The following is a 57,671-nucleotide window of genomic DNA, read 5'->3' on the forward strand; positions in this document are numbered from 1 at the left end:
AAAAAGCAATCCAATTGGATTGCTTTTTTGTTTTTTTAAGGATGTTGCTGCTGTTTCGAAGGATCGTCATAATTAACCATCCATGAAATTCCGAATTTGTCCGTCCACATCCCAAAGTAGGCACCCCAAAAAGTATCTTGTAAAGGCATTGTTACTTCTCCGCCGGCAGAAAGTCCATTAAATAGCTTGTCAGCTTCTTCTCTGGAACCTGCATTTACGGAAAGTTGGATATTATTGCCTTTTGCAAATTTTCCTCCGGCGCAATTTCCTCCAATTACATCCGATCCCATTAAAACAGTTTCCTGTGAAATAGGAAGGGAAATATGCATTATTTTATTTTTATCTGCTTCACTAACGGGATATTCCTCACTTGGCGGCATATCCGAGAACTTCCCTACATAGGGAAACTCACCACCAAAAACAGATTTATAGAACTCAAAGGCCTCCAGACAATTTCCTTCAAAATTAAGATAAACGTTAATTTGTGCCATATCAATTATTTAATTATTCTCAAATTTAGATTTTTATAAAGGCAGAAATAATAATAATTTTCATAAATTTTTGTTAAAAATATCAGGATAAGAAGGTAAGTATCAAAAAGTCCTGAATTTATCATAGAAAGCACTTGCTTTTACCGGAGCGATATTAAATTGTATCCCCACGGTGGCTCCACGGAAGTATTTTTCATTCCTTAAAGGAATAGCATAACCTCCGGTTAACCATATTGCATTGAAGAGACTAAGGCCTATATTGGGTTCTAAGGCATAAGGAGATGCAGATACTCCGTACATGAAAATTGCATTGTTATAATAGGCGTGTATCTCAGGAAGGATTTTGCTGTTTCCATTCACTGTTGTATAAATAGCTCCCGCCCCCAAATTAAAATAAGGCTGATTGGAAGAAGTTGAGGTTCTGTATTCAAAACTTAGTTTCAGACTGTTTCTACCTGTATATTTATATCCCACACCAATAGCTGTCTGGTCAAAAAACTGAGCTTTAGGAAGATAGAGAGCTCCAAAGAGTAAAACAACAGAGAATAATGCAGAATATTTCATGACAGATGTTTACTCAAAATTAAATAAAGTTTTTCTTCCGTAAAAGAAAGCCTATTTTTGCATAAAAATAAAGTATGCAAATCGGAAAGAAACAATATTTATCAGTCTCCGGAAAATCTGAAGCCGGACTTCAATTAAAGGATGAATTAGGGAATGAAATTTTTCTTTCCAAACTTTTTGCAGATCCAGCTTCGGAAATAGGAGATGAGGTATCAGTATTCGTTTATCAGGAAGAAGGAGAGCTAAAGGCTACAACCGAAATTCCTTATTGTGAAGTAGGGGAATATGCTGTACTTCGTGCAGTACAGACATTGCCAAGCGGAGCCTTTATGGACTGGGGAATTATAAAAGACCTGTTCGTTCCATACAAACAGCAGAAAGGTAAGATTGTTGAAGAAAAAAGATATCTTGTCCATGTTTATATAGATGAGACCACTGGTCTTATTACCGGAACTACAAAATTCAAAAGAAATCCCCAGTACGAGAATTTGGATCTTAAGAAAGGAGAAAAAGTTGATTTGATCCTGATTAATGAAACTGAATTGGGATGGAATGTAGTTGTTAACAAAAAATATATAGGACTTGTATACGCTTCCGATGTGTACAAAAAACTTTATCCGTTAAATGAAGAAACAGGCTATATTAAAGCAATAAGAGAGGACGGAAAGATAGATGTTACTTTACAGCCTGAAGGTTTTGAAAACATAGACAGTTTCCGTCAGGAGATTCTGGATGCTCTGGACGATCACGGCGGATTGCTTTACCTTTCTGATAAATCTTCTCCTGAAGAGATTAAGGACAAATTACAGATGAGTAAAAAGAACTTTAAAAAAGCTATTGGCGGTTTATACAAAGAAGGAGTTATCGAAATTCTGGAAGATAAAATCCGTTTGAAATAACAATAAAAGATATTATAAAAAAGCTGTCTCAAGAGTATTGAAGACAGCTTTTTTTGCATTCTAATTATTACCGGAGTTACTCCGGATAAATTCTGAAGGGGTTTTGTTGGTATATTTTTTAAACATTCTGTTGAAATAAGTAACATTGTTAAAGCCGCAACTGTAGCTGCATTCGGATATTGTTTTATCCTGAGTCATCAGAAGGCATGCTTTATTAATACGGTAACGGTTGACAAATTCTGTAAAGGTGATCTGTGTTGCTTTTTTAAAAAAATTACAAAATGCAGGAAGAGTAAGATTAGCCAGCTTTGCAACATCCTCTATATTTATTTCCTTATCGTAATGATGTTCCACATAGGTAAAGATATTTTCCAGTCTTGTTTTATTTTTAGAGATTATGGTATAAGGCATAATTTCTTTGTTCAACAATTCATATTCCTCGCACAAAGAAAGCTCAAAGAGAATTTCCAGAAGCAGTAAGTATCTTTTATAACCCTCGGATTCCAGGAGCTTTTTTAGTTTTGGCATGAGCAGCTTTTTTGTAGCTGTACTATACAGAATACCATATTTAGAACGCTCCAGCAAATCTTTAACAGCTCTGGTTTCAACTTCCTGTTGTGGAAAATGCAAAATCTCTTCCCTGAACTGAAGTACTATTTCTTCATGCGGATCAACAGAATTCAGTCCAAATCCGGAATGGGGAATGTTCGAGCCTATTAGTACAAGATCTCCGTTTGTATAATTGCTTTTATGGTAGCCAACATGCCTTGTGCCACTTCCCGAAATTACACATACCAGTTCTATTTCCGGATGATAATGATACTCCCATTTAAATTCAGAAATAGGAGAGTTATTATGCAGCGTACGGAAAGAGCTTTTTTCACTTGGAACTATTCTTTCAAAACTAACTTTCATTCAATTAATCACATTTATTCACTAAAAATAATAATTATATTAATATAGTTCAAATATATGTTTATTGTGTTAAATTAACGTTAACACAAATGCTTCTATCTTAGTCACCAGGAAATTATTTAATGAATAACAGGTGCAATTTATTTCTGGGAAATATTAATGTACAGGCGTTTCATTTTATGAAATATTAATCTTAGAAAACAGGATATTAAAAAACTGGTAAATGAAAAACTTGAATATAAAAGCCATCTTATTTCTTAACTACTTTGTTTTTGCAATTCTGCTGAACTCAGTAGGGACAGTTATTTTACAGGTGCAGCAAAACTTTGGAATCTCAAAATCTTCAGCAAGTGTTCTGGAAGGTTTCAAAGATCTTCCTATTGCTATATGTTCCTTTATTTTGGCTTCATTTCTTCCTAAAATAGGAATAAAAAACGCCATGCTTACAGCTCTTTTTCTGGTGAGTTGCATGTGTTTTGTTATGCCTTTTACCAATGAATTCTGGTTTTTCAAATTACTTTTTACAATTGTCGGCGTTTCTTTTGCCCTTATTAAGATTTCAGTTTTTACCTCTATAGGACTTGTTACCAGCACGGATAAAGAACATTCCAGCTTTATGGGTTTCTTAGAGGGCTTCTTTATGATAGGAGTATTGGCAGGCAATGTATTATTCAGTTTATTTATAGATGATCATAATCCGAAGTCTACTCACTGGTTGAATGTATATTGGGTACTGGGAGCTCTTTCATCTTTGTCTTTTGTATTCCTTTTCTTTTCAAAACTGAATGAAAAGGATGCAAAGAGCGGTACAACAGATTTAATAGGCGATATAAAGAACAGTATCAGCTTGTTCAGCTATAAAAAGGTTTTATTCTTTCTTCTTTGTGCTTTTCTATTTGTTTTGGTAGAACAAAGTTTTCAGACCTGGACTCCAACTTTCTATAAAGAGATACTAAAGGTTCCTACTTCAATGAGTATACAGGCAGGAGCAGTATTGGCAGGAGCATTTGCTCTCGGAAGATTCCTTTCCGGATTTTTTTCTAAAAAATTCAGCTGGATTTATGTTGTTTCCTTTTGTGTGGTAGGTTTTGCAATCAGTCTGTTATTGGTATTGCCTCTTACGCACAGTGCTGCTATCAATACCAATACAACATGGATGAATGCACCACTTGTAGTCTACTTATTTCCTTTAATGGGCGGTCTTTTAGCTCCTATATATCCAAGTATCAACTCTGTAATCCTGGCATCGATCCCGAAATATCTGCATAGTGCTATGTCCGGACTTATCGTTGTTTTTTCGGCGATAGGAGGTACTATAGGATCAATTATAACGGGCTTTGTTTTTCAGGAATTCAGCGGGCAAAGGGCTTTCTATCTTTCGCTGATACCACTGACATTGTTGATTATCTCAGCAGTTTTTATGAACAGATTAAAAATACAAACAAATAAAAAATAATACAGTTATGAACAGTCAATTATATATCGATGAAATCCAACCTCTGTTTGATGATGTTCAGAGATCCAGAATTTTTAAAGATCAAAAAACAATGACAGATGTTGTTCCTTTATTTTCTGTATCCGAGATTAATAAGAAATATGAAGAAGAAAAACAGGGAGAAGAATTTGATCTAAGATCATTTGTGTTGTCGAATTTTGATTTTATAGGGGAGAAGACTGCACGTAAGGATGATATGCTTCCTATAACTGAACATATAGAAAAATTATGGGATGAACTTACCCATACAGCATCTGAAAATGAGGGAACGCTTTTGAAGCTTCCAAAACCATATATTGTTCCCGGAGGACGCTTTAATGAATTTTTCTATTGGGATAGCTATTTTGTAATGTTGGGATTACAAGTTTCGGGAAGAGTGGAAATGATAAAAAACATTGTTGAAAATTGTTCTTACCTGATTCATGAATTCGGATTTGTGCCGAATGCCAGCAGAACTCATTTTCTTAGCCGCTCCCAACCGCCATATTTTTCTCTGATGCTCGATTTACTGGCTGAAAGCACAAATGATGAAAATGTATACAGTAAGTATCACAGCACATTGGAGAAAGAATACAGTTTCTGGATGGATGGAGAAGAGGGGCTGGAGAATGATTCTGCAGTAAAAAGAGTGATTAAAACAAAGGAGGGAGATTTATTAAACCGTTATTACGATTCCGAAAACACACCTCGTCCCGAAAGCTATCTCATAGATATTGAAGATCAGCATGGCGCATCCGGAGAAGAGTTTTTCAGAAATATCAGAAGTGCCTGTGAGTCTGGCTGGGATTTTTCCAGCAGATGGTTCGCAGATGGTGCTACGATACAGACTATAGAAACACTCAATTTGGCAGAGGTCGATCTCAATTGTCTGATATGGCATTTGGAGAAAACATTAGTGAAGTCTTCAGAGCTTATGGGACTAACAGATAAAGCTGCTTATTATAGCCAAAGAGCTAACAACAGAACGCAAAATATAGATCGATATTTCTGGGATGATGAAGCCGGAATTTACAGAGATTATCATATAAAAAAACATATAAAAACTTCTTCAGAACATATTGCTACTTTATATCCTTTATTCCTGGGGTTAGCAAGTGAAAAGCAGGCAAAAGCTGTATCTGAGAATATAGCAGAAAAATTTCTTTACAAAGGCGGTTTGGTAACAACAACCAAGGAATCCGGACAACAATGGGATTTGCCAAATGCATGGGCTCCTTATCAGTGGCTGGGCTTTTTAGGAATGAAAAATTATGGGTTTACACAATTGGCAAATGATATAAAAAATAACTGGTGTACAAATGTAGAAAGGGTTTATAATAATACAGGCAAGCTAATGGAAAAATATAATGCATTAGATACCAAGACGATTGCGGGAGGTGGTGAATATCCGAATCAGGATGGATTTGGTTGGACGAATGGAGTCTATTTAAAACTGAAACAATATTAAAAAATCATAATGATATGAAGAAAAGATCAATATTTCTGGTGGCCGGTGTCGCTATGCTTTATTTCAATAATGCATATGGGCAGGAAACGGCTAAGGATTCCACAAAAGTATCGTCTATAGATCAGGTGGTTATTACAGGTAACTCGAACCCAAAGAAAAAAATAGAGTCCAGTACGGCAATCTCTACATTTAATGCAAAAGAAATTCAGAAGCAGAATCCTATAAGTGCTGCCGCTTTATTGCAAAGAGTACCTGGATTTGCTGTAGAAACTTCGGGTGGAGAAGTAGGAAATAACCTTTTTGCAAGAGGGATTCCTTCCGCCGGAGCTTATGAATTTGTTCAGGTGCAGGAAGATGGCCTACCTGTTTTCGAGGATGGTGCTTTGCAATTTGCTAATGCAGATAATTTTTTCAGAGTAGACAATACGGTAAGCAGACTGGAAGCACTGAGAGGAGGTTCCGGATCTATTTTTGCCAACAACTCTCCGGGTGGACTTATTAACTTTATCTCTAAAGAGGGAACAAATACATTTAAAGGAACAGCTAAACTGGAAACTGGTTCTTACGGACTGATGAGGACTGATGTTAATGTTGGCGGCGCTTTGATACAGGATAAACTATTCTTTAATGTTGGCGGTTTTTACAGAGTAGACAATGGAATACGTAAAACAGGTTTCAAAGCAAATGATGGTGGACAGATTAAAATGAACCTGAAATATGTTTTTGATAAAGGTTATGTAAAAGCATATTATAAAAAGCTGGATGACAGAAATACATTCTATCTGCCTATTCCTCTAATTCAGAATGGCAACGATCTGAAAGGTTTCCCCGGGTTTGATCCCAATTATGGAACTTATAGCTACAGATCTATCAGCCAGTTGAATATTCCGCAGGCCGGAGGTGGATTTTTCCAACGAAATCTGGAAGATGGGATTCACCCGAAAGTAGATGTAGTAGGAGTAGAGTTTAAGTACGATCTTGGTAATAATTTTACAGTGCTTAATAAAACAAGGTATACTAATATTAATATGAACTATACCGGAATATTTCCTGCAGGAGGACCACAGCTTGCTGCTGATTTTGCCAGAAATAAAGGCATTGGCGCAAACAACTATCAGTATTCTTTGGTGAGCAGCGGCCAGTCCGTTAGTCCGCAATATGTTCAGGAATTAGGTTTCTGGGCTATAGATAAACAGATGAAAAATTTCGTCAACGATTTGCAGTTCAATTATAAGTTTGATAAAGGAAATATTACAGCCGGTTTTTATAAATCCAATTGGAAATCTCATCAATACTGGAACTGGAGTAATATACTGACAACAGCAACAGACAGACCCGAACTTCTGAACCTTGTAGACAAATCACTAAATCCAACCGATAACGGATATTCTAAGACTTATAACGGAGTTTCCAGTATGTCTTTCCTAATCAGAGATTCGCAGATACAGGGAAGTCTGAATAATATCTATCTAAATGTAGATTACAATATTACAGATGATCTGAGTGTAAATGGAGGAATCCGCTACAGCCGCGATTTTTATAAAGGTTATGGTGTCAGTACAACAACTGCAAATCTTAATAATTCGGGATTAACAACGGATGGTACCCATAGCTTTGCAACTACTACTGCGGATGATAATATGGCGGTTTTAGGGAATAAGTATACTTACTGGAATTATGATATCAGCCGAGTTTCTTATACACTGGCTGCAAATTATAAAATCAACAGAGAAAATGCAGTATATGCACGTTTCTCCAATGGTTTCAGATCACCAAATGAGGAGGCCTATTATAATAACATGACAGATTTAAGTAAAATAAAACCTGTACTAACCAATCAGTTGGAAGTAGGTTATAAATATTATTCCCGTACTTTCGATATAGCTGTAATTCCATTTTACTCAACGCTGAAGAATCTTTCATTTACAGATGTCTATTCTAACGGAACTTCTGAAAACAAATTTGCCAATACCTCTAACCTCGGGATAGAATTGGAAGGTTATGCAAGACTATTCAGTAATGTATTAGAAGTTACATTTAACGGAACAATTCAGAATCCAAAATATAAAAACTTTACCGGAAGAAATGCAGACGGAACAACATTCGATTATGACGGAAATGTTGTAAGAAGAATTCCTAAGTTTTATTTCAATATCTCTCCGGCTGTTAATATTACTAAAGAATGGAGAACCTATATCAGCTATAACTATTACGGAAAACGATTCCAGGATGAAAAGAATGTTCAGGTTCTACCTTCTTTCAGTGAATTTGGAGCCGGAATGTCTTATCAGTTAGGCAAGATACGTTTTGCTATAGATGGTACCAATATCTTCAATACTATTGGTATTACTGAAGGAGACCCAAGAGCAGGATCTCCGACAGGGGACGGAATTATAATGGCAAGACCAATTATGGGAGCCGCAGTAAGAGGATCTATTACCTTGGACTTTTAGATCAGTTTTCAAAAACAACTGTCTAAGCTGGGGCTACCTATATTTAGACACAAGTAAATGATTCGGCCTGGTTATTACCAGGTCTTTTTGTATAGTCTTTGTCCTGATTATGAATAGTTTTAGCTGTTTTTTCATAAGGAAATAAGGGAACAAACAATTTATATTAGCTATTTTTCCGCTAGTTAATGCTTTTTCGAAACGGGAAAATATAATTCTATATAAAGATTTGTATGTACAGAAAGGGAAGAATTATTGTGATATTAGGTTTATTATGGCTTTCAGATGGATGTTTAAAAGCACAGATCAGCCCGCCGGGATTAGGAGATGCCAATACTGCTTTTTGGGGGGCTTTTGGAATTCGCCGCAAGCTGGATTCTTTAGGAAAAAAACAAGCATTAAGCTATGTTGCAATTGGGCGAAAGAGTAGTCCTGACAATGAAAATCTGTTTTCAAAGCAAGCAATTTTTGTAGCCAATCACGAAGTTTTCAATTCATTTGCTCCTCATCAGCAATATAGCTATGCAATAAGCTACCGCAGACAAAATGAATACCAGAGCATGGAACCTTATGAAAAAGAGGGGGTAGAGCAAGAATTCAGAATTTACGGAAGATATGCTTATACATTTAATATCGGAAGCCAATGGAAATGGAAGAATACTATCCGTCAGGAGTTCAGAAAATTTTTTGATGCCAATTTTCATAATGCTGAAGAGAACTTTCAGCTAAGAACAAGACTAAAAAGCCAGCTGACTTATAATTTATCCGGGAAAAACAGCCAAAAGCTGGCATTAAGCGTAGAGACTTTATTTTCCACAAGTTATATGAATGAACCAGAAACCCACTGGACTCCTTTTGCCTATAAAGAAATGCGTATTGCTCTTTATTATATGTTCAATATTCCGAATTCCCCTTTTTCAATGGACATAGGTTATATGGATGATTTAATCAGTGGGAGTCATAGTGCTTCCAAAGGCGGCGTACATTACTTAGCAGCAGATCTAATCTGGAATCTTCCCTATAAAAAAAGAGGTATAGAGTAAATTCTAATTTTTAGAATTTTATTTAAACAGATAATGGCCGAAAATGTATATTCTTTGTCATTGCAGCCAGACAGCATTCTCTGTACATTTGCATCACAAACAATGGAAGTATGAAGCAGATAGCCAGCAACAGTGTAATGAAAAATATAGTGCTACTAGTATTACCACAAGTACAATTACTGGATGTAGCTGGCCCTTGTGATGTATTTACTGCAGCAAATATTTTTCTGGCAGATCAGAAGTCTGGTTCTGGTTATCAGATATTCCTTGTATCCGGGACGAAAGACAGGATCATAAATTCGAGTTCCGGATTGCCATTAGCCTGCAGCCATACAATTTATGACATAGATTTTCCTGTAGATACATTATTGGTAGCTGGTACTTCACTTTCAGTTTTAGATGAAATAGATCCGGAGATATACCATTGTCTGCAGAATAATGTAAAGAGTGTAAGAAGAATGGGATCTGTATGCATTGGTGCATTTGTATTGGCAAGAGCAGGTTTACTGAACGGAAAACAGGTTACAACCCACTGGAAATATGCTGATACACTGCAGAAATCTTATCCGGAACTGGATGTTAATGTTAATCCGTTTTTTATCAGGGATCAACAACTATATACATCAGGTGGTGTAACCTCCGGAATGGATCTCGCTTTGGCATTGCTGGAGGAGGATTTTGGTAAACCCCTTGCGGCAGAAGTTGCACGGCATCTTGTATTGCATTTGCGAAGGTCGGGAGTCCAGTCACAATTCGGGAGTGCTCTGTCGGATTATGATATGCTTAGCTCTTTTGTAAAGGAGGTACGGGATATGCTTAAACAAAATCTGAATAAGCCTGTTACAATTGAATATATGGCCGAAAATCTGAATATGAGCGTTCGCAATTTTTCCAGAGTTTTTCTAAAAGAATCGGGAATGACTCCGGGACGGTTTTTAGAAAAAATGAGATTGGATCAGGCGAAAAATATGCTGGAATATACAACAGTGAGTATTGATGCAATTGCTGAAAAATGTGGTTTTAGCAGTGCAGTATCGCTTAGACGGCTTTTTATCAGGCATATTTCTATGTCTCCGGCACAGTATAGAAAAGCTTTTAACGGAGCAGATTAATTACACAACATCTTTTTGATTTCATAACACAACTGATGATTGCAAATCTTCGGAAAGCAAAAACTATGTCCAATTCTGAAAATATTAATATTAAATAATACAATTATGAAACAAGTACAAAATGCTGAAATGCTGAATATTGCATTTCTGGTTTATGATCAGGTAGAAATGTTAGACCTGAACGGTCCGTTGGATGTTTTTGTAAAAGCGAATGTAATCCGTCCCGGAAGTTATAACAATTATACCGTAGGAAAAACAAGAGATGCTGTATGTGCAGAAGCTAATACAATGACTATTATTCCAGTCTACGATATATATACTTGTCCGGAACCTGATATGATTGTTGTTCCGGGAGCGAACCCCGAGCAGATAATGGAGCTTCTTCAGAATGAAGAATTTCAGGGAACCGCATTACAGTGGGTGAAAGATCAGTTTAGAAAAGGTACAGAAATTTTCACAGTATGTACAGGAAGCATGTTATTATCAAATACAGGAATACTGGCTAATTATGATATTACAACACATAGTATGCTGTTAGATGCACTGGAGCAATATAATCCGGAAAGTAATGTAAAGAGAGGAGTGCGTTATGTAGATCAGGGAAAATTAATTACCACAGCAGGTATTACAGCCGGAATAGATGCTGCGCTTTATGTTATAGGTAAACATTACGGACAGGAGATAGTGGAGACTATTGTAGAGCTTTTCGAGTATCAGCAAAAGAGATAACTGAACAATATCCATAAAAAAACCGCTTTATTTAAGCGGTTTTTTATTTTGAAAATCCTTCAGAACTCTTACTTCATCCGGAGTTTTTTGCTTTGTAACATCATTAGCAAGATCATTCGGAACTGTCATGGAAAGTACATATTGTACAATTTGCCATTTCCCATTGTCTTTAACCAGTACACCTGAACCTCTGCAAAGGCTCATGTTTTTAGTATCCAGAATTTCATCTACCCATGCTGTATTGCCATCTTTAGAAAAAGAGATATGGCGGTCAACAGCTGTAAAGTCCCAGGCTTTGCCACGATCAAAATAAGGCTTGGCGAAATTTATAAATTCTGATTTTGTCCAGCGTTCGGTAGCATCTGTACCCATATAAATGGATTTGTCATGCAGTAATCCAAAATAGCCATTAAAGTCAGCCTTAGCAGCTGCCTGATGCCAGCTGGTCATTAATTTGTCAATTTGTTGTTCTGCTTTTTGTGCTTTAGCAATAGAGAAGCAAAGCATAAAAGCCAAAAGGAAAGTTAGTTTTTTCATAGTTAGAAGATTCAATTCAAATATATCAAATTCTATCCTAATTTGTTTAATAGTATTTTAGATTAACTTCTGTAGTTGAGCTTTTACTTGGTATTTTTCGTATCAATTGCGTGATACTCATACTTTTTATATTTTAGAGGCTTGCTTGTTAAAGCTGAAAGCTTAGCTCCTTTACTCTAAATTCAATAAATATTTTACTTTGAGCAACGATAAAACTATAAAATTTAACAGATTAATCCCCGAATTGCTGGTAAGCAGTATTGAAGCTTCTCTCATATTCTATGTAAAGCAATTAGGTTTTACAATAGAATATGAGAGAAGAGAAGATGATTTTGCTTTGATTTCATACGAAGGTTCCCAGTTTATGTTAGAGCAGGATCATGCTATAGCATGGATTACCGGTGAGCTCGGTTCCATAAGAGGCAGGGGAATCAATTTTCAGATTGAGGTAGATTGTCTCGATACTCTTATTGCTAAAATTGAAACCAATGATCTTCCTTATTTCAGGAAACCAGAAGAACAATGGTATAGAATAAATACAATAGAAGAAGGTGTAAAAGAATTGCTTATTCAGGACCCGGACGGATATCTGTTACGGTTTCAGCAATATCTTGGAGAGCGGGAAATACCGGAGTAATGAGAAAGTTATATTGAGATTATACTATAAAAAAACATCACAGATTCTAAAAATCTGTGATGTTTATATTTTCAAAAAGTATATGGTTTAAGTATTTTATATTAAAAAACTACAAAATCATAGAAAGCTGAATGCGTTTTCTTTGAGCATCTATTTCCACAACTTTTACCTGTACATGCTGATGGAGTTTTACCACTTCATTGACATCTGAAACAAAGCCTTCCTTTAGTTGAGAGATATGTACCAAACCGCTTTCTTTAATACCTATGTCTACGAAGCAACCGAAAGCTGTAATATTGTTAACAATACCCGGAAGAATCATTCCGGTTTTTACATCTTCCAGCTTACGAATGTTCTTGTCAAATTCAAATACTTTAGCGGCTTTTCGGGGATCCAATCCTGGTTTTTCCAATTCCTTTAGAATATCCTGAATTCCTAAAATACCGGTATGATCAGCAACATAATTTTCTGGTTTTACCAGAGCAATTTTTTCTTTGTTACCAATAAAATCACTCAGTGAAATGCTGAGGTCTTTGGCCATTTTTTCTACAATAGAGTAAGCTTCCGGGTGGACAGAAGAGTTATCAAGCGGATTTTCTGCTTCTCTGATGCGTAAAAATCCGGCAGCCTGCTGAAAAGCTTTCTCTCCAAGTCGCGGAACTTTCTTTAAAGATTTTCTGTTGGTGAAAGGTCCATTTTCAGTACGGAAGTTGACAATATTTTCTGCCATTTTCTCTCCAATTCCCGAAACATAGCTTAACAGGGATTTGCTGGCTGTATTCAGATTAATCCCCACAGAGTTTACACAACGCATAACAGTAGAATCCAGTTCGTCTTTTAGTAAAGTCTGGTCTACATCGTGCTGATACTGACCAACACCAATAGATTTTGGATCTATCTTTACTAATTCAGCTAATGGGTCGGAGAGTCTGCGTCCAATAGAAACAGCACCTCTTACGGTAACATCATAGCTTGGGAATTCTTCTCTGGCAATTTTAGAAGCTGAATAAACAGATGCTCCGGCTTCGGAGACTACAAAAACCTGTAAAGGTCTGTCAAACGCTATTTTTTTGATGAAAAACTCTGTTTCACGAGAGGCTGTTCCGTTTCCGATAGATATAGCTTCAATGTTGTAAGCATTTACCATCGACCGGATTTTCTTCATCGCAGTTCCGGTTTCGTTTTGTGGTGCATGCGGATATATATTTTCATTATGAAGTAAATCGCCTTTCTCATCAAGGCAGACAACTTTACATCCCGTTCTGTAACCAGGATCTATAGCTAAAATTCTTTTTTCTCCCAAAGGTGAAGCGAGTAGTAGCTGACGCAGATTTTCTGCAAAGACTTCAATGGCCTTAGTATCAGCTTTTAGTTTAGCTTCCTGCAATACTTCATTAGAAATGGCAGGTTCCAGCAATCTTTTATAAGAATCTTTTGCTGCCAGTTTTATCTGATCTGCACATTCATTATTACCTCTAATCATAGCTTTTTCTATAATCTGAAGAGCCTCATCTTTATCAGCGTCTATACTAAACTTTATAAAGCCTTCAGCCTCGGCACGCAGCATTGCCAGAAGTCTGTGCGAAGGTATTCTGGAAATACTTTCTTTCCAGTCAAAATACTGAGAGAATTTTTGTGCAGCTTCTTCGTCTTTTTTAGCTTTAACAACTTTAGAGGAAATCTCTGCTTTATACTGGAATAATTTTCTTAATTGTTTCCGGATGAAAAGATGTTCATTCATCCATTCTGCAATAATATCCCGGGCTCCCTGCAAAGCATCTTCCTCTGACGGAACATTATCCGAAATATAACGCGAAGCTGTTCCGGTAAGATCAGAAGTATTCTGAGCCATAATAATTTTTGCCAAAGGCTCTAGACCCAAAGCTCGTGCAGTGTCGGCTTTTGTTTTCTTTTTCTTTTTGTAGGGAAGATAAAGATCTTCCAGATACTGGAGGTCAAAAGAAGATTCTATTTTGGAGCGAAGTTCTTCAGTTAAAGAACCCTGTTCTTCTATAGATTTTAGAATTGACTCTTTACGTTTAACGATTTCATCGTACTGTTTCGACAGTTTAGCAATTTGCTCAATCTGTACTTCGTCCAGATTTCCGGTTCTGTCTTTTCTGTAACGGGCAATAAAAGGAATGGTACAATCTTCTGAAAGAAGTTGTAGAGTGGTTTCAATTCCCTTTGTGGGAACTGATATATGTTGCTGAATATATTCGGTTTTTGTCATGTTAAATAGAAAGAACCGCTAAGATAAGAGAAGTATAGGGGATTTAAAGAATTTAGAATTAAAAAAACGAGAAGCATTTTGCCTCTCGTTTTTTATGACTGAAATCTCTTAGCTAAATGGAATTGTGCCTAGAAAATATGCTTATAATTAGATTTTATAGTATCGAGTACTTCATTTACACGGCCGCCAAGCATTAGTTTTGTCATGGATTTTGCCATTCCTATAATCTGACCTGCATCTACTTTTGGCGGCATTGCCAGTGCATTTGGATTTGTGAAGACATTTAGCAGATAAGGGCCATTATAATCGAAAGCCCTTTTTACAGCTGCTTCAACATCTTCAACCTTATGAATATTTTCACCTGTAATTCCCATGGCATCTGCGACCTTTGCAAAATCAGGGTTGATCATATCTGTCTGATTGTCCGGAAGGCCGGCAACCTGCATTTCCAGTCGAACCATTCCTAAAGCCCGGTTATTGAATACAATAATTTTAACGGGAAGATTGTATTGGTGAATAGTTGCTAAATCACCTAATAACATAGAAATTCCGCCATCACCACACATTGCTACAACTTGTCTTTCAGGATGGGAGAGTGCAGCTCCTATTGCCATAGGCATTGCATTGGCCATGGAGCCATGATTAAATGAACCCAGCATTTTTCTTTTACCGGTAGATTTTATAAAGCGTGCTCCCCATACACAGGTCATGCCGGTATCTACAGTAAATATGGTATCATCATTTGCATGACTGCAAATAGTAGAAGCCAGATATTCAGGTTGTATATTATCTTCTGATCCGGAATCTTTAACATAGGTTTCCAGATTCTCTTTTACTTTTTCATAGTACTTCCGCTGTTCATCGAGAAATTCCGAATCTTCTTTTACCTTGATAAGCGGCAAAAGGGCTTTGATGGTTTCTTTAGCATCACCACATAGTCCCAGATCCACTTGTGCACGTCTGCCTAGGCGTTCCGGAGCTAAGTCAACCTGAGCGATTTTATTCTTTTCGGGCATGAATGCCTGATAAGGAAAGTCTGTTCCGAATAATAATATCAAATCGGAATCACACATACTGTTGTAAGCAGAGGGTAGGCCCAATAGTCCCGTCATTCCGACTTCATTAGGATTGTCATGCTGCATGGACATTTTTCCACGGAAGGAATAGCCTACAGGAGCTTTTAACTGCTGCGACAGCTGAACAACTTCTGCATGTGCATTTTCAGCACCAATACCACAGAAGATAGTTATTTTTTTGTTTTCATTGATAAGATCAGCAAGCTGCTGCAATTCCTGATCATTGGGTCTGATTAAAGGCTGGGTAAAGAAGAACCGATTGGAAGTTACATTTTCCTTTGCTTTTAGTTCAGAGACATCTCCCGGAAGTCCCACAACGGCAACTCCTTTCTTAGAAATGGCATGCTGAATTGCTGTCTGCAAAATTCTGGGTGCCTGCTCGGGGGTCATTATCATTTGATTGTAAACACTGCAATCGTCGAATAGTTTAATGGTATTGGTCTCCTGAAAGTAATCCATACCCATTTCATTGGTATTGATTGTAGAAGCAATAACCAGCATTGGAGCATGCCCGCGGTGCGCATCGTAAACGCCATTAATCAGATGTACATGCCCCGGACCACAACTGCCTGCACAGCAGGCCAATCCATCCAACTCGGCCTCTGCTGCGGCAGCATAAGCACCAACTTCTTCATGACGGACATGTATCCATTTTATTTTTCCGTTTTTGCGAACGGCATCGTTAAGGTGATTAAGGCTGTCTCCGGTAACGGCATAGATACGTTTTATACCAGCATCAACAAGCATGTCGACCATTTGCTCGGCGATATTTTTTTCCATAATGTTTTGTTTTGGTTGGTTTCTAACAAATCTACAGCCTTTTTATTTAGTATTACTGATTGAAATTTTACATAAATATTTTAATTTTTTATAAATGAAATATCTAGAGGAAGCGAGTTTCAAAATGTTTATTTTTTGTTTCCGGATAATCTTAGATTTATTTTACAGATAGCCTATAAAAAGCACAATCCTCTAAATGTTTACACAAATAGAGGATGGCTCACAGCTAGTTTTACACAAAATTAAAACCAATAATATATTTAATCTTCGAAAATGAATTTTCGTTTTTCCTTTCTTTTTGGAATACCATGGATCTTGTCGTACAGATATGCCAGCATGGTTGGCTTTCTATAAATCCTGCTATGTCTGTATCTGGTATTGAAGTGCCTTAGGTGAATTTTATAGGCATCATACCCGATTACGACTAGAAGACATAAGCTGATCACATAAAATACTCTGAACTCCAGATAGTAATAGGTAAGTCCGGAGAATACAGCTCCTGCTACATAGGCAATCATAATGCTTAACAATACTTTAGCTCTGGCAATAAGCTCCGGATTCTTTCTGTATTTTTTATGAGTAAACATTGAAAACAAAATTCCTAAGTCGGTTGTAGTACCTGTAAGGTGGGTTGTTTTTATAGAGAAATTGGAAATACTCGCGGTAAGACCGTTTTGTAAACCAGTTGCAAATAACATTAATGCAACCAGATATTCCGTTTCTTCCAGTGTTTTCTGATAATAAAGCTGTCCGTAGACACCAACGAACAATAAACATATAATCTCCAGAACAATAGGCATTGCATGTGCAAAGTATTTGCTCTTGCTATTAAAATTTATAACGATAAGGTTGGATAAAAAGCTTCCGAAAAAGAATAAGAAGATCCATCCTCCGACTACTGCAGCTTTTGCCCAGCTTCCTTTACTTATTTCGGCTGCCAGAATTGCATAGTGTCCTGTTACGTTTGATGTAAATGAAAGAAATATTAATAGAGATGCTATATTTATAGTTCCGGCCGTAAAAGCTGTCAGCGTCCCTAACCTGATATTGTCTCCCAATGTTCTGCTGTTACTATAATTTCTTAACATTTGTGTGAATTTTATTTGTTGTTAATTAGCTTCCTGTGCTTGCGAAAATTTCCGCAAGTCTTCCTCTTTCCGGTAAGCTCTGAGGAACATCAACGGAAATTTCAGTGTATTGCAATTCTTTACATTTTCTGATGTAAGGGATAATGCTGAATTTTCCTTTTCCTTTGCTTCTTATATAAGGAGAGTAGTAAGCCTCCTGAATGTTTGCTGCTTTTACATAGTTGTTGAATGTTCTCTGAAAACTTCCTGTAAAAACATCACAAACAATTTTGTCTACCAGATGTGAATACTTGTTACGGATGATTTCATACGCATCACAGAATTCCTGTGGTCTGATTTTATTGAAAATTGTGTTTTTGTTTGTGAATAAAAGGTCTCTTATAGAGTCGCCCATTTCGTATCCGGAAACAAACAGTATGTTATATTGGGTATTATCCTGTAAAGCATTTTTTTCATGTAATACTCTTTTTAATATGTTTAATGATTCTAGTGAGTAATCAGTGGCTATTAAAATGGTCTTGCTCATAACTTTTGGGTTTGGTTCTGTATTATCTTATTTTGATGATACAAAACTATATCCGCCGTATTAGAACTTCTTTGGAAACAAATTAAAATGTGATTAAAGAGATTAAAATGAGATTAGAATTTTAATTTTGACAAACTCTGAAACCTGAACGAAAGAGAATAGCAAATATAAAAACCTTACAATTTTGTAAGGTTTTTATGTATAAATACAGAAGCTCACAGAGCTATATAGACAGGTTTATTTAGGCTTGTTTTTCCTCATTCTGTGTACTGTAAAAATTAGGGAAACGAAGCTGTACTGTTGTTCCCTGATTTTCGTGTGATGTCACTATAAGTTCTCCGTGGTGTATTCTTACAATGTTTCGTGCAAGCGGAAGTCCTATTCCGTAACCTTCATAATTTTTGGTATTAGATGCTCTGAAGAACGGATCATAAATTTTATTCATCTCTTCCTGTGGGATACCAATTCCGGCATCTTTTACAATGATATAAACATCTGTATCTGTCGCTCCCAGAGAAACTCTTACCTGCTGGAAGTTAGAATATTTACATCCGTTACTGATAATATTGGCCAGCGCGAGATGCAATAGCTGCTCATTCCCCTGTACTTTAAGCTTTTTGGGATTATCAGGAAGCATACTGATATCAAGGTATATATTGTTTCGGGGATCGATTCTTTTCAAGGTTTCGATAACATCCCAAAGCAGCTGATCAGTTCTTACCTTATCGAACTTCTGAATTTTACCATCAAATCCGGTCTGGGCAATCATTAATAAAGCTTTAATTTTTTTGTCCAGTTTTTCTGCTTCGTTCAGGATAATTTCCAGCGTATCTTTGTACTCGCCAGCAGTTCTGTTAATGGAAAGTGCTACATCTGCTTCTCCCATAATAGAGGTAAGGGGAGTTCTTAGTTCATGTGAAACATTTCCGATAAGATGATTCTGAGTTTCAAAAGAAGTTTCGATACGATTCAGCATATCGTTGAACGTTTCAACCAACTCGTTAAGTTCTTTATTGTCCGGTTGAGCTTCCAGTCTGAGGTGTAGATTTTCAGAGCTGATTTCTTTTACCTTACCTGTAATTTTTAATATAGGCTTGAATAGAGTTTTGGATAAATAAAAAGAGAAGATCATACTGAAGAATAGGGACAGTACAATACAGGTAATAAGTGTTCTTTTAAGATATTCCAGATAATAAGCTACATAGTGATTTTTTGCAGAAGCAATGGCTATATAGTCTTTATCATCAAACCTAAAAGTCTGCCCGATATAATAAAACTCTTTATCATTATAATTAGCTTCTCCGTTCTTTACAATATTTCTGAAAAAGGAAGAAGGAATATGAACTTCCTGAGATATTTTGCTGAAATTGGAATCTCTTGGAACAGCAAAAACATAATCCTTTTCCATTGGGAGTTCCTCATCGTTCAGGCTGTTGAGGATATAGTTTTCCGGAAGATCCAGATATTCTTTACCCTTTTCTATCTGTATAATAGTTGTCGTACGGATTTTAAGCAGTTCATAAAACCGTTGATGCGAAAAGTTAACAATGGAAAAATAGACCAGGCCGCTAAAGAGAATAATAATACTGGTAAATACCAGCATTAAAAGTATCATGGTTTTGGTCTGATTCGTAATAACTCTGTTAAACATCTGCTATGGTCTTTTTAATACATATCCCATCCCGATAACCGTATGGATTAATTTGCTATTATCCTGATTGTCCAGTTTCTTTCTAAGATAGTTTACATAAACATCTACTACATTGGTTCCCAGTTCATAGTTTACACCCCATACCGCATCCAGAATTTCGACGCGGGAAATAACTTTTTCGGGATTGTTAAGGAAATAAACCAGGAGTTTGTATTCTGTAGATGTAAGATTTACTTCTTCTCCGCCTCTTGTCACTTTCTTGGTATAATCATTAACGATGAGATCCGAGAATTTATAAATATGTTCCTCATCGACTTCAGGCTCCGGAATTTCCGGAACAGGATTGTTACTGCTTCTTCTTAATAACGATTTGATACGGGCTACAAGCTCAATAAATTTGAAAGGCTTTACCAGATAATCATCACCGCCACTTTCCAGTCCTAATACTATGTTTTCTGAAGTCCCGAGCGCTGTAAGGAAAAGAATTGGTACTTGCTTATTGGTTTTTCTGATCTCTTTGCATACATCAAGACCATTCATTTCAGGAAGCATAATATCCAGGATTACAAGGTCAAAATCATTAGCTTCTACCAGCTGTACACCGGTACGGCCGTCAAAGGCTACAGAAATTTCATAACCTTTTTCCTGAAGTCCCTTCTTTATAAATGATACCACACTGGTCTCATCTTCGATCAGAATAATTTTTTCCATAAGCAACGAATGTTACAAAAATATAAAAATTGAAACGCAAACAAAACCCGAATGAAGATGATGTTCAGCTGCAGTATATATGAGTATCGGAAAATAGCTAATTCTTTTTCACCAGTAAAATCCAGTCTTCTTCCAGAATTTTGTAGCCCTGATCATAAATAAACCGGTATTCAGAGCCATTTTTATATGTAATAATCTGAGTAATAAAGCTGAAATCAAAACCTAATGACAGAAGTTTTTGCTGTGAAATTTTAATTTTTCCTTCTTCATTAATATGATTCAGAATGCGGTAATTTTTTCGCAAACGGTTATTAATGTTCCGCATAAGGTTTGTACTGTCTTTATTCTGTCTGTTGTTATATGCATTTCGGCATCCGTCCGAACAGAATTTTTTATCCGATCGGCCTGATATTTTTTCATCACATTCCAGACAGAATTGCATTTTTTTTATTTAACTATCTCAAATATAATTATTTATTATTTATATTTGATTTATTTGGTTTAAATAATTATATTTTTTGATGATAAAAAAGAATATAGAATTAAAATCGTAACTTTTTGATATATAATTTTTTAGTTTCGGTTAAACGATTACAAATGACTATAAATATTTTTTAACCGATTAAAACATTGTGTAACTTTCATATTTGCTACAGAAAATCAATCGAGTTTAATCTTAAAATCATACAGCCATGTCACTAAGAAACAAAGTTATTTTATTCGGACACACGGGTAAAGATGTAGAAGTAACCCAGTTCGAAAAAGGAATTAAAGCTTCCGTTAGTTTAGCAACCAATGATTATTATACCAATACGCAGGGCGAAAAGATTGAAGAAACCCAATGGCATAATCTTATCGTTTACGGAAAACTGGCAGAAGTTTTTGAAAAGTATGTTACCAAAGGCAAAGAGATTGCTATAGAAGGAAAATTAACATACAGAAGTTATGAAGATAAAGACGGGAATATGCGCTATATTACTGAGATCAGAGTAGAGGAACTTCTGATGATGAAATAATTAATAATATTCAGCCTGTTGCAGGTCTATTACATTTATTTGCCACATTATGCTTATTTTTGTGCTTTAAGAGAAAAGATAAAGAATGAAGCCTAGTCTAGCAAAAGGAACACGCGACTTTACAGCACAGGAAGTTTCCCGCAGGAAATATATTATTAATACATTACAAAAGAATTTTGAGCTTTTTGGCTTTCAGCCTCTGGAGACTCCAAGTTTTGAAAATCTGTCAACTCTTACTGGTAAATATGGAGAAGAGGGAGACCGCTTGATTTTCAAAATCTTAAATTCTGGTAATTATACCGATAAAGTGAATGAAAACGACTGGCAGAATAAAGATGCTAAAAAATTGACTTCACAAATTTCTGATAAAGCATTGCGTTATGACCTTACAGTACCGTTTGCAAGATTCGTTGCGATGAACCACGGGCAATTAACTTTTCCTTTTAAACGTTATCAGATTCAACCGGTATGGCGTGCAGACCGTCCGCAAAAAGGACGATTCAGAGAGTTCTACCAGTGCGATGCTGATGTTGTAGGTTCAGAAAGCCTTTGGCAGGAAGTAGAGCTGGTACAGTTGTATTTCAAAGCTTTTAAGGAGCTTGGAGTGCCTGTTGCTATTCAGATGAATAACCGTAAAATTCTTTCTGGGCTTGCAGAATATGCAGGAATTACAGAGCAATTAATAGATTTCACGGTTGCATTGGACAAATTGGACAAAATCGGGAAAGATGGTGTAATCAAAGAAATGCAGGAAAAAGGTATTTCCGATGAAGCTATAGAAAAACTGGATTTCCTTTTTCATCAGAAAAATAATGCTTTGGAAAACCTTCAGGAGCTTAAAGCAAGATTTGAAGGAGTAGAAGTAGGTATTCAGGGGGTTACAGAACTTGAATTTGTTTTATCTAAAGCAATGGAACTTGGTATAGACAATCAGGATTTAGTATTTAATATTACTTTGGCCAGAGGTTTAGACTATTACACAGGTGCTATCTTCGAAGTAAAAGCTAAAGGAGTAGAAATGGGTTCTATTGGTGGTGGTGGCCGCTACAACAACCTGACAGAAGTTTTTGGAGTAAAGAATATTCCGGGAATTGGAATTTCTTTTGGATTAGACAGAACTTATCTGGTAATGGAGGAATTAGGTTTGTTCCCGGAGAATGCGACTGTAAAAGTAGAATATCTTTTTGCCAATTATGGAGAAGAAGAGGCAATAGAAGCAATGAAACTTATTGCGCAGCTTAGAGAAAAAGGAATTTCTGCAGAACTTTACCCGGAAGCAGCAAAGCTGAAAAAGCAATTTACATATGCAGAGAAAAAAGAAATTCCACATCTTGTTTTTCTGGGCAAAGATGAAATTGAAAATGCAAATGTCACAATAAAAAACCTGACAACCGGAGAGCAGGAAACAATAGCACAATCCGAATTTTTAAAATAAATAAAACCACCGTAAGGTGGTTTTTTGTTGCATAATATTAATGAAAAATTCATTTTAAATATCCTTACTGATATCTAAAATAGTTATATTTGGTTTAATTAATAATTCTAAACAATCTAAACTATGTTAACTATTTTGCAATCGTACGATTCTTCGTACTATGACAACTCAGGCTCCGCAGCTGCAGGGGCAATCTTCGGAATTGGAATGTTGTTTTTTTATTTAGTCATTTATCTTTTTATTGGTTTTTGCAGATATAAAGTATTTAAAAAAGCTGGTAGAGAAGATGCATGGGCAGGTTTTGTACCAGTTTATAATGCTATTGTCCTGTCGCAGATTATTAAAAAACCATCATGGTTTTTCATTTTATTTTATGTTCCACTTATTTCTTATTATGCATGGTTCGTAGCTGGTGATAAACTTGGTAAGGGCTTTGGAAAAGGAGAGAATAGTACTGTTTGGGGAATAATAGGTTTACTAACTGGGTTATTTATTAATATGATTGTTCATGCTTTCGGTAGTGATCAGTTTGACTCTTCTGCAGTTCCGGATGAAACCGCTTAACAGTATAAAGTAAAAATAATAGAAACCGCTGATTCAGCGGTTTTTTTATTAACTTTAAACACCAAACTTATTACAATATGAAAAATACAATTTCGTCTTTATTTGTGATGGCTATATTATTTGTGTCTTGCAAAAAGAACGAGAATACACAAGGAACAGAAATGCCAAAAGGAGATACTATAGTCACATTAAAGCAGGATTCTATTGTTTATAGTGATTCCATAAAAGCTACAGATTCTCTTACTATTGCTTACTCAGATAAAATTCTGGTTTTTCCGGACATAAAAGAGAAAGCTATTTTAGATTCATTATACCCGTTTATAAAACCTGCAGGGTATTCCAAGCCAGATTTGGAGGCCGCTGCTAAAAAAGCTGCGGAAAGTCTTTTTACAAAAGTCAAAAAGGATTATCTGGCAGACGGGCAGATTATGGGAAATAAATGGTATGAAGAAAATACAATGCGTGTGAGAAGCTTTACCAATAATTATCTTTCGGTAGAATATACATGGGCAAGTTATATGGGAGGTGCCCATGATAATTATGGTTTTATGGAGAAGGTTTTTGACTTAGGAAGTAAAAAGCAATTGGTACTATCTGATGTTACCTCCATACCGAAAAAGAAACTGGAAATTTTACTGATGAAAAACGTAGACAAAATACCTACGGGATCTCAGAATGGAGAAGGAGCCGTAAAAGTTTCGGATGGACTATTATTTGATAAAGTTACAGTAAACGATAACTTCTATTTTGATGATAAAAATCTGTATTTCCATTACAGTCCATATGAGATCGCTGCTTTTGCAGCCGGAGATATTACAATTCCTATTTCCTGGAAAGAACTGGAAGGAACTATAAATCCTGAATTCCAGAAGAGAATGAAAATTAATACGAAATAGACCCACTATGCAGAATTATCAGAATCATAGACGCTTTTATACACCGCATCATTTTATATTTTATCCTGCAGGACTTATCTTATTTGGGATATCTCTTTACCATATGGGGTATTCATTGGGAAATAATAATGGTGAATTCTGGATATGGTTTGTACTCTCAGGAGTTATCTTTTTAATTATATGGGTTGCCTTTATGATGCGGCAGCATTATGCGCTGACATTACAAAACCGAATTATCGTAGATGAGGTGAAGTTCAGGTACTTTCGATTAACCGGAAAAAGCATAGATGAAATGTCTTATGATTTTAGTGATTCTCAGTTGTTTGCATTAAGATTTGCTAATGATGATGAGTTTCTGAAGCTTGTAGAAGACACTGTTTCGGAGAATCTGAATGCAGACCACATTAAGAAACGTATAAAAAACTGGAAAGCAGATAACAGAAGAGTTTAAAGAAACAAAAAGACTTCACAGAGATGGAGTCTTTTTTTGTACCTTTGGCCTTTCAAAATCATGGACGCAGTATTTATCATCAATCCGTTTTCGGCAAAAAAAAATTATAAAGAATTTTTAGAAAAGCTTCAGCAAAAATATCCTGAAGCTAATTTTATGATTTCTAAGTCGATAGAGGATACTCATCGGTTTATTGATGAAAATTTTGCTTCTACAGAAGTTTTTGTAGCGGTAGGCGGGGATGGTACTATTTCTACTGTTGCCCAGAAGTTGATTAATACAGACAAAATTCTGGCTGTTTTTCCGGCAGGTTCGGGTAATGGTTTTTCTAACGAAACTAATTTCACCAAAAATATCGATGCTCTTCTGCAAAAAATCAAACAGAAGAAGTTTCATAAGATTGATACCTTTACAGTAAATGGTAATTTATCTATCAATGTTTCAGGAACGGGATTCGATGGAGAGGTAATCAAAAAATTCGAAAAAACCAGCCGCGGTTTTACCAACTATATTAAAGTTACTGTAAAAACCTTTTTTATTTTCAAATCTATAAAAGTAGAATTTGAAGAAAAATACAAACAATATAATGGGGATTACCTGATGCTGAATGTAGCCAATACACGTCAGTTTGGTAACAATGCTTATATCGCACCACATGCTGACTACAGCGATGGACTTGTTGATATTGTATTGGTTAAAAAATTCCCGTTATGGCATTCTTTAGCATTTGCTTTCAGAATGTTTACAAAAAATCTAAAAGAAAATGAATACCTGACATATTTCCCGGTATCGGATCTGAAATTCAATGTTAGGAATTCCAAGGCATGGCATCTGGATGGGGAAGGAATAGAAATAGGTTCTCCTATTGAAATCAAAGTATTGCCTCACAGCCTGAATATTCTGGTAGACTAAGTAATCTGTAAGAGAATTACCTTAAATTTTCAAGTTGCTGAAATACAGGCAGCATTAGCTTACCTCTTTCCGATAGTGTATATTCTATATGCAGAGGTTTTAATTTTATAATATTTTTAATCAGAAGCCCTTCAGTTTCTAATTCTTTTAGTGCTGTAGCAATACTCTGTTTATTCGATCCTTCAATTTGCCTCAATAAGCTGCTAAACCGTAACGGACCTTCAATAGCCAGACGAAATATCTGAGGTTTCCATTTTCCGGATAATAGCTTTAACACTTCCTCAGCAGGGCAGCATTCGTAATTTTTATTGTTAATATTAGTGGTCATATTTTTTTGACTTATTGCTATTTAAGATTAACTGTTACAACTTTGTATAACAGAAATCAAAAATAATTAAAATTATGAAAACACATTTGTTATCCGAAATTGAAAAAAATACACAGGTATTTAAAAACAGAATTGTAATGGCTCCTATGACAAGAAGCAGAGCTATTCAGAATTTGCCCAATGATCTAATGCAACAGTACTACGTGCAAAGAAGTACCGCAGGTCTTATTATTACAGAGGGTGTGGCACCAAGCCCCAATGCCTTGGGTTATGCAAGAATCCCGGGTATATTTAATAACGAACAGACTATAGGCTGGAAAAAGATTACTGAAGCTGTTCATGCGGGTGGAGGTAAAATATTTATACAGTTAATGCATGTTGGGCGTATAGCCAATAAAGCTAATATGCCGGAAAATACAAAAATACTCGCTCCTTCTGCAGTAAATGCTCATATGGATATGTGGACTGATACTTTGGGAATGCAAAAAACAGAGGAGCCTCTGGAGATGACTTTGGAAGAGATTGAAAAAGCTAAAGGTGAATTTGTCCAGGCTGCCAAAAATGCCATAGAGGCAGGTTTTGACGGAGTTGAATTGCATGCTGCAAATGGTTATTTATTAGAACAATTTCTTAATCCGCATTCGAACATCAGGAATGATAAATACGGTGGGAGTATTGAGAACAGAAGCAGATTTGTTTTAGAAGTGACAGAAGCCGTTGGCCATGCAATTGGTTTTGATAAAATAGGAGTGAGAATATCTCCATATAGTACATTTAATACGATGCCGCTTTATGAAGAAATTCCGGAAACTTACATACATGTAGTGACAGAATTAGCAAAATTAGATATTACCTATCTGCATGTTATCGATTATGCTGCAAGAGCAACAGAAGAAGGACGGAAACTTATAAAAACAATTCGTGAGGGGTTTGGCCGGTTATTAATACTGAACGGTGGCTATACTAAAGAAAGAGCAGAAAATGTATTGACCAACAATGAAGCAGATCTTATTTCATTTGGCTCTCCGTTCATTGCTAATCCGGATTTGCCGTACAGAATCAAAAATAATATTGAATGGGCAAAAGCGGATCCTGCAACCTTTTATACAGCTGATGAGAAAGGCTATATTGACTATCCGGATTATAACATTTAAAAATACGTGATTATGGAAAATACAAATATTAACCCGCTTTTGTGTAACTCCGAAACTGGTGTATGTGAAATTCCCGGGACTGAAATAAACAATAATTATCAACTCAACTCGAATAAAGATAAACCTCTTCAGCTTGTTTATTTTACCGATCCAATTTGTTCTTCCTGTTGGGGAATCGAGCCACAGCTGAGAAAACTGAAATTGGAGTATGGAAGTATTCTGAACATAGAGTATCATATGGGAGGACTGTTACCTGATTGGAGTTATAACAGCGGAGGCATCAGCAAGCCATCGGATGTAGCGCATCATTGGGATGAAGTTAGTTTGTACTACGATATGCCTATTGATGGCGATGTATGGCTGGAGGATCCTTTAAATTCATCTTATCCACCTTCTATAGCTTTTAAGGCTGCAGAAATGCAGGATAAAGATAAGGCAGTAGATTTCTTAAGAACACTGAGAGAATTGGTTTTTCTGAAGAAAAAGAATATTGCCAAATGGGAATACATTGCCATGGCTGCTGAAGAAGCAGGATTGGATGTTGTAAAACTAAAAACAGATTTTGAAGGATCTGCTCAAAAACTTTTTGAAGCTGATCTGAAGCTGGCAAGAGATTATGGTGTCCGAGGATTTCCAACCATATTTATACAGAATAAACTAGGGGAGCGCGAAACAATCTACGGTACTAAACCTTATTCATTTTTTGAAACAGCAATCCTAAATCTTAATTCTGATGTTACTAAAGAACAATATAATAAAAACCGGGAAGCTCTTTTCTCTAAATACAATTCATTAACTGCCAGAGAATTTTCCGAATTATCCGGAATATCCCGTAATGAGAGCGAGAAACAGCTAAATGAACTTACGGATATAGGTTTTTTAGAAAAATTAACGACTAAAAATGGTTCTCTATGGGTTAGAAAATCTTCAGATAGAATATAAATAAGAATGGATTTAATTATTTAGTTTTCAGTTGTTTGGTATTTCCGGGGGTAAATTTCCTAAATGCAATATAGTTGCAGTCTACTATAACCGGCCTTAAAATCGAAAATTTCTATAAAATTATTGTAACATTTTGAACTAAATTTGGACTCTTTAGTCATATTGAGACTTTAATCAATTTAATTCTAATTTTATAATGAAGAAGAGAAACATGTTTTTGCTTACCATGCTTACTGCAGGAAGCATGGCTTTTGCACAAGACAATCTGGTAAACAGCCTAAAAAACAATCAATCTGAAAATCCGGATTTTAAATTTACAGTAGTTAAGGAGTTAGGGAATACTTCTATTAAAAATCAGGGCTCTTCAGGAACCTGTTGGAGCTACTCCGGAAACTCTTTCCTTGAGTCTGAAATGATAAGAATGGGAAAACCAGCCGTAGATTTAGCTGAAATCTTTACAGCGCGTAATGCTTATCATGATAAAGCTAAACAGTATGTATTGTTTGGTGGTGCTATTTCCTGGGGAGATGGTGGTGAATTGCACGATGTAATCAATATGTACAAAAAGTACGGTGCAGTTCCTCAGGAAGTTTATTCAGGACTTCAGGCTGGGCAGACCAAAAATAACTTTGGTGAAATGCAGAGTGTTATCAAGTCTATGCTTGATGCTTATGTAAAAAATCCTCAGGGTAAACTTTCCGCAAATTGGTTAACAAATGTAGATAATGTATTGGACAGTTACCTTGGAGAATATCCAAAAGAGTTTACTTACAAAGGTAAGCGTTATACACCACAGACTTTTGCTAAAGATGTAGTAGGGATTAATCCTGACGATTATGTAGAGCTTACTTCTTACAAAGACTATCCGTATTATCAGCGTTTTGTTGCTCCGATTCCGGACAACTGGAGCCATGATAGTATGTGGAATGTTCCGATGGATGATCTGACTAAGATTGTTGACAATGCTGTAGACAAAGGGTATACTGTAGGATGGGCAACAGATGTTTCTGAACCTTACTTTTCTTATAAAAATGGGGTAGCTTATGTTCCGGATGTAGATTTAAATAATATCGACGCTCAGACAAAGGCTAATCTTTTCAAAGGACCAAGACCTGATAAAAAAATTACAGAAGATATGCGTCAGGAAGGACTTAACAACCTTACAACAACTGATGACCACGGAATGCAGATTGTAGGATTGGCCAAAGATCAGACAGGCAAAGAGTATTACATGGTGAAAAATTCATGGGGTGTAACCAATGATTATCAGGGATATTTATATGTAACAAGACCTTATGTACAATATAAGTCTACAGGTATTCTTGTACACAAGAATGCAATACCAAAGGATATTCTGAATAAATTAAAACCTAATACAAATATCGGATTATAATCATCCGCTAGTTGTTACAGGATAAATAAAATGCCGGAAGACTTATCTTCCGGCATTTTTATAAAAGTAAAACCCCGCAGGTTTAAAATCCTGCGGGGTTTATCTAATTGATGTTGTATTTAGATTTACTTTTTCTTATCTATAAACGGTAACTTTTCTATTTTGTTGTCTCATGCACTAAGAAAAATAGAACTACATCTAAAATACTGTTGCCGCAAGTTGTATACGGGCATATTTCAGAGCCGGATTCCACATAGCCATCATAGAGACTGGAAGCGTATAATGTTCAGTAATTTTCACATCTTTGCTCGCTTTTAGTCCCACATTTACAATCTGGAAACTGCTTTGCCCATTGCCATACAGGAAATTTCTGTCATTCAGTGCGAATCCTGCTCCAACAAAAGCATTAAGGTTAACCTTTTTGCTCTGGATAACAGGATAGCTCACCTGTACATAAGTAGAATATTTGTTTTTATCATATGTTCCGTCTGGTTTCAGGACAACCTCTCCGGCGTTAGCCCCACCATATAGCATAATGTCGGCTTCTACATTTAGCGGAAATTTTGGCCCGAATGTATAATTGGTTCTCAGGTCAATAATATGAGCAGTTCTTCGTCTGGAGTAACTGAAAATGTCATCTGCTGCAACTGCTGTATTAATATTCCGCGAATTATATAAATCCCAAAGACCTATATAAAAGTTCTTGTTGGAATACTGAACATAGTAGTTTATTTCTTTGTAATGCGTGCCATCACTGTCATTAGCAAGAGCTGAAGCTCCCCAGATTCCAATCTTCCAGTTTTTATTTTTATCCAGAGCGTAGGAGAGGTTTCCCATTACTACAGGTTTGTCAGTAATAATAAGTCCACGCCATAGGTGATTGTTCTGTATGTTAGCTGTGAAATCTAATCTGCCGGCCTTTTCTTCTGTTTTTAATGAGTCTGTGTTTTGAGCAGAAACTCCCACGATGCCTGAAAAAATCAGACAAAGTCTCAATAGGTTTGCTTTCATCTTATTTAGAGTGTGTTAATTAGTCAGATGCAAAATTTATTTTAAAATTCCAAAAAGTAAAGCAGCCAGAACGGCGCCTATAACTGGTCCTAAAATTGGAATCCATGCATAGCTCCATTGACTGCTGCCTTTTATAGGTAAAATAGCATGCATGATTCTTGGCCCAAGATCTCTTGCGGGGTTTATGGCATAACCAGTTGTACCACCTAAGGATAAACCTATAGCCCATACTAAGAATGCAACAGGAACGGCACCTACGGTTCCAAGACCTATTTTGGCATCCGGAGTATTGGGAATAGAGATATTAGCATCACTGATATAGAAAACTACAAATACAAGAACAAAAGTTCCTATGATCTCACTGATGATATTAGAAACAGGCTTTGCAATTGCCGGGCTTGTACTAAAGCAGGCTAGCTTAGCTCCTTCGTCCTCGGTGATTGCAAAATGATCTTTGTGGAATAGCCATACCAGGAAAGCTCCGGCCATAGCACCGATCATTTGGGCTGCAATATATGATGGGACTGATTCCCATGGGAATTTTCCGGCAACGGCCAACCCGATTGTAACGGCCGGATTAAGATGAGCTCCGCTCACAGGACCGGCAACAGTTACTCCCACGAAAACGGCTAATGCCCATGCTGTGGTAATAACAATCCATCCTGAATTATTGCCCTTGGTATCTTTTAGAAGAACATTAGCTACTACGCCGTTCCCAAGAAGAATAAGTAACATTGTACCTATAATTTCTGCTGTAAATGGTGTCATGTTGTGTACTTTTTCGGTTACTAATTAATCTTCTATCCAGGCTTGGGAACGTTTTACAGCTTTGTGCCAAAAACTGACCATATTATCTATTTTGGTCTTGTCTTCTTTAGGTGTAAACTCTTTTTCTATAATCCATTGAGACTGGATCTCATCTATGCTTTCCCAGAAACCAACGGCTAAACCAGCTAAGTAAGCAGCTCCTAATGCTGTAGTTTCCAGAGTTTTTGGACGAATAATTTTGAAACCGAAAAGGTCTGATTGAATCTGCATTAATAAATTGCTGGCAGAGGCACCTCCGTCTACGCGAAGTTCTGTACTTTGGGTTTCTGCATCTGCTTCCATAGCTTTTACAATGTCGTATACCTGAAATGCAATACCTTCTAAAGTTGCTCTGGCAATGTGGCCATCTGTTGTACCGCGTGTCACACCAATGATAGTTCCACGTGCATACTGATCCCAGTAAGGAGCTCCTAATCCGGTAAGTGCAGGTACAAAATATACACCACCATTATCTTCTACAGTTTCAGCAAGTGTACTAACTTCAGATGAATCATGAATAATTTTTAAGCCGTCTCTTAGCCACTGTATAGCAGCACCTCCTACAAATACGCTGCCTTCCAGCGCATAGCTGACCTCTCCGTTTATTTTCCAGGCAACAGTAGTTAACAGGTTGTTTTTAGAATATACTGCCTCATTACCTGTATTCATCAAAAGGAAGCATCCTGTACCATATGTGTTTTTTACCATTCCCGGCTTTGTACACATTTGTCCAAACAGAGCAGCCTGTTGGTCTCCTGCAATCCCTGCAATCGGAATTTTTGTAGAGAAAAGGGTAGTAGAGGTTTCACCATACACTTCACTGCTTTGTTTTACTTCAGGAAGTATAGCACGGGGGATATTGAATAATTTTAGTAAATCATCATCCCAGTCCATTGTACGGATGTTGAACATCATTGTTCTGCTGGCATTGGAAACATCTGTGATAAACATTTTACCTCTTGTAAGTTTCCAGGTAAGCCAAGTATCTACTGTTCCAAAACACAAATCTCCGGCTTCCGCTTTTTCTCTTGCGCCTTCAACATTATCCAGAATCCATTTTAGTTTAGTAGCTGAAAAATATGCATCTAAGACAAGTCCTGTTTTTTGTTTGATTTCATCGGTGTGTCCTTGGGATTTCAGTTCGTCACAATACTTAGATGTTCTTCTGTCCTGCCATACAATAGCATTATAAATAGGTTCACTGGTATGCCTGTCCCATACTACAGTGGTTTCTCTTTGGTTGGTAATACCGATAGCGGCAACTTCCAATCCGGATATTCCGGCTTTGGCAATTACTTCTGCGGCAACCGAAATTTGAGAGGACCAGATCTCGTTTGGATCATGTTCCACCCATCCCGGAGTAGGGAATATTTGTTCAAAACTCTTTTGGGATACAAATTTTATTTCTCCGCTTTTGTTAAAAAGGATTGCCCGTGATGAGGTAGTCCCCTGGTCTAGTGCTAAAATTAGTTTTTCGTTCATCGTAGTGTACTTATTTAGTGTTTTTCATTTCTTTTGGTGTATATGGTATAAGAAGATATTCTTTGGCCAGTGAAATAAATCTGTTGATTTCATTTTCTGTTTGTTCTTGATCCCAGCCGAGTTCCTGAGCTAAAATTTCGGCTACCTTTCGTGCTGAATCTATGGCGGCTCTGGCATCCAGGAAAAGAAGACGGACTCTTCTTGCCAATACATCCTCTATGGTTTCGGCCATTTCATTTCGGATTGCCCATACCACTTCGGCAATGGTAAATTCATTATTTGGATGTATTCTTTCTGCATATTCAGGCTTTTCCTGTTGTAGTGCTTTAATAGCCGGGATATCCGAACCATAAATATATAAGTGATTGCTTCTGTCTACATCTTTTGCAGGAATATTACCATGAATCGAAAGATCTTTGGTTTTAGACGGTACTTTTTTCAGTTGGTGAACTTCTATAGCTTTATCTATAGTATCTTCAGCCATTTGTCGGTAGGTAGTCCATTTTCCGCCGGTAATCGTTACAAGTCCGGTTTCGGCGACGATAACTTTATGACTTCTGGATACTTCTTTGGTGCTTTTACTTCCGTCTTTTGGAGCTGCTAAAGGGCGTAAGCCTGCAAATACAGAAAGTACATCTTCTTTAGTTGGCTTTTTAGACAGATATTGTTGTGCAGTTCTCAAAACGAAATCAATTTCGGAATCCAAAGCTTTCGGTTCGAAACTTGGTTCATCTACTAATGTGTCTGTAGTACCGATTAATGCTCTTTCATGCCACGGAACAACAAAAAGTACACGCCCATCAGAAGTTTTAGGGATCATAATAGCATCATTGCTCTTTAAGAAAGACTTATCTAATACCAAATGTATTCCCTGGCTCGGAACAACGAACTTTCCGTGTTTCGGATTGCTCATGTTCAGTATTTCATTAGTGAAAACACCAGTAGCGTTCACTACAGCTTTTGCTTTTATTTCATAACGTTCTTTTGTAAACTGATCTTCAGCTATTACTCCTGTGATTTTATTACTTTCGTTTTTCAGAAGACCTACAACCTTCGTATAATTAATCACTGTACCTCCTTTTTCTACAATAGTTTGGGCGAGGTTAATCGCCAAACGGGAATCGTCAAACTGTCCATCCTGATATACAACACCGCTGGCAAGACCTTTCTGCTCTATCGTCGGAAGCTTTTCAACGGTTTGTGCTTTATTGATATATCTGGTTTTACCAAGGCTGAGTTTCCCAGCCAGAAAATCGTAAACAGATAGTCCTATTTTGTAATAAATACCGCCCCACCAGTTATAGTTAGGAATAATAAAAGACTGGTTTTTAACAAGGTGAGCAGCATTTTTAGCCAGAAGTCCTCTTTCGTACAGGGCTTCCTTAACAAGATCTATGTTTCCCTGTGCCAGGTATCTTACACCACCATGCACAAGTTTGGTACTCCGGCTCGAAGTAGCTTTTGCAAAATCGTGGGATTCCAGTAACAAAGTCCTGAAACCTCTCGTTGTAGCATCCAGAGCAGATCCTAATCCGCTGGCACCACCTCCGATAATTATAAAGTCCCATTCCTGATTTTGTGAAACTTTTTTAAGCTCTTCTTTTCGTTTCATTTTGTTTCGTTTTATTTGCTTTTTGTAAAAATATGAAATTTATCGAAACCAAAAACTTTTTTTGAAAATTTTTTTTATATTTTTGGTTAAATTTAAAATATTGCAGTAATGATAGCCCGTCATAATAATATTCTTAAAGAACTGGAAAAAAAAGAATATGTACTGGTACAGGATCTATGTGAAAAGTACAATGTTTCATCCGTAACTATTCGAAAGGATTTGAGTTACCTGGAAAGTTTAGGTTTATTACACAGAACCCATGGCGGAGCCAGTAAACAATCGCGTTTTGCTTATGAGAAAAACGTAAATGAAAAAGAGAACATCAATGTAGAGATTAAACAGGCAATAGCCAGAAAGGCTGCAAATATTATTGATGAAAATGATTCTGTTATATTGGCTTCGGGAACGACAATACATTATCTGGCCCGTACAATGGGGAGCTTTCAGAAGCTTACTGTTCTCACATCTTCTTTGCGTGTAGCATTAGAATTGTGTATGGTGCCAAATATTAATATTATTCAGTTGGGTGGAGAGGTAAGAAAAAGTTCTACATCCATTGTCGGGGCTATTTCGGAATCGGTACTAAAGCAGTTTTCATGTCACAAGCTCTTTTTAGGCGTTGATGGGATTGATCTGGAATTTGGTATTAGCTGCTCCAGTGCAGCTGAAGCACACCTGAATCAAGCGATGATAGAATGCGCAGAGAAAGTAATTGTTCTTGCGGACTCTTCTAAAATTAATAAAAAAGGTTTTGGAAAAATCGCAGATCTGGACAGGGTAGATACTATTATTACAGATAAAGGAATTGATCTTGAAACTAAAGAACGCCTTGAAGATATGGGGGTTACAGTGATTATTTCTGATTAAGATTAAATTTAAAATAAAATTAATCTTAATTATGCCCTGAATACAGGTGTAATGATTAATTTACTGCTATCTTCCTGATAAATAAATGATTAATATTAATGTATTGACTTTTTTCATTGATAATAGTTAATGTTTCTTAATAAAAACATAAGAAAACCTTAATGTAACACGGGGTAGTACTGTTCTAATTTTGCATTCAGAATTAAAATGGATGCCATGAAAGTATTTAAAATCCCTGTCTCGGTGGCTTATTTTACAAGCCGGGGGCTATTAATTGGAGCAATATCGGCCTCACCAGTATTGTTTGCCCAAAAGAAAGACAGTTTAAAAGAGAAATCCATAGACGAGGTTGTCGTTGTCGGATACGGAACACAGAAAAAAAGTAAAGTATCGGGTGCTGTTTCAGAAGCATCACTGGATAAACTTTCTTCCAGATCTCTATCGGGTGTGGGTGAAGTACTTCAGGGGAAAGCACCGGGAGTAACGGTTGTAAATGAGGGCGGAGATCCCAATGGTTCACCAAAAGTAAATATTCGTGGTTTAGGCGGGATTAACGGAGAGACTCCTCTTTATGTTGTGGATGGTGTTGTTTTTAATGGTACACCAGCGATTAACCCTAACGATATTCAGGATATATCTGTACTTAAAGATGCGTCAGCAGCAATTTACGGAGCGAGATCCTCAGGAGGTGTTATTCTTATTACAACGAAGAAAGGTAAAAAAGGTAATATTACTGTAGATTTTGATGTTAAGTTTGGTGTGAATCAGGCATGGAGATTGAAGGAATCTTTAAATGCAGCAGAGTTTCAGGATGTAATGTATAAGGCGTATGAAAATGCCGGTAAACTGAGCAGCCTGCCTTTAGCTTTCAATGCAGAAAAATATCCGGACGGAAGAGTAACCAGAACAGACTGGATGAAAGAAATTTTCCGTACCGGAACCATCCAGGAATATAACGTTAATCTTAGCGGTGGAAACGATAAGTCCAGATTTTTTGTAGGAATGAACCACAGAAACCTGGAAGGTATCCTACTGAATACACAGGCAAAGAGATATAACTTCAGAGTAAATTCTGAACATAAGGTAAAAGACTGGTTAACTATCGGAGAGAATATGTACTATAATTACTCTGATGGAAATACAGCAGATACTAAAAATGGATATACCGGAGCAGTAGTAGCTGCGATGTATTACCCGCCGAATGTTCCGGTGTATACACCTACAGGAGCTTTTTCCGGGTTACCTATTGATGTTGCCGGAGGTTATGGAGATATGATTAATCCTGTGGCATACCTTAAAAGGATTAGTATAAGAAATCCTACGCATGAGATTCTAATCAATCCTTATGCAGAGGTTACTTTAGCTAAAAATTTAAAATTCAGATCTAACTTCTCTCAGACATTCAAAATTGGAACGATTAAAAACTTTACTTCCAGAGTACTGGAAGTCGGGAAAATATTCGATACCAATAATTTAGAATATCAGTCTAATAATTCTTCTACCTCTCTTGCAGAGCAAATTCTTACTTATAAAACTTCATTTGGTAAACATAATTTCGATTTCCTTGCTGGTTTTACTTTCCAGAAGACAATTGATGAAGGTTTCCTGGCCAGAGCTTATGATTTCAGAAGTGAAGTAGAAGTATTCCGCTACCTTCAGAATGCAGCGGATACCAATAAAGACCTTTCCAGTTACAAGTATCAGCAGGCCTTGGTTTCTTATCTCGCAAGGATTAACTACGACTATGCCGGTAAATATATTATCAGTGTATTGGGAAGAAGAGACGGTTCTTCATTGGTTGCCAAACAAAACAGATTTGCCAATTATTATGCAGTTTCAGGCGCATGGGTAATGTCTAAAGAAAACTTTATGCAGGATATTGCATGGCTTTCGAATCTTAAACTTAGAGGCAGTTATGGTATCTTGGGTAACCTTGGGGGGATTTCTCCACAGGCAGTGAATCCGTTAATGATAAGAGACAACAATATTATTTTTGGACAGGATCCTTCCCAGAATATTGCTTATTATGCTACAACACGCCCTAATCCAAACTTAAAATGGGGAAAATCTGAACAAACCAACTTTGGTTTAGATGCGTCATTCCTGAACAATAGTCTTTCTTTACAGTTCGATTATTTCATTAAAAATTCCAAAGATCAGATTTTTAATGTAAGCCTTCCGAGTACAGCAACTTATACGAATCAGTATATCAATGCCGGATTATTCCAGGATAAAGGTTACGAACTGGGAATTAACTACAACAGTAAAAATACCGGAGATTTCAGTTACTCAATAGGAGCGACCTTCAGTCAGCTAAAAAATACGGTTAAGCAACTGGCAGATGTAAACGAAATCTTTATCAATGATAATGCTGTAAGAGGAGTACTGAAGCCTACACGTATAAGAGTAGGAGAATCACTTTACTCTTATTACGGATATAAAACGGATGGTATTTTCCGCTCACAGGAAGAGATTAATAATTATAAAGATGCCAATGGTGCTCTTATCCAGCCTAATGCTAAGCCGGGTGATATTAAGTTCCTGAAAAAAGAAGGAAACACCGGTACGCTTAACAACAACGATTTTGTGAACCTTGGAAATCCATATCCTAAATTCTCTTACGGATTGTCTTATAATATGACCTGGAAAAATTTTGATCTGAATGTATTCTTCCAGGGAGTATATGGAAATAAAATATTCAACGGTCTGAAATTTATTTCATTAAACCCAGGCGGAACAGGGCAGAATTATAACATGGACAAAGATATTCTGAATGCATGGACTCCGGAAAATACCAATACCAATATTCCGAGACTTGTTCAGGGGGATCCTTCCGGAAATTACTCTAAAGTATCAGATTTTTATGTGGAAAACGGATCTTACCTGAGGCTGAAGAACCTTACAATAGGCTATTCACTGCCTAAGGAGATTTACAGTAAAATCAATATAAACAGATTAAGGATTTATATGACGGCTAATAATCTGTTTACCATTACCAAATACAAAGGTTTCGATCCTGAAGTGGGGATGAATACGTATGGTGTAGACACAGGGAGATATCCGCAGGCTCGTTCATTTATTTTCGGTGTAGAAATCGGGTTATAATTTTAAAAAGTAAAAAGATGAAATTTTTCAATAAAATAGTTTTAGTATCGGGAATATCTGCTGCATTGCTTTCATGTACAAGCGAGCTTGATGTTCAGCCGGAAGGAACTCCGACAGAAGCGAGTTTCTGGAAAACGGAGAACGACCTTGTAACAGGGGCAAATGCGATGTACAAGCCTTTGTATGACAGTGAATTTTATGGCAGAGGTTTTTTCTGGTTTATCAATGCCAGTGATGACATGGTAACAGGAAGGTCAAAAAGTGAGGCCGATAATGCCAAGAACTTTAGCAGCAATTATATCGCAGCAGGAGATTTGGAAACGCAGTGGAACAAGAGATATACAGTTATTGGTATTGCCAATCGTGTTATCCGAAACGTAGATAATATTCAGGCATCAGCAGCTGTAAAAAACAAATACTTGGGTGAAGCTTTGTTCATGAGCAGCAGAATGTATTTCGAACTGGCATATAGTTACGGTAATGAGAAAGCAGGTGTTCCTATTATTGATCGTACAAAAGAACCGGATCCAAATCCTATTCCGCGGGCAGCCAACGTAACGGAAAACTATAATTATATTATAAATGACCTGAAAAAGGCAGCGGAATTACTGCCGTCTCAGGAACAACTTGCAGCTAAAGACTTCGGAAGACCTCATAAGGCTGCTGCATGGGCTCTTATGGCTAAAGTATATCTTTTCATGAAAGACTGGAAAAATGCAGCATACTGGGCAAATGAAGTGATGACTAAAGGAAACAGAAACCTGTTGAATAACTATGCAGATGTTTTCAAAGCGGAGAATAATTACAGCTCCGAATATATCTGGTCAATACCAAGTACACCAAAATTCAATGCTATAGGAAGTATTCTTCCGGGAGTAATGCTTGAAAATAAAGGCTGGGGAGAATACAATGGCTGGGGATATTTCCAACCCACCAAAGAACTTTTTACAGAATATGAAGCAGGAGACCTTAGAAGAGATGTAACAATTCTGAAAGCCGGAGATAAGTTTACATTCAACGGAAAAGACAGAACTTATGCTTCTTCCAACTCTCTAACGGGATATCAGTTCAACAAGTATATGGATGCGTTCAAATATCCGTTGAACAGCGGCCACGTAAGTGCAAATGGTGATTATCCATGTACAGATCTTGCTGTACCGATTATGCGTTATGCAGAAGTGATCCTTATAAAAGCAGAAGCATTGTTAATGTCGGGGCAAAATGCTGATCAGGAAATCAACATGATCAGAAAGCGTGCAGGTTTGGCACCGAAAAGTGGATGTACAATGGCTGACCTGAAACACGAAAGACGTTGTGAACTGGCAGGTGAATGGGCAGACAGACACAGAGATTTGGTACGTTGGGGTGATGCGAAAGATACTTATGCTAAACCTTTGCATGGTGCAGATGATAAGGAAGTATGGGCTTCAAGAAACTTCAATCCGGCAGTGCACAATGTATGGGCAGTTCCACAAGTGGAAATTGTAAACAGCCACGGAGTAATCAAGCAAAATGAAGGCTGGTAATTTTTTAATATAACAACATATACTATATCATTGCAGGAATTCCTGCAATGATATAGTTTTTTTAATAGTACGATGAAACAAGCAAAAAAAATATGGGCAATACTGGCTCTGGCAGTATTTGCAAACACACAGGCACAGAATTATTTGAATTATAATGTGGGAAATGCACATTCGCATAATGACTATATGCAGGAAATTCCTTTCTGGCAGGCATATTATGCAAATTTTGGTTCTATAGAGGCGGATGTTTTTCTGGTAAAAGGGAAGCTGTGGGTTGCCCATACTGAAAAAGAATTATCACCGGAGCGGACTTTGGAAAGCCTTTACCTCGATAATATAGCCAAACAGATTAAGCTGAATAACGGACATATTTATCAGGATGCAAACAAAAAATTACAGCTATTAATCGATGTTAAACAGGACTATAAAACAACCCTGGACGTATTAGTCAATACCCTGCAGAAATATCCTGAGATTACAGGTAATCCGGGAATTAAAATTGTTATTACAGGAGGCAGGCCGCAGCCTAAAGATTTCAAAAATTATCCTTCTTATTTATTTTTCGATGGTGATCTGGATAAAACTTATACGGCAGATGAACTGAAAAGGGTAGGAATGTTCAGTGCGGATTTACCAGCTTTGGTAAAGTGGAACGGAAAAGGTATCCCAAGAGATGAAGAGACAGCAAAAATAAAAAATGCAGTCGAAAAAGCACATCAGCAGCAAAAGCCTATGCGTTTTTATGGAGCACCCGATTTTCCGAATGCATGGGTTAATCTTATGGATTTAGGCGTAGATTACATCAATACAGATCATATCCCCGATCTGAAGAAATTTATGAATACTATTCCGAAGAATTTTTATAAAAATCAGAAAGAATACAGTGTTTATAAGCCTACTTATGAAACTGACGGGGTAACTAAAAAAGTAAAAAATGTAATCCTTCTTATTCCTGATGGTACATCATTGCCGCAGTATTATGCTGCATTCACGGCGAATAAAGGAAAATTAAATGTCTTTAATATGAAAGCGACAGGATTGTCCAAAACCAATTCTTCCAACGCTTATATTACGGATTCAGCACCAGGTTCTACCGCTTTTGCTACAGGTGTAAAAACTAAAAATACCTTTGTAGGGGTTGATAATGAAGGAAAATCTTTAGCACAGATTCCGGATATCATTGCTGCAAAAGGAATGACATCAGGTCTTATTTCTACCGGAGATGTTACCGATGCTACACCGGCAGATTTCTATGCACATTCCGATAACAGAAATAGTTCTGAACCTATTCTGAAAGATTTTGTAAGTTCTAAAACCAAGATACTTATAGGTGGCCCCACAAGCGGACTTACAGAAGATAATCTTAAAAAAATAAAAGAAGAAAAAATCGATTTATATAAAGATTTGAAATCTGTAAAGAATACCAATAACCGTACTTTAGTTATTGATCCTCTGGCCTCACAAAGAATAACCAACGGAAGAGGAAACTGGCTGGCCGATGCTTTTGATCTTACATTAAACGATTTGAAAACCAACAAAAATGGATTCTTTATGATGGTAGAAGCTTCCCAGACTGATGGTGGCGGACACAGCAATAATATAGAACAGCTGGTGACCGAGTTATTGGACTTCGACCATGTTGTAGGAAAAGCAATGAAATTCGCTGATGAAAACAAAGAGACACTTGTTGTTGTTTTAGGAGATCATGAAACCGGAGGTTTAACTTTGTTGGATGGCAGCCTGAAAGAGGGCTGGATATTTGGGAATTTTAGTACAAACGATCATACTTCCATTCCTTCCAGTGTATTTGCTTACGGTCCTAATTCTAAGGAGTTTACAGGTTTGTTTGAGAATACAGAAATTTTCAATAAAATTTTAGCTGCTTACGGAATTCGGAAATAAGTAGTTTATTCATTAATTTTAGGCAATAAAACTAAATAAACATGGACAGAAGAGATTTTCTGAAAAAATCGGGAATGGTACTGGGAGGCCTTGGGGTTTCTACAGTTATACATCCTTCGATTTTAAAAGCAATGAATATTAAGCCTGCTAAGGGATCCACATTTTACGATGCAGAGCATGTGGTAATTCTTATGCAAGAGAACAGATCATTTGATCATTGCTTCGGAACATTACGGGGAGTAAGGGGATTTATGGACAAATATGCGTTTCGTAAACCTGACGGAAAAAGTGTTTTTTTCCAAAAAGATAAAGCCGGAAAGACTTACGCACCATTTAACTTAGATATTAAAAATACCAGAGCAACGTGGATGAGTTCTTTGCCTCATTCATGGACAAATCAGCAAAATGCTCTTAATAAAGGAAAGTACGACCAGTGGTTGCTGGCAAAAAGATCCGGGGTAAAAGAATACCAGGATTTACCTCTTACTTTAGGCTTTTATAACCGGAACGATCTTCCGTTCTATTATCAGCTAGCTGATGCCTTCACCGTTTTCGATCAGTATTTTTGTTCTTCCCTTACCGGGACTACGCCCAACAGGCTTTTCCATTGGACAGGGACAATCAGAGCCGAAAAGAGTGGTGATGTGCAGGCACATGTAGTTAACGATACCGTGGATTACAGCAGAAATGTACACTGGAAAACTTTCCCGGAAATGCTTGAAGAGAATGATATTTCATGGAGAATATATCAGAATGAAATAAGCCTTTCTAAAGGAATGGGAGGAGAGCAGGAGGCTTACTTATCCAACTTTACAGATAATCCAATAGAATGGTTCTCTCAGTTCAATGTGAAATTCTCGCCTAAACACCATGAATTTGTACAGAAGAAAATTACTGAACTTAAAGATAAGCTGAGCAAGAATCCGGATAACAAAGAACGCTTAGAAAAAGAACTTCGTTATTACGAAGAAGATCTGAAAAATTTTGATCCTAAGAACTGGGAAAAGCTTTCTCAAAAAGAAAAGAATCTTCATAACAAAGCATTTACTATTAATTCCGGAGATCCAGATTTCTGGAGTCTTGAAGAGATAGATCCTGTAAACGGTGAAAAAATGTATCTGCCAAAAGGGGATGTTTTGTTTCAGTTCAGAAAAGATGTAAATGAAGGTAAGCTTCCGACTGTGTCATGGCTGGTTGCACCGGAGCGATTTTCAGATCACCCTTCTTCTCAGTGGTATGGAGCATGGTTTATATCGGAAGTTATGAACATTCTGACTAAAAATCCGGAAGTATGGAAGAAGACCATTTTCATTCTGAACTATGATGAGAACGATGGATATTTCGACCATGTTGTTCCGTTTTTACCACCTAATAACCCACAACAGCAGCCCGATATTCATGGAGAAGGAGGTGCTGAATATGTAGATTTTAAGCAAAAGTATTTTTCAACAGAAAAACTATATAGTTCAGAAAAGATGGAAGGCCCTGTAGGTTTGGGGTATAGAGTTCCGATGGTTATGGCTTCTCCTTGGACAACGGGAGGCTATGTAAATTCTGAAGTGTCCGATCATACATCTGTTTTGCAGTTTTTAGAACATTTCCTGAATAAAAAGAAAAATAAAAATCTTCATGTAGAGAATATCAGCGATTGGAGAAGAGAAGTCTGCGGAGACCTTACTTCGGCTTTCAATCAGGAAAAAAGTAAAAATCTTAAACTGGATTTCTTGCAGGAAAAGGTTTTTATAGAAAGTATAAATGCCGCAAAAGAAAAACCTGTTCCTAATAATTTTGTGGCGCTGAATGATGCTGAGCAAAATGCACAATCTAGGTATTTCCCGAAGCAGGAAAAAGGATTAAAACCTTCTAATCCGCTGCCATATCACTTTGAGGTTAATTTTAGCAGCAAAGGAATTGATATGCAAAATCACACTGAGAAAGCAACGCCGGTGATGGTATACAACCGTAAAAAGCTAAATGAAGATCAGGACTTTTTATTCCCGTATACGATGTTTAAAAAGCAAGGTTTCAATCATGCTGTATCTTCTGAAAATGGCTATGATTGGGAAGTTTTCGGACCAAATGGTTTCTACCGGAATTTTGAAGGAGATTCAGCTCCGAAAATGGAAGTAAAATTGATCCATAAAAGTAATGGTGATGTTGAAATAACATTTACTTCAGCTGCAAAAACTATTACATTGGAAAATGCTTATACCAAACAAAATCAGAGAATTGATCCGGCTAAGACTCCTAAGGTACTGGTTCCGGCTTCTAAAATCGGAGGCTGGTACGATCTGAAAGTTTCTACCGGGAATCACAACTGGATTTTTGCAGGAAGGGCAGAAACAGGTAGAGTTTCTTCTACTGATCCACACTGGGCTTAAGGAAAATATGCGGGTTTATTGATTGCCCCTAAACCTCATAGGTCTCCGAGACCTATGAGGTTTTTAATGAACTTTCTTTTGTAAATAAAAAATAGCCTGATCACCTTTATTATTATAGTTTAGTTCTTTCGCAGATTGTTCGTAACCAGCAATTTCAGATGGAGAGAAAAAATCCTCTGGTTTTATAAATTCTTTTGATACCTCATTAATCAGAGGAATATCTTTTTTATATAGTTCACTGCCCCAGAATTGCATAGAATTAGAATCATAAACCACATCGGCGACTGTAAAACCTACTTTCTCAGCCATTATGCTAATACTCTTTTCTGTATGAATAAAAAAATGCCGTGGAGCATCCAGCTGAACCCAGTCTCGATGATAAACCGACCATGCATTATTGACCACAGGTATCCTGATCATTAGATAACCATTATTTTTCAAAAGTTTATAAGATTTAGCAAGCTCACTCATCGGCTCTTCCATATGCTCAAAGACATGATGCATCATTAATAAATCATAGCTATTGTTTTTTAATTCGCTCAAATCGTTTTTCAGAACTTTTACATTGTGACCATATTGATACTCTTGAGGAATAAATCTATCTACACCCTGAATATTCTTATAACCATAATTAAACATTTCACAGATCAATTTACCTCTACCACAACCAATGTCCAATATTCGTTGGTTGGGAAGTATGTTAAGTGGACGCAATTGTTCTAGAATTTCGTGCCCATGCTTTTTTATTCTGTATTTTTTGAGCAGTCTTTTTAAAATAGCTTTGGAGCCTGTAATGGGGGGAATATATTGTTTAAAAGAATAATAATAGTCTGGATAGTAACTTGCAATATCTTTAGGTATTTCTAATATCTGGATTGTCTGGCAATTGCTGCATTGGGCATATGGAAATTCCTTTCGGGTGCCAAACATCATTTCCCGGGCATTAAATACATTTTCTAGTGTTTCATTGCAAATTTTGCATTTTTTTATTGTCATCTTCTCAATATATTATGTGATGAAAGTAAAAATACATAAATATCTTAATATATAATCATAGTAATTGTATTAAATTTTAAACTATTGATTGTGAATTTATTAAATTTAGATATAGATAAATTTCACCTATACAAAAAAATATAATTGCTGAATTAATTTTATCTAAACTTAATTCAAGGGAAAAACAAATTTTGTATAAACTTTGTAAATTGTTATAATTTATCGGAAGGATATATATCTTTTTGGCATGTTTTTTATTTTAAAGTTCAGGTTTCAAATTTGAAACTTGTTTATATTTGTTCGTACAATTTTTTTATGATGAAGAAAATACTTTTATTCGTATTGGTGTCTACATATAGCTTTGCGCAGGATACTGTTGAATATAACTTTCCAAAAATAAAGTCAGGAATTTCTATTCCGGTGGTTATTCCAATGGCAGAAATCAACAGATTAATTAACCAATCTATTAACGGAGTTATTTATGAGGATAAATCCTATACGGATAACAACAATGACCAGTTTAAAACCAGAGTTGAGAAAAACGGAAATATTGTGATACAGGGGTTAACCAATAACCGTATTATGATTTCTGTACCTCTGAAAATATGGGCAGAGAAAGGTTATGGTACTTTAGGTTATTATACCTACCAGTCGACAAACTTTAGTGTGGTGATGAATTTTATCTCCAATATTAGTTTTAATAATAACTGGACACTGAATACAGCGACTACAACTGCAGGTTTTGTATGGAAAGAAAAACCTGTACTGGATTATGGTAAAGTAAAAATTCCTATATCATCACTTATAGAAAGCACACTTACCAAACAACAGCAGAAATTTACCGGAGTTATAGATCAGCAGGTAAAGGAAAAAATGAATATGCAGCCTTATCTGGTAATGGCCTGGAACCAATTTGTAAATCCTATCAATATCTCCGAAGAGTATCATACATGGTTGAAGATTAGCCCGCAAAGTCTTTCTGCAACACCACTGAAAGTATATGCTAACCAGATTTCAGCAACGTTAGGAGTAGATTTATATTCCGAGACATTCACAGGAAATCAGCCGGCAGCTGGTGCAAGTGTAACTACAGTGCCTGGTTTCGTCACCAAACCTGCAATAGATAATGTTTTCAAGCTGCAGACTACTGCAAATATTCCATTTACTGAAGCTACAAAACTGGCAGAGCAACAGTTTCTCCACAAAGAATTTACCTTCAGAGAAGGGAAGTCTAAAATTGTGATTGAAAGCATAAAGGTATATGGAAAGGACGAGAAAGTAGTGATAGAAGCAGAGACAAGCGGAACAGTTAATGGTACTTCCATTATTACAGGTACACCAACTTATGATCCTGTAAAAAAGAAGATTGTGTTCACCGATACCAAGTTCAATCTGAAAACGAGTAATGTGTTTCAGAAGACATTGGTATTCCTTTTCAAAGGGAAGATTATTAATATGATTGAAAAAGAATATGGTATTCCTACACTGGATATGGAGAAAAGTTCCCGCAAAAGCATTGAAGAAAGTCTGAACAAAGAATATTACAAAGGACTCTTCATAAAAGGTAAGGTAATAGATTTCAGACCATCTGATTTTGTGGTAGGGAATAGTAGTATAACCGCAATTATCGATACTAAAGCAAATGCACAGTTAATGATTTCAGGACTTAGCTTCTAAGCTGAAGAACTACAAATACAAAAATGACCGGATATTTCTTCCGGTCATTTTTATTTTTATACCCTTGTCAAAGTTAACTTGACAATTAGTTAGGTCAGTTAAAGTTATTATCAATGTATATTTGAATAAATATCGACATATCCATTATAAAAATACCTATTTTAGCGCAACTAAAAAACTCAATTTATACTATACAGGTCATTTATGAAGAAAGTCGTATTTTTGTGTACAGTATTATTAACCTTATTAAACTGTAAAACTTTGGATTTAAAAGAAATCAATTTAGACAAAGCTGCTTATGAGCAATTGCCGGAAGGGCTTTATGGAAATTTGAAGACAACAAAAGGAGATATCCTTGTTAAATTTAACGATAAAGAATCACCAGTAACAGTTGCTAACTTCGTAGGATTAGCAGAAGGAAAAATAGAAAACTCGGCTAAAAAGAAAGGAGAACCTTTCTACAACGGGACTATTTTCCACAGAGTAATCAAAGACTTTATGATTCAGGGTGGTGACCCTAAAGGAACAGGAATGGGTGATCCTGGTTATAAATTCGATGATGAGAAAAACGACCTTAAGCACACAGGAAAAGGTATTCTTTCTATGGCTAATTCTGGTCCTAATACCAATGGATCTCAGTTCTTTATTACTGAAGTGGCAACACCTTGGTTAGACGGAAGACATACGATCTTTGGTAAAGTGGTAAAAGGAGAGCAGGTTATAGATGATGTAGCTAATGTAGAGAAAGGTGCTCAGGATAAACCAAAAACTGACATTGTATTAGAAAAAGTAACCATCTTTACAAAAGGAGATGCTTATAAGCATTACGATGCGGCTAAACTTTTCAATGAAGGAAAATCTAAAATTGCTGAAAACAACAAAGTATTCGTTCAGAAGAAAGAAGAAGAGGCTAAAAAGAAATTGGAAGAACTAAAAAGCGGAATGACAACTACTGCGAGTGGTTTGATGTATAAAATTACAAAAACTACAGATGGTGCTCAGCCAGTAGCTGGAAATACAGTTTCTGTTCATTATACAGGTAAATTAACAAGCGGACAGGTTTTCGATTCATCAATCTCAAGAAATGAGCCTATCGAATTCCCTGTAGGAACTGGTCGTGTAATTAAAGGTTGGGATGAAGGTATTCTTTTACTAAAAGAAGGAGAAGAAGCTACATTCCTTATTCCACCAGATTTAGGCTACGGAGCAAGAGGTGCCGGAGGTGTTATCCCGCCAAATGCATGGTTAATCTTCGAAGTTAAATTAGTGAAAGCTAAAGCATAACATTTAGATAAATAAAAAAGGAAGCAATTTGCTTCCTTTTTTATTTTATATTTATCTTCTCCCGTCGTTTCTATAGTAGTACTGCGGAATTACATTAATCTGTATCAGGTCATTTTCACCCTGTATAGATTTTAACTGTCCAACCATACGCTTGTTGTTGTCCCAGTCAGAATAGTAATCCAATGTAACATTGCCTACTTTTTTTAATTTTCCTTTTCTTCCCCAGATATCATTATCAAAATATTCAAAGTTTATATTTCCAATCTGTTTGAAGAAAAGATCACGGTTCCAGATATCATTTTTGTGGAAGTATTCAAATCCTATTCTTCCGATATTTTTAATCATATTATTGCGTCCCCAGATATCGTTGTCACTATAATATTCTATCGGATATTTTCCGTACCTGTATCTTATGTTATCATTGGATGAGCGGTCAAAATCATCTCTTTGCTGGAAATTGTTTCTTCTGTTAGGCTGGTATCTTAGGAGCTGCCCATAGGAATCGACTGTAATTACAGCATCATCTGTATAAAGATCAACAGATAAGATTGCAGAATTTTGTTCGGAAATGTTCACATCCATGCCTTTTAGCTGTTGCCCCCATACACTAACAGATGTATAGAGTAGTGCGGCTGTAAATAGTAATCTTAATTTCATGTGAAAAAGTGTTTGTTTAGGGTTTATTTTATATCTGAATGACTATGTATCTATGTCTTTTATCCCAACACATAAACTATGCCGCAAAATTCATTTTCGGAAAAAAATAAGGATAAGTCTGAAAGTTTAAATTTTATTTCAAAAAAATATTAGGCTTCGATAGTTCGTCATGCTCACTATAGACTTAACTCAGCCTGACACCTCTAAAAGAAGGGTAATTTATATGAGCAATGTCACTCTGAGCCTGTCGAAGAGTATTAGCAATAAAATTTGAACAAGCTTAAATTTGAAAGGTTAAAACAGGATCTCTGTTTTAGGCTATTTAATCCAATACTTACAAAATTGTCAGTAACATACATTAAGCAATGTATTAGGAATAAAAGAGAGATCGCTATAATTTTGATATAAGAAAATAAGTGCTGTATAAAATGATTTGCAGTACATATAAAAATTATCAGAATGAAGTTAACAACACAAGTGAAAGCAGCAGCAGATCACATGCAGAATGTACAGGTATTTGATGCTAAAGATGCTTTGGATATGAGCCGGAAGAGCTATGAGAGTATGGCTGCCCAATTCGGTGCCAAAAAAGAAATGGTAAGAGTTATTGAAGAATTTAATATAGATAATGGAGGGCATAGTATCCCGGTCAGGGTATACCGCCCTGAAAATTTAGGAACAGAAAACTCTTCTGCTATTATTTATACTCATGGCGGTTGGTTTGTAGCAGGGAGTTTTGAAACACATGATGCCATTGTGAGAAAATTGGCTAATGCTACTAAATCAGTTGTTATTTTCCCGGAATATAGGCTTGCACCAGAGCATCCTTTTCCGGCTGGATTAGATGACTGTATTTATGTAACCAATTGGGTTTATGACAATGCCGCTACATTAAAAATTGATAAGAACAATATCGGTATTGTAGGAGATAGTGCAGGCGGAGCATTGTCTGTTGCTATTGCTGGTGAGTTGGGAGACAGATTAAGATTTCAGGTTTTGATATACCCGGCGGGAGATAATAAGCTGAGTACAGGATCATGGCAGACCTACGCAAACGGGCCGGTCCTTTCATTAGAGGGTGGAGTGCAGGCATGGGAATGGTATTTACAAAAAGAAGAGGATAAACAGAATCCTTTAGCTGTTCCTGTTTTAATTGAAGATTTTAAACATACACCGCCTACACAGGTCTTATTAGCAGGACACGATCCTTTGCATGATGATGGGAAAATATTAGTGGAAAATCTAAAGGCGTCCGGAGTAGAAACAGAAGTTGTTATTTATGAAGAAATGATACATGGTTTCATGCATATGGATTCTGCTTTTACTGAAGTTCAGGATGCAGTAGAAAAGATTTCTACATTTATAAACAGTCATATAGCTTAGTATTTAGAGCTATATCTGATAGATAAAAGTACTGAATAATTAGTAATTGTGACCGGAAGAAATTCCGGTCATTTTTATAGACCGTAGTTACATTTGGAAAAGTATATTGCTATTCAGCTTTATTTTTATATTCTTTGTTGTTACTTTTGTAGTGATACAGAAGTATTACAATAGGCTATACCTTATACAATGAGTATATAATATGAAAAACCTGAAGCTAAAGACAGACCCGAAAGTCAACGATAAATTCAATAACTATCCGGAATTAATCCGTGAAAAGATGCAGTTTCTTAGAGAACTGGTGATTGAGACTGCCGGAGAAACTGATGGAGTAGACACATTGGAAGAAACTCTAAAATGGGGAGAACCCAGCTTCGTTTCCAAAAACGGGAGTACACTTCGGATGGACTGGAAAGAAAAATCCCCGGAGCAATATGCAATGTACTTTCAGTGTAGCAGCAAGTTGGTTGATACCTTTCGTCTGGTATTTGGTCATCAGTTCAGATACGAAGGGAAAAGGGCTATCATTTTCCAGCTAAATGAAAAAATTCCTGTAGAAGAATTAAAGGAATGCATAAAAGCAACCCTGCTTTATCATGACGTAAAACACCTCCAAACATTAGGAATTTAAACTAAAGCAACCGTTTACTTTGGTAAGTATAAGTCTAAATTGTTAAGACAGACGTTCACCACATTTTTTACAATAGCGGGCATCCGAATCATTTTCTGTATTTCCGCATCGCTGGCAGGCCAGATCATTTTTTAGTGCTCTTTTTTGACGGAATTCTGAAGTAACAATTCCTGTAGGAACAGCAATAATGCTATAACCACAAAGCATAACCACAATAGAAAGAAACTTTCCGATAGGTGTAACGGGAGAGATGTCTCCATAGCCTACTGTTGTAACGGTTACCACAGCCCAGTAGATGCTGGTCGGTATACTGGTGAAGCCATTTACACCACCTTCTACTACATACATCAAGGAGCCGATAATAACGATGAATATAGAAAGAAATAAAAGAAATATGTATATCTTTCGGGAGCTATGCTTTAGAGCCGAAGTAATATAACGGCCATCCTTCATATAATCCAGAAGATTGAATATTCTGAAAACCCTTAGAAGTCTCAGTAACCTGATAACAATTAAGTAATGAGTGGCAGGATAAAACAAATGGAGATAAAACGGAGCAATGGACAGAAAATCTATAATTCCGTTAAAACTGAAAATATACTCTCTTTTATCTTTTATACAGACAATCCGGAGAATGTATTCTATGGTGAAGAGTATGGTTACAAAAGATTCAATCCAGTATAAGCTCCGGATCGTTCTCAGGCTTAATGTCGGAACAGTTTCCAACATTACCAAAACGGTACTCAGTAGAATAACAATAAGAAGGATAATATCAAAAGTTTTTCCGGCTTTAGTATTCGACAAGTATATGATTTTATAAACCTTTTCCAACCACCCTTCCTGTGGAGTCAAATCATATTCCGGCTTTAGTCTTATTTTTCTCATCTGTAGCAAAATTAATATCTTCGTGTCATTCTTAGCAGAAAGAAATAGATGAAAGTATGTTTCATTCTATGGAAAACAAAAAAATATTATTAAATAACGGATGAAAGTTAAAGAAATAATTTCGATTACAGAAAAACAATGGCCTTTACAGCAGGCAGAAGATTTTGATAATGTAGGATTATTATGTGGAAACCCGGATCGGGAAGTTACAGGAATATTGTTGTGTCATGATGCTTTAGAAGAGGTTTTGGATGAAGCTATAGAAACCAATTGCAATCTTATTATCTGTTTTCATCCGATTATCTTCTCTGGGTTGAAATCTTTAACCGGAAGAAATTATGTTGAAAGAAGCGTGATAAAGGCATTAGAAAATAAAATTGCCATCTATGCTATTCATACAGCTTTGGATAATGACCTTTTTGGAGTCAATTACAGGATATGTAAGGAATTAGGCCTGGAAAATATGAAAGTTCTGATGCCAAAGCAAAAACAGCTTTCATATCTTAGTGTTTATGTACCAAAAGACAATGCTGATGGGGTAGAGCAGGCTATTTTTGATGCCGGAGCCGGACACATAGGATTTTATGATCAATGTAGATTCAAGCTTAGCGGAGAAGGAAGTTTCCGCCCTTTAGACGGTGCTAACCCGAGAATAGGCAGCGTGGAGCAAAGAGAATATGTAGAGGAAGCTCAGTTATCATTTGTTTTTGAAACCTATAAAAAGAATAAGATTCTTGCAGCTATGAAAGCAGCACATCCATACGAAGAGGTAGCTTACCAGATTTACAGTCTGGAAAACGATAATCAGTATGAAGGCTTAGGACAATATGGAGAGCTGAAAGAAGAAACAGATGCCGTTACTTTTTTAACCTTTGTAAAAGAAAAATTCGGACTCGATGTAATACGCCATTCCAAAATTCCGAATAGAAAAATAAAAAAAGTAGGAGTACTGGGAGGAAGCGGAGCCTCGGGAATTAAAGCAGCAATAGGTGCCGGATGTGATATATACCTGTCCGGAGACTTTAAATATCACGATTTTTTTCTCGCTGAAAATAGGATTATACTGGCAGATATCGGCCATTTTGAATCCGAGCAATTCGTTGTTGAACAATTATATGAATTTTTCTCCGAAAAATTTACTAAATTTGCAATCTTAAAGACGAATATAAAAACGAATCCCGTAAATTATTTCTTATAGATATGGCTAAAAAAGCACAAGAAATTAGTGTAGAAGACAAACTTCGCGCATTATACGATCTGCAAATCATTGATTCACGACTTGACGAAATCCGTAACACAAGAGGTGAATTACCAATTGAAGTAGAAGATTTGGAAATCGAAATCGAAGGTCTTAACAAAAGAGCAGCTAAATTTAGCAGTGAGATCAAAGATCTTCAGGATCAGATCAAAGCTAAGAAAGAAGCTGGAAGTCATGCTCAGAATTTAATTGAAAAATATAAATCTCAGCAAGATAATGTAAGAAACAATAAAGAATTCGAGGCCCTTGGTAAAGAGATTGAATTCCAGGAACTTGAAATTCAGCTTGCTGATAAAAAGATCAGAGAATTCAATGCTAAAATCGATCATAAAAATGAAGTTTTAGCTGAAGTAAATGCTAAAATCGACGAACTAACTAACCACCTTAACTTCAAGAAAAATGAATTGGATGGTTTAGTATCTGAAACTCAGAAAGAAGAAGAATACCTTTTAGAGAAATCTAAGGAGTTTTCTGAAAAAATTGACGACAGACTTTTATCTTCTTACAACAGAATCAGAACAAGTTCTTCAAACGGTTTAGCAGTAGTAGGTATCGAAAGAGGTGCTGCTAAAGGTTCTTACTTCACTATTCCGCCACAAAAGCAACTTGAAATCGCTCAGAGAAAGAGAATTATCATCGATGAGTACTCAGGTAAAATCCTTGTTGACGACGAGTTGGTAATGGAAGAGCAGGAAAAAATGAAAACTATTATCAACTTCTAAGAAGTTAGATATAAAATATTTACAAATCCATTCATTAAAAGTGAATGGATTTTTTTATTTTCGTAGGATTTATGGGAGGTGATATAATTTACAGGTAAAAACTGAAACTTGTAATATAAGTAACCAAACAACTTATCAACTAATTAAAATAAACCGTACATGAAATTAAAGCATACTGCAGTTGCTCTGGCTGCACCATTATTAATGAATGCGCAAAATGTGATGACTCCGGAAAAATTATGGACACTAGGCAAATTCTCTGTTCAGGCTGTTGCGCCGGATCAGTCTTCTCTGATTTATAAAGTAGGCATTACAGATCTGAAAACCGAGAAAACAAATGCAAAGTCTTATTTTCTGGATCTTCTGAATAATTCTGCAAAGCAAATCGACTTTGGAAAAAAGGCAATTATTCAATGGGATAAAAACGGTCTTTATGCTAAAGAAGGTGGCGTAATCTATATTTCTAAAGATAAAGGGAATACATGGGCAGAATTTTACAAAATAGGAGACGATGCAGATAATATTGTGGTATCTCCGGATGGAAAAAAAGTAGCATTCAGCAAAGAAGTTCAGGTTGAAACTATTCTTGGAAAAGATAAGTACAAAGACACTTCAAAGTCTACAGCTCAGATTTATACAGACCTTAACAACCGTCACTGGGATACCTGGTATGAAGGCAAAATGTCTCATGTTTTTGTAGTGAATACTTCTGAAGACGCTGCAAAAGCAAAAGATCTGTTGGAAGGAAAGAAATTTATGTCTCCACAACAGCCTTTTGGTGGTGCTGAAGATTTTGTATGGAGCCCGGATAGTAATCAGTTGTTATATGTAACGAAAGAAAAGTACGGTGCAGAATACGCACAGAGTACGAATACAGATATCTTCGCTTATGATCTTGCCAGTGGCCAGACAGAAAACCTTACAAAAGGGATGATGGGTTATGATGTAAGCCCTAAATTCAGTCCGGATGGTAAATATCTTACATGGCAGAGTATGCGTGCGGACGGATATGAAGCAGACAAGAATGACATTGTAATCATGGACTGGAAAACCAAAAAGAAAACTAATCTTACCCAAAATTGGGATGATAGCGTAGACGGAGGTTTCTATTGGTCCAAAGATGCAAAAACTATTTACTTCAATGCAGCATACAGAGGAGTAAGACAACTATTCAGCGTTAATCCTCAGAATGCTAAAATAGCACAGGTAACAAAAGATAAATTCGATGTTAGCGGAATTTTTGCCGAAACTAAAAACGGATTATTAGTAACCAGAACGGACTTTAATCATAGTCCTGATCTGTTTAATGTTTCTTTAAAGAATGGTGAATTTACACAGATCACTGACGTTAATAAAGATAATTACGCTGCAATTACGCCAAGTAAGAGCGAATTGAAAATGGTGAAAACGTCAGACGGTAAAGAAATGGGAGTATGGTTTATCTATCCGCCGAACTTTGACCCGAATAAAAAATATGCGACGTTATTATATTGCCAGGGAGGTCCACAATCGGCACTTACTCAAACTTTCAGCCAGCGTTGGAATATGGCTCTTATGGCAGCTAACGATTATATCATCGTTGCTCCGAACAGACGTGGTATGCCAGGTTGGGGAGTGAAATGGAATGCTGATATCAGTAAAGACTGGGGAGGACAGCCAATGAGAGATTATCTGGCGGCAGCTGACTTCGCGAAAACACTTCCTTATGTAGACGGAGAGAGAATGGGAGCTGTAGGAGCAAGTTATGGCGGTTACTCTGTATTTATGCTGGCGGGTATTCATGAAAACAGATTCAAAACATTTATTGCCCACGATGGTCTTTTTGATATGAAGTCATGGTATGGTACTACCGAAGAATTATGGTTTGCCAATCATGAAATTGGAGGTTCTTACTGGGAAAAACCGGATGCACCTGCATATACTACATACAACCCAAGTAATTATGTAGGAAAATGGAACAAACCTATTATGATTGTACAGGGAGGCATAGATTTCAGAGTATCTTATGAGCAGGGACAGGAAGCTTTCCAGGCTGCTAAATTAAAAGGGCTGAAAGCCAAAATGGTTTATTTCCCTAATGAAAACCACTGGGTACTTCATCCGCATAATGCCCTTGTATGGCAGCGCGAGTTCTTCGGATGGTTGAAAGAAACATTATAATATGGATTTATTAGTTATCATTATTATTGCTGCAACAGCATTAGTAAGTTTCAAAGGTTTTAACGACAGAGGATTTTTTTCTCAGTATATGTTCCAGGTAGGAGCTATTCAGAGAAATAAAGAATATATACGCTTGTTGACATCAGGATTTCTGCATGCCGATATTATGCACCTGTTGTTTAATATGCTTACATTATATTTCTTTAGCGGAATTGTAATTGATTATTTCGGAAAGGTAGGCTTTGTACTGATTTATTTCGGGGCTATTATTGCCGGAAATCTTTTCAGTATGTTTATCTACAAGAATAATCCAATGTATTCAGCAATAGGAGCAAGTGGAGGTGTTTCAGGTATTTTGTTTGCGGCGATTGCCATGAACCCGTATTTGGGTATTGGCTTCTTCTTTATTCCAATTCCAATTCCCGGATATATCTTTGGAGCATTATATTTCGGTTATTCTGTTTATATGATGCTTAACCCGAAAGAATGGGACAATTTGGGACATGCTGCTCACTTAGGTGGTTCAGTTGTAGGTTTGGTTTATGCTTTTATAAGTTTCCCAATGAATACGCTGGAGCATATCTTCCAGATCCTGATTATGTCTTTACCATTATTGTATCTGGCATTCAGAATATTATTTAATAAAGGCGGTATTCGATAGAATATCATATTATAAATTAAAATGCCCTGCTTAGCAGGGCATTTTTTGTTATTTGTAATATTTTGCTTGTAGGTTTCTAAAACCTATAAGGTTTATTTTTTTTAATTTTAATTGATTCTTCTTCTCTTTTTTGAAGTGAGTTTTAATACAGTGTATCCGCCAAACCCGGCAAGGGTAGAGGCTACAAGAATGGCAAACTTAGCTTCATCCTGGATATCCTGATGTCCTTTAAAAGAAAGAATTGCTATGAAAATAGACATTGTAAATCCTATGGCAGCAAGAAGGCCGACACCTACCATTTGTGACCATTTAGAATGTTGGGGTAGCTTACTGATTCCTAATTTAACTGCTATAAAGCTAAAGAATAAAATTCCGACTAATTTCCCAATAATTAGACCTCCAATAATACCGGCTCCGAAACTGGTAAATAATCCATCCACCATTCCTTTCTGAAAAACAATATTGGTATTGGCTAGTGCGAAAATTGGCATAATTAAATAATTAACCGGAGTGTGCAACATACCTTCCAGTTTTTCCAAAGGAGAGATCTCGGTTTCAGAAGCGTTCGTAGGTATTGTAAAGGCCAACAAAACACCTGCAATAGTAGCGTGGATACCAGAATGGTGCATACAGTACCATAAGGCCGCACCCGGAATCAGATAGAAAATATGTTTTTTAACACCGAGTTTATTGAATAATACAAGAAGTACTAAAATACCTCCTGATATTAGTAAATAACTCCAGTGCAGCTGTTCTGTATAGAATATTGCAATAACAAGAATAGCTCCTAAATCGTCAACAATAGCTAATGCAGCAAGAAATATCTTAATAGAAGCCGGAACACGACTGGATAACATAGAAATAATGGCCAAAGAAAAGGCAATATCTGTTGCCATTGGAATTCCCCATCCTTTTGCATATTCAGTTCCATTGTTAAAAAACGCATAAATAAGTGCCGGAACAAGCATTCCTCCGATGGCTGCAAAAATAGGAAGGGAAGCATTTTTAATATTGGAAAGTTCTCCTTCCAGCATTTCCCGTTTAATTTCCAGACCTACCAACAGGAAAAACACAGACATAAGGCCATCATTAATCCATTCTGCTACAGAATAGGGGCCGAGATGACTGTCCAGAATATTCTGAAATCCTGTCCCTAATGAGGAATTAGCGATAAATAAAGATACAAGTA

50 protein-coding genes (1 of these 50 only partly in view) are annotated in these 57,671 nt (G+C 36.5%); 30 read left to right on the plus strand and 20 right to left on the minus strand.

Annotated elements, in window-relative coordinates:
* Nucleotides 1-35: 35 nt before the first annotated feature.
* Nucleotides 36-491 (minus strand): VOC family protein, encoded by a 456-nt coding sequence (locus ATE49_RS14315; RefSeq protein WP_034870330.1) that lies wholly within the window; start codon nucleotides 489-491, stop codon nucleotides 36-38.
* A 102-nt stretch (nucleotides 492-593) separates the two neighbouring features.
* Entirely contained in the window at nucleotides 594-1,055 is a 462-nt protein-coding gene (locus tag ATE49_RS14320; protein WP_065082723.1) for a hypothetical protein, read from the minus strand.
* Nucleotides 1,056-1,129: 74 nt separating this feature from the next.
* Here ATE49_RS14320 and ATE49_RS14325 point away from each other — a divergent pair, with 74 nt between their 5' ends.
* Nucleotides 1,130-1,954, plus strand: a complete 825-nt coding sequence (locus ATE49_RS14325; protein WP_065082724.1) for a CvfB family protein — start codon at nucleotides 1,130-1,132, stop codon at nucleotides 1,952-1,954.
* Between the two features lie 60 nt (nucleotides 1,955-2,014).
* On the opposite strand, the gene ATE49_RS14330 is transcribed toward ATE49_RS14325, so the two are convergent.
* Nucleotides 2,015-2,869: an AraC family transcriptional regulator gene (locus ATE49_RS14330; protein WP_059156366.1), complete on the minus strand. Its 855-nt coding sequence runs from the start codon at nucleotides 2,867-2,869 to the stop codon at nucleotides 2,015-2,017.
* A 223-nt stretch (nucleotides 2,870-3,092) separates the two neighbouring features.
* Here ATE49_RS14330 and ATE49_RS14335 point away from each other — a divergent pair, with 223 nt between their 5' ends.
* From ATE49_RS14335 to ATE49_RS14360, 6 genes are all read left to right on the plus strand, one after another.
* Complete coding sequence (locus tag ATE49_RS14335; protein WP_065082725.1) at nucleotides 3,093-4,325, plus strand: MFS transporter; 1,233 nt, start codon at nucleotides 3,093-3,095, stop codon at nucleotides 4,323-4,325.
* A gap of 7 nt (nucleotides 4,326-4,332) precedes the next feature.
* The gene (locus ATE49_RS14340) at nucleotides 4,333-5,811 is read left to right on the plus strand and encodes a trehalase family glycosidase (protein ID WP_065082726.1); all 1,479 of its coding nucleotides are present in this window, start codon (nucleotides 4,333-4,335) and stop codon (nucleotides 5,809-5,811) included.
* Between the two features lie 14 nt (nucleotides 5,812-5,825).
* Nucleotides 5,826-8,264 carry a TonB-dependent receptor gene (locus tag ATE49_RS14345; protein WP_065082757.1) on the plus strand — a complete coding sequence of 813 codons (2,439 nt, stop codon included), beginning with the start codon at nucleotides 5,826-5,828 and terminating at the stop codon, nucleotides 8,262-8,264.
* Nucleotides 8,265-8,494: 230 nt separating this feature from the next.
* A complete protein-coding gene (locus ATE49_RS14350) occupies nucleotides 8,495-9,304 on the plus strand; it encodes a DUF2490 domain-containing protein (protein ID WP_065082727.1) in 810 nt (269 codons plus the stop codon).
* A gap of 110 nt (nucleotides 9,305-9,414) precedes the next feature.
* Complete coding sequence (locus tag ATE49_RS14355) at nucleotides 9,415-10,416, plus strand: GlxA family transcriptional regulator (RefSeq protein WP_065082728.1); 1,002 nt, start codon at nucleotides 9,415-9,417, stop codon at nucleotides 10,414-10,416.
* Nucleotides 10,417-10,521: 105 nt separating this feature from the next.
* Nucleotides 10,522-11,145 (plus strand): DJ-1/PfpI family protein, encoded by a 624-nt coding sequence (locus ATE49_RS14360; protein ID WP_065082758.1) that lies wholly within the window; start codon nucleotides 10,522-10,524, stop codon nucleotides 11,143-11,145.
* A gap of 27 nt (nucleotides 11,146-11,172) precedes the next feature.
* Here ATE49_RS14360 and ATE49_RS14365 read toward each other — a convergent pair whose 3' ends face one another.
* Nucleotides 11,173-11,682 carry a nuclear transport factor 2 family protein gene (locus tag ATE49_RS14365; protein ID WP_065082729.1) on the minus strand — a complete coding sequence of 170 codons (510 nt, stop codon included), beginning with the start codon at nucleotides 11,680-11,682 and terminating at the stop codon, nucleotides 11,173-11,175.
* 199 nt (nucleotides 11,683-11,881) lie between these two features.
* Here ATE49_RS14365 and ATE49_RS14370 point away from each other — a divergent pair, with 199 nt between their 5' ends.
* On the plus strand, nucleotides 11,882-12,319 hold the full coding sequence (locus ATE49_RS14370) for a bleomycin resistance protein (protein WP_081278486.1): 438 nt from the start codon (nucleotides 11,882-11,884) through the stop codon (nucleotides 12,317-12,319).
* Nucleotides 12,320-12,428: 109 nt separating this feature from the next.
* Here ATE49_RS14370 and ATE49_RS14375 read toward each other — a convergent pair whose 3' ends face one another.
* From ATE49_RS14375 to ATE49_RS14405, 7 genes are all read right to left on the minus strand, one after another.
* The gene (locus tag ATE49_RS14375) at nucleotides 12,429-14,552 is read right to left on the minus strand and encodes a Tex family protein (protein WP_065082730.1); all 2,124 of its coding nucleotides are present in this window, start codon (nucleotides 14,550-14,552) and stop codon (nucleotides 12,429-12,431) included.
* A 128-nt stretch (nucleotides 14,553-14,680) separates the two neighbouring features.
* Nucleotides 14,681-16,408: a thiamine pyrophosphate-dependent enzyme gene (locus tag ATE49_RS14380; protein WP_065082731.1), complete on the minus strand. Its 1,728-nt coding sequence runs from the start codon at nucleotides 16,406-16,408 to the stop codon at nucleotides 14,681-14,683.
* A 260-nt stretch (nucleotides 16,409-16,668) separates the two neighbouring features.
* Nucleotides 16,669-17,496: a YoaK family protein gene (locus tag ATE49_RS14385; protein ID WP_059345573.1), complete on the minus strand. Its 828-nt coding sequence runs from the start codon at nucleotides 17,494-17,496 to the stop codon at nucleotides 16,669-16,671.
* Between the two features lie 25 nt (nucleotides 17,497-17,521).
* Nucleotides 17,522-18,022, minus strand: a complete 501-nt coding sequence (locus ATE49_RS14390) for a hypothetical protein (protein WP_065082732.1) — start codon at nucleotides 18,020-18,022, stop codon at nucleotides 17,522-17,524.
* A 241-nt stretch (nucleotides 18,023-18,263) separates the two neighbouring features.
* Nucleotides 18,264-19,673, minus strand: a complete 1,410-nt coding sequence (locus ATE49_RS14395; protein ID WP_059156380.1) for a sensor histidine kinase — start codon at nucleotides 19,671-19,673, stop codon at nucleotides 18,264-18,266.
* 3 nt (nucleotides 19,674-19,676) lie between these two features.
* The gene (locus ATE49_RS14400) at nucleotides 19,677-20,384 is read right to left on the minus strand and encodes a response regulator transcription factor (RefSeq protein WP_034870343.1); all 708 of its coding nucleotides are present in this window, start codon (nucleotides 20,382-20,384) and stop codon (nucleotides 19,677-19,679) included.
* 97 nt (nucleotides 20,385-20,481) lie between these two features.
* Complete coding sequence (locus ATE49_RS14405) at nucleotides 20,482-20,826, minus strand: hypothetical protein (protein ID WP_059156381.1); 345 nt, start codon at nucleotides 20,824-20,826, stop codon at nucleotides 20,482-20,484.
* Between the two features lie 250 nt (nucleotides 20,827-21,076).
* Here ATE49_RS14405 and ATE49_RS14410 point away from each other — a divergent pair, with 250 nt between their 5' ends.
* The 6 genes from ATE49_RS14410 to ATE49_RS14435 all read left to right on the plus strand — a co-directional run bounded on the left by ATE49_RS14410 (nucleotide 21,077) and on the right by ATE49_RS14435 (nucleotide 25,658).
* Nucleotides 21,077-21,400, plus strand: coding sequence for a single-stranded DNA-binding protein (locus tag ATE49_RS14410; protein WP_034870345.1), 324 nt, complete (start codon nucleotides 21,077-21,079; stop codon nucleotides 21,398-21,400).
* Between the two features lie 85 nt (nucleotides 21,401-21,485).
* A complete protein-coding gene (gene hisS, locus ATE49_RS14415) occupies nucleotides 21,486-22,835 on the plus strand; it encodes a histidine--tRNA ligase (protein ID WP_065082733.1) in 1,350 nt (449 codons plus the stop codon).
* Nucleotides 22,836-22,958: 123 nt separating this feature from the next.
* Nucleotides 22,959-23,399 carry a DUF5684 domain-containing protein gene (locus tag ATE49_RS14420; protein WP_065082734.1) on the plus strand — a complete coding sequence of 147 codons (441 nt, stop codon included), beginning with the start codon at nucleotides 22,959-22,961 and terminating at the stop codon, nucleotides 23,397-23,399.
* A 77-nt stretch (nucleotides 23,400-23,476) separates the two neighbouring features.
* A complete protein-coding gene (locus ATE49_RS14425) occupies nucleotides 23,477-24,295 on the plus strand; it encodes an RsiV family protein (RefSeq protein ID WP_065082735.1) in 819 nt (272 codons plus the stop codon).
* 7 nt (nucleotides 24,296-24,302) lie between these two features.
* Nucleotides 24,303-24,746: a DUF6526 family protein gene (locus ATE49_RS14430; protein ID WP_065082736.1), complete on the plus strand. Its 444-nt coding sequence runs from the start codon at nucleotides 24,303-24,305 to the stop codon at nucleotides 24,744-24,746.
* Nucleotides 24,747-24,806: 60 nt separating this feature from the next.
* Complete coding sequence (locus ATE49_RS14435; protein ID WP_035576391.1) at nucleotides 24,807-25,658, plus strand: diacylglycerol/lipid kinase family protein; 852 nt, start codon at nucleotides 24,807-24,809, stop codon at nucleotides 25,656-25,658.
* 16 nt (nucleotides 25,659-25,674) lie between these two features.
* On the opposite strand, the gene ATE49_RS14440 is transcribed toward ATE49_RS14435, so the two are convergent.
* Nucleotides 25,675-25,986, minus strand: a complete 312-nt coding sequence (locus ATE49_RS14440) for a winged helix-turn-helix transcriptional regulator (RefSeq protein ID WP_059345579.1) — start codon at nucleotides 25,984-25,986, stop codon at nucleotides 25,675-25,677.
* A gap of 74 nt (nucleotides 25,987-26,060) precedes the next feature.
* Between ATE49_RS14440 and ATE49_RS14445 the strand changes: the two genes are divergently transcribed.
* The 3 genes from ATE49_RS14445 (at nucleotide 26,061) to ATE49_RS14455 (ending at nucleotide 29,475) form a co-directional block, all read left to right on the plus strand.
* Nucleotides 26,061-27,140, plus strand: a complete 1,080-nt coding sequence (locus tag ATE49_RS14445) for an alkene reductase (protein WP_065082737.1) — start codon at nucleotides 26,061-26,063, stop codon at nucleotides 27,138-27,140.
* Nucleotides 27,141-27,152: 12 nt separating this feature from the next.
* Nucleotides 27,153-28,082 (plus strand): ClpXP adapter SpxH family protein, encoded by a 930-nt coding sequence (locus ATE49_RS14450; RefSeq protein ID WP_179195562.1) that lies wholly within the window; start codon nucleotides 27,153-27,155, stop codon nucleotides 28,080-28,082.
* 211 nt (nucleotides 28,083-28,293) lie between these two features.
* Complete coding sequence (locus ATE49_RS14455) at nucleotides 28,294-29,475, plus strand: C1 family peptidase (RefSeq protein ID WP_086980356.1); 1,182 nt, start codon at nucleotides 28,294-28,296, stop codon at nucleotides 29,473-29,475.
* Between the two features lie 198 nt (nucleotides 29,476-29,673).
* On the opposite strand, the gene ATE49_RS14460 is transcribed toward ATE49_RS14455, so the two are convergent.
* From ATE49_RS14460 to ATE49_RS14475, 4 genes are read right to left on the minus strand one after another with little or no spacing between them, the layout of a single operon-like run.
* The gene (locus tag ATE49_RS14460; RefSeq protein WP_059345582.1) at nucleotides 29,674-30,486 is read right to left on the minus strand and encodes a hypothetical protein; all 813 of its coding nucleotides are present in this window, start codon (nucleotides 30,484-30,486) and stop codon (nucleotides 29,674-29,676) included.
* A gap of 36 nt (nucleotides 30,487-30,522) precedes the next feature.
* Nucleotides 30,523-31,254, minus strand: a complete 732-nt coding sequence (locus ATE49_RS14465) for an MIP/aquaporin family protein (RefSeq protein WP_059156388.1) — start codon at nucleotides 31,252-31,254, stop codon at nucleotides 30,523-30,525.
* Between the two features lie 24 nt (nucleotides 31,255-31,278).
* The gene (gene glpK, locus ATE49_RS14470; protein WP_059345584.1) at nucleotides 31,279-32,775 is read right to left on the minus strand and encodes a glycerol kinase GlpK; all 1,497 of its coding nucleotides are present in this window, start codon (nucleotides 32,773-32,775) and stop codon (nucleotides 31,279-31,281) included.
* 10 nt (nucleotides 32,776-32,785) lie between these two features.
* Nucleotides 32,786-34,387: a glycerol-3-phosphate dehydrogenase/oxidase gene (locus ATE49_RS14475; RefSeq protein WP_065082739.1), complete on the minus strand. Its 1,602-nt coding sequence runs from the start codon at nucleotides 34,385-34,387 to the stop codon at nucleotides 32,786-32,788.
* A gap of 108 nt (nucleotides 34,388-34,495) precedes the next feature.
* Between ATE49_RS14475 and ATE49_RS14480 the strand changes: the two genes are divergently transcribed.
* The 5 genes from ATE49_RS14480 to ATE49_RS14500 all read left to right on the plus strand — a co-directional run bounded on the left by ATE49_RS14480 (nucleotide 34,496) and on the right by ATE49_RS14500 (nucleotide 44,168).
* On the plus strand, nucleotides 34,496-35,254 hold the full coding sequence (locus ATE49_RS14480) for a DeoR/GlpR family DNA-binding transcription regulator (protein ID WP_081278487.1): 759 nt from the start codon (nucleotides 34,496-34,498) through the stop codon (nucleotides 35,252-35,254).
* A 207-nt stretch (nucleotides 35,255-35,461) separates the two neighbouring features.
* Entirely contained in the window at nucleotides 35,462-38,359 is a 2,898-nt protein-coding gene (locus tag ATE49_RS14485) for a SusC/RagA family TonB-linked outer membrane protein (protein ID WP_081278488.1), read from the plus strand.
* 17 nt (nucleotides 38,360-38,376) lie between these two features.
* Complete coding sequence (locus ATE49_RS14490) at nucleotides 38,377-39,885, plus strand: RagB/SusD family nutrient uptake outer membrane protein (protein ID WP_065082741.1); 1,509 nt, start codon at nucleotides 38,377-38,379, stop codon at nucleotides 39,883-39,885.
* A gap of 72 nt (nucleotides 39,886-39,957) precedes the next feature.
* Nucleotides 39,958-41,787 (plus strand): alkaline phosphatase, encoded by a 1,830-nt coding sequence (locus tag ATE49_RS14495; protein ID WP_065082742.1) that lies wholly within the window; start codon nucleotides 39,958-39,960, stop codon nucleotides 41,785-41,787.
* Nucleotides 41,788-41,828: 41 nt separating this feature from the next.
* Nucleotides 41,829-44,168, plus strand: a complete 2,340-nt coding sequence (locus tag ATE49_RS14500; RefSeq protein ID WP_065082743.1) for a phosphocholine-specific phospholipase C — start codon at nucleotides 41,829-41,831, stop codon at nucleotides 44,166-44,168.
* Between the two features lie 63 nt (nucleotides 44,169-44,231).
* On the opposite strand, the gene ATE49_RS14505 is transcribed toward ATE49_RS14500, so the two are convergent.
* Nucleotides 44,232-45,164 (minus strand): class I SAM-dependent methyltransferase, encoded by a 933-nt coding sequence (locus ATE49_RS14505; RefSeq protein WP_081278489.1) that lies wholly within the window; start codon nucleotides 45,162-45,164, stop codon nucleotides 44,232-44,234.
* 315 nt (nucleotides 45,165-45,479) lie between these two features.
* On the opposite strand from ATE49_RS14505, the gene ATE49_RS14510 reads away from it, so the two are divergent.
* Together ATE49_RS14510 and ATE49_RS14515 are read left to right on the plus strand one after the other, a co-directional pair.
* The gene (locus ATE49_RS14510; RefSeq protein WP_234108015.1) at nucleotides 45,480-46,841 is read left to right on the plus strand and encodes a DUF4403 family protein; all 1,362 of its coding nucleotides are present in this window, start codon (nucleotides 45,480-45,482) and stop codon (nucleotides 46,839-46,841) included.
* Nucleotides 46,842-47,045: 204 nt separating this feature from the next.
* The gene (locus tag ATE49_RS14515) at nucleotides 47,046-48,125 is read left to right on the plus strand and encodes a peptidylprolyl isomerase (RefSeq protein WP_034870359.1); all 1,080 of its coding nucleotides are present in this window, start codon (nucleotides 47,046-47,048) and stop codon (nucleotides 48,123-48,125) included.
* Nucleotides 48,126-48,176: 51 nt separating this feature from the next.
* Here the strand turns inward: ATE49_RS14515 and ATE49_RS14520 are convergent, their stop codons facing one another.
* Nucleotides 48,177-48,782, minus strand: a complete 606-nt coding sequence (locus ATE49_RS14520) for a hypothetical protein (protein WP_059156396.1) — start codon at nucleotides 48,780-48,782, stop codon at nucleotides 48,177-48,179.
* A 459-nt stretch (nucleotides 48,783-49,241) separates the two neighbouring features.
* Between ATE49_RS14520 and ATE49_RS14525 the strand changes: the two genes are divergently transcribed.
* Together ATE49_RS14525 and ATE49_RS14530 are read left to right on the plus strand one after the other, a co-directional pair.
* Nucleotides 49,242-50,165, plus strand: a complete 924-nt coding sequence (locus ATE49_RS14525; protein WP_065082745.1) for an alpha/beta hydrolase — start codon at nucleotides 49,242-49,244, stop codon at nucleotides 50,163-50,165.
* Between the two features lie 202 nt (nucleotides 50,166-50,367).
* Complete coding sequence (locus ATE49_RS14530) at nucleotides 50,368-50,796, plus strand: DUF1801 domain-containing protein (protein ID WP_065082746.1); 429 nt, start codon at nucleotides 50,368-50,370, stop codon at nucleotides 50,794-50,796.
* Nucleotides 50,797-50,838: 42 nt separating this feature from the next.
* Here ATE49_RS14530 and ATE49_RS14535 read toward each other — a convergent pair whose 3' ends face one another.
* Nucleotides 50,839-51,681, minus strand: a complete 843-nt coding sequence (locus tag ATE49_RS14535; RefSeq protein ID WP_065082747.1) for an ion transporter — start codon at nucleotides 51,679-51,681, stop codon at nucleotides 50,839-50,841.
* A 100-nt stretch (nucleotides 51,682-51,781) separates the two neighbouring features.
* On the opposite strand from ATE49_RS14535, the gene ATE49_RS14540 reads away from it, so the two are divergent.
* The 4 genes from ATE49_RS14540 (at nucleotide 51,782) to ATE49_RS14555 (ending at nucleotide 56,482) form a co-directional block, all read left to right on the plus strand.
* The gene (locus tag ATE49_RS14540) at nucleotides 51,782-52,879 is read left to right on the plus strand and encodes a Nif3-like dinuclear metal center hexameric protein (protein ID WP_065082748.1); all 1,098 of its coding nucleotides are present in this window, start codon (nucleotides 51,782-51,784) and stop codon (nucleotides 52,877-52,879) included.
* 2 nt (nucleotides 52,880-52,881) lie between these two features.
* Nucleotides 52,882-53,661 carry a zinc ribbon domain-containing protein gene (locus ATE49_RS14545; protein WP_059156400.1) on the plus strand — a complete coding sequence of 260 codons (780 nt, stop codon included), beginning with the start codon at nucleotides 52,882-52,884 and terminating at the stop codon, nucleotides 53,659-53,661.
* Nucleotides 53,662-53,820: 159 nt separating this feature from the next.
* On the plus strand, nucleotides 53,821-55,821 hold the full coding sequence (locus ATE49_RS14550; protein ID WP_065082749.1) for a S9 family peptidase: 2,001 nt from the start codon (nucleotides 53,821-53,823) through the stop codon (nucleotides 55,819-55,821).
* Between the two features lies 1 nt (nucleotide 55,822).
* Nucleotides 55,823-56,482: a rhomboid family intramembrane serine protease gene (locus tag ATE49_RS14555; protein WP_034870367.1), complete on the plus strand. Its 660-nt coding sequence runs from the start codon at nucleotides 55,823-55,825 to the stop codon at nucleotides 56,480-56,482.
* 107 nt (nucleotides 56,483-56,589) lie between these two features.
* Here ATE49_RS14555 and nhaA read toward each other — a convergent pair whose 3' ends face one another.
* Nucleotides 56,590-57,671: the 3' portion of a Na+/H+ antiporter NhaA gene (gene nhaA / locus ATE49_RS14560; protein WP_059156402.1), read on the minus strand. The gene runs 73 nt beyond the window's last position; the window shows 1,082 of its 1,155 coding nt (coding positions 74-1,155); the start codon falls outside the window, past its right edge — the gene reads right to left on this strand; its stop codon occupies nucleotides 56,590-56,592.

This window comes from Elizabethkingia miricola, from assembly GCF_001675285.1.
Lineage (GTDB): Bacteria > Bacteroidota > Bacteroidia > Flavobacteriales > Weeksellaceae > Elizabethkingia > Elizabethkingia miricola.

What these genes read in the sequence shown, in the direction of transcription:
- ATE49_RS14315 (WP_034870330.1), bottom strand. Translation starts at nt 491, where the DNA reads ATGGCACAAATTAACGTTTATCTTAATTTTGAAGGAAATTGTCTGGAG.
- ATE49_RS14320 (WP_065082723.1), bottom strand. Translation starts at nt 1,055, where the DNA reads ATGAAATATTCTGCATTATTCTCTGTTGTTTTACTCTTTGGAGCTCTC.
- ATE49_RS14325 (WP_065082724.1), top strand. Translation starts at nt 1,130, where the DNA reads ATGCAAATCGGAAAGAAACAATATTTATCAGTCTCCGGAAAATCTGAA.
- ATE49_RS14330 (WP_059156366.1), bottom strand. Translation starts at nt 2,869, where the DNA reads ATGAAAGTTAGTTTTGAAAGAATAGTTCCAAGTGAAAAAAGCTCTTTC.
- ATE49_RS14335 (WP_065082725.1), top strand. Translation starts at nt 3,093, where the DNA reads ATGAAAAACTTGAATATAAAAGCCATCTTATTTCTTAACTACTTTGTT.
- ATE49_RS14340 (WP_065082726.1), top strand. Translation starts at nt 4,333, where the DNA reads ATGAACAGTCAATTATATATCGATGAAATCCAACCTCTGTTTGATGAT.
- ATE49_RS14345 (WP_065082757.1), top strand. Translation starts at nt 5,826, where the DNA reads ATGAAGAAAAGATCAATATTTCTGGTGGCCGGTGTCGCTATGCTTTAT.
- ATE49_RS14350 (WP_065082727.1), top strand. Translation starts at nt 8,495, where the DNA reads ATGTACAGAAAGGGAAGAATTATTGTGATATTAGGTTTATTATGGCTT.
- ATE49_RS14355 (WP_065082728.1), top strand. Translation starts at nt 9,415, where the DNA reads ATGAAGCAGATAGCCAGCAACAGTGTAATGAAAAATATAGTGCTACTA.
- ATE49_RS14360 (WP_065082758.1), top strand. Translation starts at nt 10,522, where the DNA reads ATGAAACAAGTACAAAATGCTGAAATGCTGAATATTGCATTTCTGGTT.
- ATE49_RS14365 (WP_065082729.1), bottom strand. Translation starts at nt 11,682, where the DNA reads ATGAAAAAACTAACTTTCCTTTTGGCTTTTATGCTTTGCTTCTCTATT.
- ATE49_RS14375 (WP_065082730.1), bottom strand. Translation starts at nt 14,552, where the DNA reads ATGACAAAAACCGAATATATTCAGCAACATATATCAGTTCCCACAAAG.
- ATE49_RS14380 (WP_065082731.1), bottom strand. Translation starts at nt 16,408, where the DNA reads ATGGAAAAAAATATCGCCGAGCAAATGGTCGACATGCTTGTTGATGCT.
- ATE49_RS14385 (WP_059345573.1), bottom strand. Translation starts at nt 17,496, where the DNA reads ATGTTAAGAAATTATAGTAACAGCAGAACATTGGGAGACAATATCAGG.
- ATE49_RS14390 (WP_065082732.1), bottom strand. Translation starts at nt 18,022, where the DNA reads ATGAGCAAGACCATTTTAATAGCCACTGATTACTCACTAGAATCATTA.
- ATE49_RS14395 (WP_059156380.1), bottom strand. Translation starts at nt 19,673, where the DNA reads ATGTTTAACAGAGTTATTACGAATCAGACCAAAACCATGATACTTTTA.
- ATE49_RS14400 (WP_034870343.1), bottom strand. Translation starts at nt 20,384, where the DNA reads ATGGAAAAAATTATTCTGATCGAAGATGAGACCAGTGTGGTATCATTT.
- ATE49_RS14405 (WP_059156381.1), bottom strand. Translation starts at nt 20,826, where the DNA reads ATGCAATTCTGTCTGGAATGTGATGAAAAAATATCAGGCCGATCGGAT.
- ATE49_RS14410 (WP_034870345.1), top strand. Translation starts at nt 21,077, where the DNA reads ATGTCACTAAGAAACAAAGTTATTTTATTCGGACACACGGGTAAAGAT.
- hisS (WP_065082733.1), top strand. Translation starts at nt 21,486, where the DNA reads ATGAAGCCTAGTCTAGCAAAAGGAACACGCGACTTTACAGCACAGGAA.
- ATE49_RS14420 (WP_065082734.1), top strand. Translation starts at nt 22,959, where the DNA reads ATGTTAACTATTTTGCAATCGTACGATTCTTCGTACTATGACAACTCA.
- ATE49_RS14425 (WP_065082735.1), top strand. Translation starts at nt 23,477, where the DNA reads ATGAAAAATACAATTTCGTCTTTATTTGTGATGGCTATATTATTTGTG.
- ATE49_RS14430 (WP_065082736.1), top strand. Translation starts at nt 24,303, where the DNA reads ATGCAGAATTATCAGAATCATAGACGCTTTTATACACCGCATCATTTT.
- ATE49_RS14435 (WP_035576391.1), top strand. Translation starts at nt 24,807, where the DNA reads ATGGACGCAGTATTTATCATCAATCCGTTTTCGGCAAAAAAAAATTAT.
- ATE49_RS14440 (WP_059345579.1), bottom strand. Translation starts at nt 25,986, where the DNA reads ATGACCACTAATATTAACAATAAAAATTACGAATGCTGCCCTGCTGAG.
- ATE49_RS14445 (WP_065082737.1), top strand. Translation starts at nt 26,061, where the DNA reads ATGAAAACACATTTGTTATCCGAAATTGAAAAAAATACACAGGTATTT.
- ATE49_RS14450 (WP_179195562.1), top strand. Translation starts at nt 27,153, where the DNA reads ATGGAAAATACAAATATTAACCCGCTTTTGTGTAACTCCGAAACTGGT.
- ATE49_RS14455 (WP_086980356.1), top strand. Translation starts at nt 28,294, where the DNA reads ATGTTTTTGCTTACCATGCTTACTGCAGGAAGCATGGCTTTTGCACAA.
- ATE49_RS14460 (WP_059345582.1), bottom strand. Translation starts at nt 30,486, where the DNA reads ATGAAAGCAAACCTATTGAGACTTTGTCTGATTTTTTCAGGCATCGTG.
- ATE49_RS14465 (WP_059156388.1), bottom strand. Translation starts at nt 31,254, where the DNA reads ATGACACCATTTACAGCAGAAATTATAGGTACAATGTTACTTATTCTT.
- glpK (WP_059345584.1), bottom strand. Translation starts at nt 32,775, where the DNA reads ATGAACGAAAAACTAATTTTAGCACTAGACCAGGGGACTACCTCATCA.
- ATE49_RS14475 (WP_065082739.1), bottom strand. Translation starts at nt 34,387, where the DNA reads ATGAAACGAAAAGAAGAGCTTAAAAAAGTTTCACAAAATCAGGAATGG.
- ATE49_RS14480 (WP_081278487.1), top strand. Translation starts at nt 34,496, where the DNA reads ATGATAGCCCGTCATAATAATATTCTTAAAGAACTGGAAAAAAAAGAA.
- ATE49_RS14485 (WP_081278488.1), top strand. Translation starts at nt 35,462, where the DNA reads ATGGATGCCATGAAAGTATTTAAAATCCCTGTCTCGGTGGCTTATTTT.
- ATE49_RS14490 (WP_065082741.1), top strand. Translation starts at nt 38,377, where the DNA reads ATGAAATTTTTCAATAAAATAGTTTTAGTATCGGGAATATCTGCTGCA.
- ATE49_RS14495 (WP_065082742.1), top strand. Translation starts at nt 39,958, where the DNA reads ATGAAACAAGCAAAAAAAATATGGGCAATACTGGCTCTGGCAGTATTT.
- ATE49_RS14500 (WP_065082743.1), top strand. Translation starts at nt 41,829, where the DNA reads ATGGACAGAAGAGATTTTCTGAAAAAATCGGGAATGGTACTGGGAGGC.
- ATE49_RS14505 (WP_081278489.1), bottom strand. Translation starts at nt 45,164, where the DNA reads ATGACAATAAAAAAATGCAAAATTTGCAATGAAACACTAGAAAATGTA.
- ATE49_RS14510 (WP_234108015.1), top strand. Translation starts at nt 45,480, where the DNA reads ATGATGAAGAAAATACTTTTATTCGTATTGGTGTCTACATATAGCTTT.
- ATE49_RS14515 (WP_034870359.1), top strand. Translation starts at nt 47,046, where the DNA reads ATGAAGAAAGTCGTATTTTTGTGTACAGTATTATTAACCTTATTAAAC.
- ATE49_RS14520 (WP_059156396.1), bottom strand. Translation starts at nt 48,782, where the DNA reads ATGAAATTAAGATTACTATTTACAGCCGCACTACTCTATACATCTGTT.
- ATE49_RS14525 (WP_065082745.1), top strand. Translation starts at nt 49,242, where the DNA reads ATGAAGTTAACAACACAAGTGAAAGCAGCAGCAGATCACATGCAGAAT.
- ATE49_RS14530 (WP_065082746.1), top strand. Translation starts at nt 50,368, where the DNA reads ATGAAAAACCTGAAGCTAAAGACAGACCCGAAAGTCAACGATAAATTC.
- ATE49_RS14535 (WP_065082747.1), bottom strand. Translation starts at nt 51,681, where the DNA reads ATGAGAAAAATAAGACTAAAGCCGGAATATGATTTGACTCCACAGGAA.
- ATE49_RS14540 (WP_065082748.1), top strand. Translation starts at nt 51,782, where the DNA reads ATGAAAGTTAAAGAAATAATTTCGATTACAGAAAAACAATGGCCTTTA.
- ATE49_RS14545 (WP_059156400.1), top strand. Translation starts at nt 52,882, where the DNA reads ATGGCTAAAAAAGCACAAGAAATTAGTGTAGAAGACAAACTTCGCGCA.
- ATE49_RS14550 (WP_065082749.1), top strand. Translation starts at nt 53,821, where the DNA reads ATGAAATTAAAGCATACTGCAGTTGCTCTGGCTGCACCATTATTAATG.
- ATE49_RS14555 (WP_034870367.1), top strand. Translation starts at nt 55,823, where the DNA reads ATGGATTTATTAGTTATCATTATTATTGCTGCAACAGCATTAGTAAGT.